Genomic DNA, 56,898 nt, shown 5'->3' on the forward strand with positions numbered 1-56,898 from the left:
CCGGTGGCGGAGCCCGTGCCCGCGGCGGCGTCGGAGGTGGCGTCCGAGGAGCGGCACCTGACCGCGGTGCCTTCGGAGGACGTGCGGCCCGCGGGCACGCTGCGCACCTCGCTGACGCCCGACGAGGAGGCCTTGGACCTGCTGGAGGTCGCGGGTGCGCCGCTGCTGAAGCGGCTGGCCCCGGTCGCGGCGGCGCTGGCCGGGCTGCTGCTGCTCGGCTGGCTGATTCGACGGCTTATACGCTGATTTTCCAGCAAAAACACCCCCAAGTACGGACACACCCCCCTGAACTGGGGGAATGCCCTACGCATGCCGGACTGCACCGTTGTCGTGATCACCTACAACGACGCGGCCCGTCTGCCGAGGGCCGTGCGCTCCGTGCTCGACCAGACGCTGCACGGCCTGGAAGTCGTCATCGTCGACGACGCGAGCACCGACGGGACCGACCAGGTGGCCGCCGAGCTGGTCAGGGACGACCCCCGCGTGCGCTACCTGCGCAGGCAGTCCAACAGCGGCGGCTGCGGTGCGCCGAGGAACGACGGGCTCGACACGGTGTCCTCGCCGTACGTGATGTTCCTCGACAGCGACGACGAGCTGCCCAGGCACACCTGCAAGAGCCTGGTCGCCGAGATCGAGCGGACCGGCGCGGAGTTCGTCTCAGGCCAGATCTCCCGCCTGTACGAGTGGAGCGGGCGGCAGAACCACTACTACCCGTCGCTGTTCGCCCGGCGGCGGGTGGTGGGCGGCATCAGGGAGGAGCCCGACCTGTTCCTCGACTCCTTCAGCACCAACAAGCTCTACGACACGCGCTTCCTGCGTGACAGGGCGCTGCGCTTCCCCGAGGACATCCACTACGAGGACCACGTCTTCGCCAGCGAGCTGTACGCCGTCTCGCACCGGTTCGCGGTCGTGCCGTGGGGCGTCTACCTCTGGCACCGGGCGCGCGGCTCGACGTCCATCTCGCTCAGCATCGGCGAGATGAGGAACGTCCGGCACCGGGTGGAGGCGGCCAGGAGGAGCGACGCCCTGCTGCGCGCGCACGGCGCGGCCGACCTGGTGCCCGCGCGCCAGTACCGCTTCCTCCAGCAGGACCTGCGGGTCTACCTCAACCCGCTGCCCTCCCGCGACCGGGAGTGGACACGGGAGTTCGCCGCGACGGTCAGGCCGTACCTGGAGCGGACGGCGTCGGAGGTGTTCGCGCGGGTCGAGCCGATGATCCGGGTCTGCTGCCGGCTCATCCTGGACGACCGGATCGACGACCTGCGGGTGGCCGCCACCTCGCTGACGGAGCCGTACGCCCCGCCGCGCGCCGCCGTCCAGCGTGACGGGCGGACGTACTGGGGCACCACGGTCACCTCCGGCACGGACATCACCAGGCTGCGGATGGCCGAGCTGCCCTACACCGCGACCCGCCTGCGGCACGAGGTGACGCGGATCGCCTCCGACGGCAGGCAGGTCAGGATGACCGTGCGCACCTACGACCCGTTCGGGGCGCTGCCCATCGACTGGACCGCCTTCCTGCAGCACGGCGACGAGCGCGTCCCGATCAGGCCGGAGGCGTCGGGCGACGGCGGGTACGTCAGCGAGATCACCTTCACGCCGACGGCCCCGGGGGACCCCTGCATCGGCTTCACCAGGGCGTCCGACGGGCACACCACCACCGACCGGCTGCTGGTGGACCCGAACCTGCTCCCGATCGAGTTGCCGGGCGTCATGGTGAAGGCCGAGGGCAAGGCGGCGTTCCTGCGGGTGCGGGCGCGCCTGTGCCGGCGGTCGATCCTGCGCGCGGTCAGGCGCAGGCTGCTGCGGAGGTTCAGCACTCCGGCGATGAAGCTGCGCTGCTACAAGGCGCTCATCAGGGTGCTGCCCCCGCGCCGCGACCTGGCCCTGTTCGAGGCGGACGTCGGCAAGGGCTACACCGGCAGTCCGCGGGCCATCTACGAGGAGATGCGGCGGCGCGGCCTGCCCGTCGAGGTGGTGTGGTCGGTGGCGCGCGGCCGCAGGAACTTCCCCGCCGACGCCCGCCTGGTTCGCAGGGGCTCCTGGCGTTACGTCTGGACGATGGCCCGCGCGGGCATCTGGGTCGACAGCCACGGCTTCCCGCTCGACTACCCGAAGCCGCCCGGCACCCGCTACCTGCAGACCTGGCACGGGCAGGGCATCAAGTCCGTCGGCTTCGACGCGCCCGACCTGCGCGCCGACTTCGACAGGCCGCGCGAGCAGTGGCGCGCGGCGGTGGCCCGCTGGGACGCGCTGGTCGCGCCGAGCGAGGAGTTCACCCGCGTCTTCCTGCCGTCGAACGGCTACACGGGCCGGATCTTCCGCTACGGCACGCCGCGCTGCGACGTCCTGGTGCGGGGGCTGGTGCACGGGCTGGATGTGGGAAGCGTGCTGGAACGGCTGGAGATCCCGCCGGGGCGGAAGATCCTGCTCTACGCGCCCACCTACCGGGACCGGGCCAAGAGCAGCGGCCAGTCGGTGCGGGTGGACCTGGAGCTGATGGCCGAGGAACTGGCCGGCGAGTGGGTGCTGGTCCTGCGCACGCACCCGGTGGAGCGGTTCACGATCCCCCAGCACCTGCGGCACTTCGTCAGGCCCGCCGCCACCTACCCCGAGATCAACGAGCTCATGCTGGCCTCCGACGCGCTGCTCACCGACTACTCGTCCGTGATGTGCGACTACGCGCTGACCGGCAAGCCGATGCTGTTCTACGTGGACGACTGGGAGGAGTACCGCCTGGCCGAGCGCGGCGTCTACCACGACCTGCCGTCGATCGCCCCCGGCCCCTGCCTGACCACCACCTGGGAGCTGATCGACACCCTGCGCCTGCTGCCCGCCGTGCACGCGTCCTACGCCCGCCGGTACGCCGCCTTCCGCGAGATGTGGTGCGCGGACGAGCACGGCGACGCGGCGGCCCGCGTCGTGGACGAGTTCTTCGCGGAGAGCGCTCGGTGAGCGTGCTGTTCGCCTGCATGGACGCCGACACCCTCGGGGGCGTCCAGCAGGTGACACACACCCTGGCGCAGGGCCTGGCCGGGCGCGGGCACGAGGTCCACGTGGTCGGGCTGCACCGGGCCGCCGCGCCGTTCCGCTACGTCGAGGCCCCCCGCTACCTGCACCACGTGATCAGCCGCGACCCGGTGGGACCGCAGGGACGGCTGGCCCGCTGGCGCGCCGACCGCCGCCTGGCCGCGCTGCTCGCGTCGCTCCCGCCGGGTTACGCCGTCCTCACCTCGCCGGGTGTGGTGGCCAGGGTCGCCGGGCTGCTGCCCGGCGCGCTGCTGCGGATCGGCCAGTACCACGGCTCGTTCGAGCACGCCCGCGGCTCCTGGCACCTCGCCTCCATCGCCCGGCACTACCCCGGCCTCGACCAGGCCGTCTTCCTCAGCGACGACGACGCGTGGCGCTTCTCCGAGCACGCGCTGCTGCCCAACGCCTGGACGATGCCGAACCCGCTGTCGGGCTGGCCCGGCCAGGTGTCGCCGCTCACGGCGCCGCGCGTCCTCGGCGTGGGACGGCTGGAGGGGGTCAAGCGGTTCGACCGGCTGATCAGCGCCTTCGCCAGGGCCGCCCCGCCCGAGCCCTGGGAGCTGCACCTGATCGGTGACGGCGCGGAGCTGGAGCGGCTGCGAGCGCACGCCGCCCGCGAAGGCGTCGCCGGCCGGGTCGCCTTCAGAGGCCGGCTGCCCGCCGCCGAGCTGCCCGCCGCCTACCTGGACGCCTCGATCGTGGGGCTGACCAGCGAGCACGAAGGGCTGCCCGTCGTGCTGCTCGAAGCGGCCGCCCACGGCGTGCCGGCGGTGGCGTTCGACGTGTCGGGCGGGGTCCGCTCGGCGGCTCCGGTGCTCGTCCCGCCCGGGGACGTGGACGCGTTCGGCCGGGCACTGGCCCGGCTCATCGCCTCCCCGCGGGAGCGGCGGCGCCTGGGCGGCGCCGCTCGGGCCCGGGCCGAGGGCTTCCGCCTCGACCACGTCCTGGACCGCTGGGAACTGCTCTTCGCCCACCTGGCGCGTTAGCGTTCCGCGGTCAACGGCCGTCCAGCAGCGGCTGCCGGGGGTCCCAGGTTGTGCCGTCCCGTTCGTCGCGGCGTTTGCGGGCGATCGCCGACAGCGCTTCCAGCACCACGCGGTTCGCCAGGGCGGCGGTGATGTCCGAGTGGTCGTACGGCGGGCTGACCTCGACCACGTCCACGCCCACCACCGGCAGCTCCAGGCAGATCCGGCGGACGGCGTCGAGCAGCTGGCGGGCCGTCAGCCCGCCCGGCTCGGGCGTGCCTGTGCCGGGGGCGTGGCCGGGGTCGCAGACGTCGATGTCGACCGAGAGGAACACGCCGTCGCAGTCGTCGGTGGCGATGGTGAACGCTTCGGTCAGGCATTCGGTCAGGCCGCGCTCGACGATCTCGGTCATCTCGTAGGAGCGCATGCGCTGCTCGGCCATCCACTTCAGGACGTCCGGCCCTGGCCAGTAGCCACGCAGGCCGACCTGCAGGAATCTGTCACCGCGCAGCGCGCCGGACTCGATCAACCGGCGCATCGGCTGCCCGTGACCCCACAGCGAGCCGAACTCGATGTCGCCGGTGTCCGCGTGCGCGTCGAAGTGGATCATCGAGATCCGGCCGTGGCCGAGGACGCTCGCCACGCCGGAGGCGTCCGCGAAGGTGATCGCGTGGTCACCGCCGAGGATCACCGGGATCGCCCCGGCTTCGACCACCTTGGCGACCTCGGCCCGGAGGCTGGCGAGGGACTTCACCACGTCCCCGGAGAACATCTCGACGTCGCCGGCGTCGTACACCTTGAGGTCCTTCAGGCCGTCGGTGCGCAGCGCCAGGCTGGGTCTCGAACCGTCGTGCCCCAGGTAGTCCGTCGATCGGATGGCCTGCGGCCCGAACCGGGTTCCCGGCCGGTGCGAGGTGCCGCCGTCGAACGGGGCACCGACGATCACGATGTCGGCGTCCGCATAGGACGCGGGGTCGGTCAGATCGCAGCTGGGGACACCGAGGAAGGTGAAGTCCGGACCGTACTGTGCTCCGTAACGCGCCATTTGCACAGCTTAGCCGTCCTGCGCTTGATTAACCGGACCGCAGTCCGATGGCTTCGACATGCCAAACAATCGGACCGCAGTCCAGTTAAGAGCCAGGAGATGGCCCTTCGGGTTCGGTGCCGAACCACACCCGAAGGCCCTCACCCCGTACGTCTAGGCGCGGCCGGCCAGCTCCGGCGACTCGACGCGCTGCTGCGGGATGCCCGCCAGCGCCCGCTGCTCCGAGGTGAGCAGCGCGGCCACCGGCCCCGGCTCGCGCAGCCGGTTGAGCCTGTCGCGCATGTTCTTGCGCTTGCGGCTGGCACGCCGCTTCTGCATCGTCCGCTGCAGCTTCGCCATGTGCACCTTGGACGGCGCCGGAGCACCGCTGAGCTCGTAGCCGTTGGCCCGCAGGCGCTCGCCGAGCGCGGCCTCGCAGACCGAGATCTCCCAGCTCTCCAGCCGGTTGGCCCAGCTGCCCACCCTCGCGCGGGTGACGTCGCCGTGGGTGTTGCTGTGCCAGACCTTGTGCAGCGGGACGGCGTCGCTGGCGGCCTCGCGCGGGGAGACCATCGCCGGGTCGAAGTCCTCCTCCAGGAAGTGGCAGAGCTTCTTCAGCTCGGTCTCCGGGTCGTCGGTGAGCTCCTCGTAGCGCAGCTCGTAGTAGGTGTCCTCGGGCAGCGTCCGCCTGAGCTTGTTGCCCGCGTCGATGGCCTCGGCCCAGGTGGAGATCGCGTGGTAGGAGTTCAGCGTGTACCACGGCATCTCCTTCAGCGAGGAGACGCAGTCACGGCCGTCCCTGATCAGGTGCACGAACTGGGCGTCGGGGAAGAGCCTGAGCAGCATGTCGACCTGCTTGACGTAGCTGGGCCGCTTGTCACCCCAGCGAGCCTTGCCGAAGCGGTCGGCGTACATGCGGAACGCGGTGCCGATGACCGAGCCCAGCGAGCCGGGGCCGTCCACGACCTGCTCGATGTAGTCGCTCGCCTCGATCTTGAGCTCGCGGAACTTGGTGGTGCGGTCGCCCGAGATCCATTCCGCCAGCGTCCGGCGGCGCTCGGGATCGCGCAGGTCCCCGTACTCGCGGCGGCCGTAGTAGACGGGCACCAGGAAGCGCGTCTCAGGCGTCACCGCCAGGCGCGGGTGCGAGTGGAGCATGAGCTGGAGCATCGTGGTGCCGGAGCGCGGACAGCCGACGACGAACACTGGCCTGTCGGACATTTTCTAACCCCCGAAAACTTAGACGAGAACGTGCTCTCGGCTCTCTTGGGAGGAGGGCACGCCGTGCTTGCGCGTGAAGACCCACAAGCGGTGAACCAGGACGATCTCGTTGACGAGAAGCAGGACGCTGGCGACCGCCGAGACCGGGATCAGCGCCGCGACGCCGACGAGGGGCGCGATCACGAAGACCGCCGCATGGAACTCGATCCCGCTGATCACGTGGGAGCGGACCCGGTGACGGGCCATGAGCCGGTTGAGCCGCCTGAAGAAGCTGCGCGGCTTGGGCGCCGCCGGGACCGTGCGCTCGGCCACCGGAGGTGGCACCGCGTCGAGTCCCGTCCCGATCCGGGCTTCGAGCTGCGCCTCCCTGATCACTTCGCGGACCCGCTTCATCTGCGGCGCGTTGACGTACCTGAACAGGTCGAGCACGGCCACCGCCGCGCCCAGCAGGATGTACGCCAGGTCGCCCGTGATCGCGAACTGCCCATAGGCCAGGCCCGCGGCGCAGCACACCACCCTGACCCTGTCGCCCACGTAGTCGAGCCAGAGACCGAAGGGAGTCCCCGTGCCCTTGAGTCTGGCGATCTTGCCGTCCACGCAGTCGATCATGAAGCTCAGATAGAACATCGCCGCGCCGGCCGGCAGCCTGTTCATGGCGAAGCAGACGGCCGACACCATGCCGAGGACCAGCGAGAACACCGTCAACGCGTTGGGTGTGATCCGGGTCCGGTTGGCCACCAGCAGAGCGGCCCTACAGGCGACCGGATCCACGAAGTACACGGTCCACCAGGAGTCTCTCCGCTTGCGTGTCGCGTAGACGTCCTGAAGCGAATAGGTCCTCATGGATCCCAGCATGGCCACGCCCCGCCGTTGGCCGGTTACTCTCTGGAACTATTGGGGCATGTCCATGCCGCTTCTTGACCATCCCGGAACCGACAGCCGCCAGGTGCGCGAGCCCTCGCCGTCCGTGAAGACGTTCTTGATCACCAGGCCCTTGGTCTCGGCGCGGACGTTCAGCCGCCAGTTCGGCCCGCCGCCCTTCAGCCGCCGCGGATCGACTGCGGCGACCACGCCGTAGCGGCCGGCACGCCGCACCTCCAGCGGCACCTTGCGGCGGCCGTCGCTCAGCCACAGGTGCACCGAGTCCGGCCTGCGGGTGACCCGGTGCAGGGCCACCTCGGCGCGGATCCGGAACTCGCTGCCCGTCCACGTGCACTCCTCGACCTTGGCCAGCAGCTTGAGCTCGGCGCTGGCGTCATAGACCGAGTCGGGGATGCGCAGCCGCCTCCTGCTGCGGAAGTAGGGGTAGTCGCCGTACCAGTTGACGGTCCGCAGGCCGCGCGGAACGATCTTGGTGCCGTTGACCGACTCGCGCCTGAACCTGCGCACGCGGCGCAACTGCGGGACCATGCCGCGTTCGAGCAGGTGCAGTTCCAGCCTGCGCAGCGACGACACCGAGGCGAGCACGGCGGGGCTGAGCATCTCCAGCAACTCCCGCCCGAGCTCGACCAGCGATCTGGTCTCCTTCGCCGCCTCAATCGCCTGGAAGAGGAAGACGATGTCCTTCTCCAGGATCAGCCCGTCGAAGGTCTCGATGAGGTCCGGCGCCTGTTCGCTCAGGAAGTCCCTGACGGCGCGGATGGCCGCCAGTCGCTCCCGCAGGTTGTCCAGCTCGGCCCGGTGCTGGGTGATCGAGGTCGCGCCCTCGTCGTCGTCGCGCCTGCGCCAGTGGTAGACCACGTCGGCGAGGACGTCCACGCTGTCCGCCAGGACGTGCGCCCGCATGGCGACCGGGACGTCCTCGTAGATCCCCGAGGGGAACGCCAGCCCGTGCCGGTGCCAGAAGTCCATCCGGTAGACCTTGTTCCAGACCGTGCGGTCCCTGGTCAGCGACGGCTTACGCAGGATGTGAGTGCCTGGACGGGTCCGCCTGAACGGCTTCTCGTGCAGCGAGGACTCTTCCAGCTCGCCGTCCCTGATACGCCGGACGCCACCGCACGCGAGGTCGGAGCCGGTCTGCTCCAGCGAGCCCACCAGCAGCTCGTAGGCCTCGGACGGCACCACGTCGTCGGCGTCGGCGAAGGCCAGGTAGACGCCCTTGGCGAGGCGCAGCCCCGCGTTGCGGGCGGGCCCTGGCCCCTGGTTGGGCTGGCAGATCAGGGTGAAGCGGGAGTCGAGGGCGGCGAAGCTCTCCGCCAGCTCCCTGCTCCCGTCGGTCGACCCGTCGTCGACCATGATCACCTCGAGGTCCTCCAGCGTCTGCGTGGCCAGCGACTTCAGGCACTCGGTGATGTACGGCTCCACGTTGTAGATCGGCACAACGACGCTGAGCATAGGCACCATGCCGAGACGCTCCTTGGATGCGGGGATGTGTTGAGGGCAGGATGCCCTGGTCACGGGCCCCGAGCAGCGGTCCTGATGAGCTCTTTACCGCCCCCACGATCCGCTACGGTCTGTAGCAGACCGAGCACGGAAGGTAGGAGAGCGGTGCTGAGAGACGCAGAAGAACGCGATCTGGCCACCATGCGGCGCTGGCGCAACCATCCGCAGGTGCGGGCGGCCAGCCTCACCACCCACGAGATCGGCGAGTCCGAGCACGAGCGCTGGTGGGCGGCCATGTGCGACGACCCCACCACGCGCGTTCTGGTCTACCACCACGACGACACCGCCGCGGGCGTGGTGACCTTCTTCGGGCTCGACTCAGGCTCCGGCTACTGGGGCTTCTACCTGGACATCGACGGGCTGTCGGAGAAGCTGCTGGCGGCCTGGTTCGGGCTGGAGCGGGAGGCCATCGGCCACGCGTTCGGCCCGCTGGGCCTGACCACACTGCGCGGCGAGGTGCTCGCCGACAACGAGGCGGTCATGAGGCTGCACCACAGGTTCGGGTTCGTCGAGGTCGGACGCCGCCGGCAGGCGGTCGAGGGCGTCCGTCGCGAGGTCGTCACGATCCAGCTCACCAGGAAGGACCAGGCATGATCTCCATCGCAGGACGGCCGGTAGGCCCCGGCTCGCCGCCGTTCGTCGTCGCCGAGATGTCGGGCAACCATGGCGGCAGTCTCGACAGGGCGCTGGCCATCGTCGACGCGGTGGCCGACAGCGGCGCGCACGCGCTGAAGCTGCAGACCTACCGCGCCGACACGATCACCATCGACGCCGACGGGCCCGCCTTCCGCATCGGAGAGCAGCACGAGCTGTGGGGCGGCGAGAACCTCTACCGGCTCTACGAGCGCGCGCACACGCCGTGGGAGTGGCACGAGCCGATCTTCGCCAGGGCGCGCACGCGCGGGCTCGCCCCGTTCTCCTCACCGTTCGACCCGACGGCGATCGAGCTGCTGGAGAAGCTGGACACACCCGCCTACAAGATCGCGTCCTCGGAGATCGTCGATCTGCCGCTGATCAGGCTCGCCGCCGCCACCCGCAAGCCGCTGATCATCTCCACCGGGATGGCGTCGATCGCCGAGATCCACGCCGCCGTCGAGACCGCCCGCGACGCCGGCTGCGCGCAGCTCGCGGTGTTGTCGTGCACGGCCTCCTACCCGGCCTCTCCCGCCGAGAGCAACCTGCGCTCGCTGCCCCTGCTGGCCGGGCTCACCGGCGCGGCGGTCGGCGTCTCCGACCACACGCCGGGGCTCGGAGCCGCGCTGGCGGCCGTGGCGCTCGGCGCCTGCCTGATCGAGAAGCACGTCACGCTGTCGAGGGCCGACGGCGGCGTCGACGCGGCGTTCTCGCTGGAGCCCGACGAGCTGGCCACGCTCGTCGTGGAGAGCGGGCGGGCCTGGCAGTCGCTGGGCAGCCCGGCGATCGGGCCGCGCGCCTCCGAGAAGGAGGGGCTGCGCTTCCGCCGCTCGCTGTACGTGGTGCGGGACGTCCGCGCCGGCGAGCCGGTGACGGCCGAGAACGTGCGCTCCATCCGGCCCGCCGGTGGGCTGCCGCCTGCCGCCGTCGCGCAGGTGATGGGCCGCCGCTTCACCCGGGACGCCTCTCTCGGCACCCCGCTGACCTGGGACCTCATCTGATGGCGGCCGCGGCCACCCGCGTGCGAGCAGGGCGTCGGCGGCCGGTGCGGTCAGCTGAGCGCGAGCATGGCGTCGGCGACGCGTTCGCGGCCTCGGCCGTCGACGAGGCCGCCGGCGCGCCTGCCGTACCGCTCGCGCAGGCCGGGGTCGGCGAGCAGGCGGGCGAGCACCGCCACCGCCGCCCCGTCGGCCGCGCGGCCCAGGCCGGCGGCGATACCGCCGCGCACCAGCTCCTGGTAGCCGATGAGCTGGTTGTCGGCGACCCAGCTCAGCGCGGTCGGCACACCGAGGTAGAGCAGCTCCCAGATGGCCGAGCCCGCGGCCGTGACCACCAGGTCGGCCTCGGCCATCAGCTCCGGCAGGCGGTCGGTGGGCGGGATGACCGTGAAGGGACCGTCGACGGCGAACGACGCCGGGCTGACCACGGTGGCCTGGAACGGCAGGCCCGTCGCCCGCAACGCCTCCGACCAGGCGGGGGCGACGCCGGCGCTGTCGGTGCCGCCGAAGAAGCAGAGCACGCGCGGCACGGCCCTGCCGGCCCTGACCGACCGGCGGCGCTCGCGGACGCTGTCGCGCAGCAGCACGTAGCGGGCCCCCGCCAGCCGCCGCGCCGACCGGGGAAAGGGACGCCGCTCCGCGCCCAGGTTCTGGTCGAGGTAGAGATCGGCCTCCTGCCCGAGCGGGTCGCCGTCGATGATCGCCAGGACGGCCGCGCCGGTCTCCATGACCGCCGCCCCCGTGCCCGGTGACAGCTCGTACGAGTCGAGCACGACCGCGTCCAGGCGGAGCTCGCCGACCAGCCAGGCCAGCCCCTCGGGCGACCCCGGCGCGGGCACCAGCGGCAGCCCCCGAGCGAGCAGTTGGGTGCGCGCCCACGCCGACCCGGCCACGTCGCCGAGGAAGAGCACCTCGACGCCGCGCCCGAGCAGCTCCTCGGCCAGCGCGACACACCGGATGAGATGCCCGACGCCGCTCTTGACGCCCGCGTCGCACCGGATGCCCACCCGGCGGACCGCTCCCCCGCTGTCGCGCCCCGCGCGGGACCCGCCCCCGCCGACCACGCGGGCCAGGCCGCCGGAGGGGCGTTCACCGCTGGGGCCGGTCACGCTTCCTGCAGCGCTTTCTGCTCGACGTGCGCGTTCAGCCCGCGAATCTCCGGCCTGGCCCGCAGCCACTCCACCAGGGTGCGCGCGGGGACGCAGCGGTCGCCGAGGCCCGCGACGACGCTGGAGACGAGCCGCCAGTCGTCCTCGGTGTCGAGCGTGACCCGCAGGTCGGCCGCCGCGGGAGCATAGGCGAGGCCGAGCAGCCGCGACTCCCCCGGATGCGAGTAGACGTAGGAGGTCACGTGGGTGCGGTGGTAGGCGGTGGCCTCGCGGTCGGCCCTCCGCAGGGCCGGCAGGCCGACGATCTCGACGTCGAGGCCGCGCGGCAGCGTGCGCGCCAGGCCGGTGCTCAGGTAGTCGAGGCCGGGCACCGCCCGGTAGACCAGCGCGGCTTCGCGGATCACTGCCGGGTCGAGGAGCGGGCAGTCGGCGGTGAACCGCATCACCGCGTCGCCGGAATGCCCGCCGAGCGCCTGCATGAAGCGGGTGAGCACGTCGTCGACGGGGCCGCGGTGGCAGGGCGTCTCCAGCTTGCGGCACTCGGCCGCGACGGCGTCGTCGGCGGCCAGCGTGGTGGTCGCCACCACCAGGTCGTCGACCGCGCCCGCCTGGCGCACGGCCCGCACCACCCAGGCCAGCACGGAACGGCCCCCGAGCTGGCGCAGGACCTTGCCAGGCAGGCGTGTGGACCCCATGCGCGCCTGAATAATTCCGACAATACGCACCGAAGCCCCATTCTCCCCTGTGACCGTACGTGACCGAGCGGTCGCGCTATGCTACCGCCCTGCTTGGACAACCACAGCGCGATTGCGGGGGGCCGCGTGAGCATTCTCAGTGGATCGTCAATCCTGATCACCGGAGGCACAGGGTCGTTCGGCAAGGCGTTCATCCGCCACGCGCTCGCCTCGCTCGGCGTCCGCAGACTCGTCGTCTTCTCCCGAGACGAGCTGAAACAGTACGAGGCCCGCCAGCTCTTCGGCGCCGACGAGCGGCTGCGCTGGTTCATCGGCGACGTCCGCGACCGCGACCGGCTGGCCCGCGCCATGCACGGCATCGAGTACGTCGTCCACGCCGCGGCGCTCAAGCAGGTCGACACGGCCGAGTACAACCCCTTCGAGTACGTCCGCACCAACGTGGGCGGGTCGCAGAACGTGGTGGAGGCCGCCATCGACTGCGGGGTCCGCAAGGTCGTGGCGCTGTCCACCGACAAGGCGTCCAGCCCCGTCAACCTGTACGGCGCCACCAAGCTGGTCGCCGACAAGCTGTTCGTCTCGGCCAACCACTACGCCGCCGGCCACGAGACCCGCTTCGCCGTGGTGCGCTACGGCAACGTGGTCGGCAGCCGGGGCTCGGTGGTGCCCCTCTTCCTGCGGCTCGCCGAGGAGGGCGGCAGCGTGCCGATCACCGACAAGCGGATGACCCGCTTCTGGATCACGCTCGACCAGGCCGTCAAGTTCGTCGTCGACTCCTTCGACCTGATGCAGGGCGGCGAGCTGTACGTGCCGCGCATTCCCAGCATGCGCATCACCGACCTGGCCGAGGCCCTCGCGCCGCACAGCCCCATCTACGAGATCGGCATCAGGCCCGGCGAGAAGCTGCACGAGGAGATGATCGGCCCCGACGACGGCCGCCGCGCGCTGCGCCTGCACGACCGCTACGTGGTCACGCCGACGATCGCCACCTGGGGCTACGTGCCGCCACAGGGTGGCGAGCTGCTGCCCGACGGCTTCGCCTACCGCTCCGACACCAACGACCGCTGGCTGTCGGTCGACGACCTGCGCGGGATGGTGACGGCCTGATGCTCCCCTACGGGCGGCAGTCGATCAGCGAGGCCGACATCGAGGCGGTGGCCGAGGTGCTGCGCGGCGACTGGCTGACCACCGGGCCCGCGGTCGAGGCGTTCGAGGCCGAGCTGTCACGCTGGTGCGGCGGCGTGCCCTGCGTGGCGGTCACCTCCGGCACCGCCGCGCTGCACGTCGCGTACGTGGCCGCCGAGGTCGGGCCCGGCGACGAGGTGGTCACCACGCCGCTGACCTTCGTGGCCACCGCCGCCACCGCCGCGCTGCGCGGCGCCCGGGTGCTGTTCGCCGACGTACAGCCCGACACCGGCAACATCGACCCCAAGGCGGTCGAGTCGCTGGTCACCGGCCGCACCAGGGCGGTCACCGCGGTCGACTACGCGGGCCACCCCGCCGACTACGACGAGCTGCGCGCGATCACCGACCGGGCGGGTGCGCTGCTGATCGCCGACGCGGCCCACGCCATCGGCTCGGCCTACCGCAACCGGCCGGTCGGGCTGCTGGCCGACCTCACCACGTTCTCGTTCTTCCCGACGAAGACCGTCACCACCGCCGAGGGCGGCGCGGTCGCCGCCGCCGACCCGGCCCGGTTCGCGCGGGCGGCCCGCTTCCGCAACCACGGCCTGGTCAGAGACCCGGCCGAGCAGCGCGACCCCGGGCACGGCGGCTGGCACCAGGAGGTGCACGAGTTCGGGCTGAACTACCGGCTCCCCGACGTGCTGTGCGCGCTCGGCGTCAGCCAGCTCCGCCGCCTCGGCCGGTTCCGCGCCAGGAGGGCCGAGCTGGTGGCCAGGTACAACACCCTGCTGGCCGGCGTTCCCGGCCTCACGCTGCCCACGCGGCGCCCGTACACCGAGCCGAGCTGGCACCTGTATCCGGTCAGGGTCCGCGACGGACGCAGGCGCGAGGTCTACGACCGGATGCGGGCGGCGGGCATCGGGGTACAGGTCAACTACCTCCCGGCCTACTGGCATCCGGTCTTTCAGGATCTCGGGTACCGCCGCGGGCTCTGCCCAGAGGCCGAGGCGTACTACGCCGAGCAGCTGTCGCTGCCGCTCTTCCCCGACCTCACCGACGACCAGCAGCACGACGTCGTGGAGCGGCTGACCACGATTCTGCGATAGCCGGCCACTCCACCAGCATGAGGCAGCCGTCGGCGGCCCTGTCGACGAGGAAACGCCGCTCTCCGACGGTCGCCTCCGGCCGCGCCTCGCCGCGCACGACCGGCCTGAGCGGCCTGCCCTGGTCGATGAGGACGGCCCAGCAGGATTCCCGGCCGACGGCCTGCTCGACGTCGTCGAGCGGGATGCCGGCGTGGAAGTCGCGCCCGGTGAGCGTCACCGGGAAGTACATCTCCTCGCCGTCGCTGCCGCGTACCAGTCTGACCGTCGGCTCGCCGTCGCCCAGGTCGCGTAGCCGTCCGGAGAAGCGCAGCTCGCCGCCCTCGACGCGGCACTCGTCGAGCACCGCGTCGGAGCGGCGCAGGCGCAGCCCCCACCGCCCCTTGTCGCTGCGCACCGGCAGCAGCCACACGCCCTCGTGGCGTTCCGGCGCGGGCGCGACCGGCCCCTGCCAGCGCGGCCCGCCCACCCGGGCGTCCAGGTCCAGCCGGGGGGCGCGCAACCGGACGCGCAGATCCCACAGGCGCTGGCGGGAGAGCTGGGCGGACGTCAGCACGGCGGGGTCGAAGGTGAAGGAGAAGGCGAAACCGTGCTCGGGTGTCGGGGGGCCGTCATCACGCGGGGCACTGTCCCAGGTGGGCTCCGCGTCCTGCGACGACAGCGCGATGGCCCGCCCGGTGCCGTGCTCCTGCAGCCGGACGTCGATGCGGGCCCTGCCCAGCTCCGTCGCGTCGAAGGAGCCCAGCGCCACCCGCCCGGCGCCGGTGAGGAGGCCGTCGCGCCAGCTGAGCCCGGTCAGCCGGGGCTCCAGCTCCAGCTCCTCCGACACCTCCGACAGGCGTCGCGGAATCGCGGGATGCACGCCGTGCCAGCGCCTGCGCAGCAGGCCGGCGCGGCTGACGCGCGGCCGCAGGCGGCCGTCGCGCTGCTCCGCGAAGACCTCCGCCAGCTCGGCCAGGCGGCGCTCGCGCAGCAGGTGCATCTGCACGCGCTGCGCGAACGGGATGCTCAGCCAGTCGGCCTGGGAGACGCCGTCGAGGAAGCGGACGGCGAGGTCCACCAGGCCGGGGTCGGCCTCGGGGCCCATGCCGGCCAGCGCCTCGGCCGCGACGGTCATGTCGATGTCGAGCGTGTCGCGGTCGAAGTGCGGCTTGAGGCTCGGCGCCCAGGCGTCGAGCAGATGGGCCGTCTCCATCACCGACAGCAGGCGGTCGCGCAGGTTGTCGGGCTCCAGGCAGCGCTGGGTGATCGAGGCGCCCTCCTCGTCGCGCTGCCGCCAGTGGTAGACGATCTGTTTCAGCACGTCCACCGACTGGGCGCCGACGTGTGCGGCCATGGCGACCGGCTGGTCCTCGTACATGCGCTCGGGGAAGCTCAGCCCGAGCCGGTCCCAGAACGCGCGCCGGTAGACCTTGTTCCACAGCATCCGGTCGCGGATCAGCAGCGTGTGGCGGGTGATGTGGGTGCGCCGCGCCGGCTCGGCGAACGCCCGCTTGTGCGCCCAGGACGGGACGAGCTGGTTCTGGCTCAGCCGCATGACGTTGCCGCAGGCCAGGTCGGACCCCGTCGACTCGAGCGAGGACACCAGCCGCTGGAACGCGCCGGGCGGCACCCTGTCGTCGCCGTCGACGAAGGCCAGGTAGCGGCCGCTCGCGTGCCGCACCCCGACGTTGCGGGCCCGGCCCACCCCCTGGTTGGGCTGCCGGACCAGGCGCACCGGCCCGCCCAGCCTGGCCTCCACCACGGCCGGGCTGCCGTCGGTGCTGCCGTCGTCGACGCAGATCACCTCCAGGTCGCGGAGGGTCTGCGCGGCCAGCGAGTCCAGGCAGGGGCCGATGTACTTCTCGACGTTGTAGAACGGGACGATCACCGAAAGGATCGGCACGTCAACTCCTCTTCGTCAGCCGGACAGGCGCCGCAGGACCTTGCGCGCGACCGCCCGTGGGCGGGCCAGGCGGCGGGTGAGCCGGCGGGAGAGCTGGGAGCCGAGCGTTCTGCGGTAGGCGGTGGCCCGCTGCCGGGCCCGCTTCAGCTTCGCCCTGGCCTTCGTCAGCTCCCGCTCGCGGTAGGTCAGCCTGGTCTCCAGGCGGGCGACCCTGGCCAGGGCGGCGGTGAGCTGGTCGGCCAGGCGCTCGCGGGCGCCGATCAGGTCGCGGTACGTGGGCGCGGCCTGCCCCAGCTCGGCCGGACGGCCCAGCTCGGCGTCGAGCTTCCGCCCCCGGTCGAGGTCGGCCTGGTCGCAGGGCCGGCCCGCCATGTCGCAGAGCGTCAGTGCGAGCCGGACGGGGTCCTGCGGCCACGGCCACGGGTGGTGGTGCCCGGCGGCCAGCAGGCGGACCGCGAAGCGCCAGGCGATCCGGGAGAACACGGCCCGCTCGGACGGGATCTCGGCCGGCGCGGGCCCGGGGGTGACGGCCTCGAAGCGCTCGCCGTCCCAGACCAGGCTGTCGGCGGCGGCGGTGACGTCGCCGCCCGCCTCGACCCACGCGGCCACCCCGGCGAGCAGCTCGCGGACGGCCCGGACGTCCTCGCGGACGCACGCCTCGACCAGCACCTCCTCGACCAGCCTGCCCGCCGGGACCGGCTGGGCCGCGCCGTCGGGCAGCCGCCGCGTGACCCACTCCTCGCCCGCACGGGCGATCTCCCGGACCACCGTGCCGTCCTCGACCAGCCCCAGCGGCAGCCTCTGCCCGTCGCCGGCTCCGCGCGCCCCGTCGGCGGGTGGCCTGGACGCCACCGTCAGCCAGAGCGGGGCCAGGTCCTCGCCGAGGCCGTGACTGAACGCCAGCCGTGTCAGATGCAGCGGGTCGGCCACCAGGACCTGGTCGCCGCCGCACCCGCTCAGCGGGACCATGAGCGCCTCCGGCAGGTCGAGCGCCTCCCGCGCGAGCAGCGCACGGGGTGCCTCGTGCCCCGGGTAGGCCGAGTAGCGCCACTCCACGGCCAGCCCCGCCGACTCCAGCTCGCCACCGAGGGCTCCGACCCCGTTGGGGTAGGTCGGGTCGAAACCGTGCGGCGCCCACTGCGCGTCGGAGCCCTCCCGGTCTCCAGGACGCGCCTCGACGAATCGGTCGACCCCCAGGTCGTTGCGGACGGCGAGGACCAGCCGCCCGCCGGGCGCCACGGCCCCCGCCAGCACGGCCAGCGCCCCCCGCCAGGACGGCGCGGGCGCCTCCGCGGAGTGTGTCCGCTGGAGGCCGTCGAGCGCCAGGACCAGGTCGTACGCCGCACCGGCGGTGAAGGCCGCCAGGTCGCCGCAGTACACCTCCAGCCGGGGAAGCCGCTCGGCCAGCGCGCACGCGTCGGGGTAGGAGCGCAGCAGCGTGGCGACGGTGGCGGCGTGGGCGGCCACCTCGTCCACCAGGGCCGGGGGGTGCGGCCCGGCGAGCAGCACCCTGCCTCCCGCCGGGAGCAGCCGTCTGACCAGCTCCAACGCCGCGTCCCCCCAGTCGGTCGCGCAGGACGCGTCGGACCACAGCAGCATCTCGCCGCCGATCAACCGGACGTTCTCGGGCGCCTCGCTCATGCGACGCCCACCCGCTTCCAGCCGAACATGCGCACTAGCTCCTCAGGTGTCGCCTGATAGTCGAATCCCAGCTCGCGCCGCGCGACCTCGGCCGCCTGGGCGCGGTCAACCTCCACGCCGTGCAGCTCGGGCCAGAGCCGCATCCGCCGCGCGGTGCCGCCGTACTCGGGCCGCTCGTCCTCGTACTGCATCGGATCGCCGTAGACGGCGATGTCGCAGCCCACGGACGCGCCGTAGAACAGCGCGCTGCCAAGCCGGTTGGACGCCACCCTCCGGTGCCGCCGCAGCTCGGTGAGCTGGCCGCGGAGGAAGTCGCGGCCGTTGCCGTCCCAGCGCGAGCCGCGCTCGCCGTGACAGATGACGCGGAAACCCGCCGACCGGTAAGCCCGTCTTATGGCGGGATTCGCGAATTCCAGCCAATAAAGACATACCGTCACCGGCCCCTGCTCCACTTCCCGGATTTCGGCCGCCAGCTTGGCGTGGTCGCCGTGGACCGAGGACTTTTCCCAGCCGTGGAACGGATACCAGATCGTACCCCGCCTTTCCGCCTCCGGAATCCGGCCGAGACCCGGCTCCTGGTGAAGGAGGTATATCCAGGGCGCGCCGATGAGATAGTGCCCTCTTCGCCCCATCGACCACCCTCGGCGTCGTAGCACGTCAGACCAGATGAAACGGGGATATCCAGGGCTGCACCAGTGGTCGTTCGGGGGAAATCCATGCAAATAGTTCCAGCCGTGCTGCAGAAAGCCCTGAATTCGCTTGGGGGTGTCGTCCGGAAGTCCGCAGTATCCACTGAGTATGCGGGAGTGCCCGTACCAGTGATTGGATTCGTCCATCATTCCCCCTGTAGCTGTCACCGCATGCGACATTCCCAGCCCCACACCGCCGCCACCGGTCTTTATACGGTTCCATTACCTCTGACAGAGGTTGGTTTCAGGCGATCGCCCGGAGTCGCTACACTACGTCGCGACCAGAAGACAGAGAGTGAGGGAACATGAGCCACCTCGACCGGCTTCGGGCCGTCTTCCGCACCTCGCTGAACCTGCCGTCCGAGAGCGACGTCGACGGGCTGGAGTACCGCGCGATCCCGCAGTGGGACTCACTCGCGCACATGGCGCTGGTCGCGGCGATGGAGGACGAGTTCGCCATCATGATCGACACCGACGAGATGATCGACATGAGCTCGTTCGCCAAGGCCGCCGAACTCCTGGAGAAGCACGGTGCCGGCACCGCCAGCTGACATCCGGGTCGCGCTGGTCACCGGCTCGACGCGGGGCATCGGCCGGGCCGTCGCCGAACGGCTGGCCGCGACCGGCTACCACGTCGTCGTCCACGGGCGCGACGAGGAGCGCGCGGCCAGGGCGGCGGCCGAGGTGCAGACGGCGACCGGGGGCCGCACCGGAGCCGTCCACGGCGACGTAGCCGACCCCGCCGCCGTGTCGGCCATGATGCGCGAGATCCACCGGCGTCACGGGCGGCTCGACGCCCTGGTGGTGAACGCCGGCGTGCACGCCGCGGGCCTGCTCGGGCTCGTGCGCGGCGACACCGTCCACGAGCTCTTCCAGGTCAACGCGCTCGGCGCCGTCCACACCCTGCAGACGGGGGTCAAGCTGCTGCGCAGGGGGGTCGCGCCCGCCGTCGTGCTGCTCTCCTCGATCATGGGTGTCCGGGGCGGGCCCGGGCAGGCCGTCTACTCCGCCACGAAGGCCGCCGTCCTGGGCCTCGCCCTGGCGTCCGCCAAGGAACTGGGGCCCGCGGGCATCAGGGTGAACGTGGTGGCTCCCGGCTTCGTCCAGACCGACATGCTGGGCACCCTCGACACCGAGGGGCGCGCGTCCAGGATCGCCGCGACCCCGCTGGGCCGCCTCGGCACCCCCGCCGACGTGGCCGCCCCCGTCGCCTTCCTCCTGTCACCCGACGCCGCCTTCATCACCGGTCAGGTCCTCGGCGTCGACGGCGGCCTCGTCCTATGACCCGTCCCGACCTCCCCACCACGAGCGAAGGAGGTACCAGCCGCGTGCGGCCCACCTCTTCCCCCGGCGCGAACCGCCCCCTACCGCCTCTCAACCCCTTCTCCGAGGGCTTCCCGCACCCGGAAGCGCGGCTGGTCGTCGCCGGAGAGTCAGGCGGGCTGTCCGGCGACGAGCTGGCCCGCCGGATCGAGGTGGCGGCGCTGGAGATGGCGAAGCTGCCCCCTGGGCCGGTGTTCTGCGGGATGCGCAGCAACCTGGCGTCCGTCCTGCGCTATCTCGCCGCCTGGCACGGCCGGCGGCCCGTCGCGTTGCTCGATCCCGAGCTGTCCGCCGGAGCGCTGACCGATCTGGTCAGCCGGTTCAGGCCCGTCGCGCTGTTCGGCTTCGACCAGGCCGCCGACGGGCCACCGCCCCGGTGCGACAGCGGCGACCCGCACCCCGATCTGGCGGTGTTGCTCGCCACCTCCGGCTCCACCGGCAACCCCAAGCTGGTGCGGCTGGCCCGGCAGGCCGTCGTCGCCAACGCCACGTCGATCGCCGCCGCTCTCGCCATCGGCCCCCACGACGTCGCCCCCACCAGCCTGCCGCTCTACTACAGCTACGGCCTTTCGGTCCTCAACAGCCACCTCGCCGCGGGCGCGACGGTGGTGCTGACCGAGGCCGGGCTGCTCGAACGTCCCTTCTGGCACCAGCTCGACCAGCACGGCTGCACGTCGCTGGCGGGCGTGCCGTACCAGTACGAGATGCTGCGCAGGCTGCGCTTCGACCCGCGCGAGCACGCCTCCCTCACCACCCTGACCCAGGCGGGCGGGCGGCTGCGTCCCGAGGTGGCCGCCGAGTTCTCGCTCATGGCCGAACGGTTCTACCTCATGTACGGCCAGACCGAGGCGACGGCCCGCATCACGGTCCTCCCGCCCGAACGGCTGCCGGAAAGGCCCCACTCGGTCGGCCTGCCCATCCCCGGCGGGCGGCTCGCCATCGACGACGGCGAGGTCGTCTACCACGGCCCCAACGTGATGATGGGCTACGCGGAGACCGCCGCCGACCTGGCCAGGGGCGATGACCTGGGCGGCGTCCTGCGTACCGGCGACCTCGGCGTCCTCGACGGCGACGGCTTTCTGTACCTGACCGGCAGGGTGCGGCGCATCGCCAAGGTCTTCGGCGTCCGCGTCAACCTCGACGACGTCGAACGCCTGCTCCGCGGCTGCGGCCCGGTGGCGGCGACCAGCGGCGACGACCGGGTCACGATCTGGGCCGAGAGCCTCGACGCGGAGTCCCGCACGAGCCTCGCCCGCCGGCTGGGCGCGGAGCTCCGGCTCCACTGGAGCGGCTTCGACGTGCGCGCCATCGACGAACTCCCCCTGCTGGCCACCGGCAAGATCGACTACCGCGCTCTGGAGGCGCTGACGTGACCGACCCGCCCGTGAGCGTTTTCACGTTGGGCCAGGCCGCGAGGGAGGCGGCGCTGCTGCCCGTGCTGGTGGAGCTCACCGAGCACCACCGGGCCGCCTGCCCGCCGTACCGGCGGATTCTCGACGCGATCGGGGCGACCGGGCGCTATCGGTGGGTGGCCGAGCTGCCGTGGCTGCCGGTGCGGATGTTCAAGACGCACGAGCTGCGCAGCGTTCCCGAGGAGCAGGTGTTCCGGGTGCTGACGTCCAGCGGCACCACCGGGCAGCGTCCCAGCCGGATCCACCTCGACCGGGCGGCGGCCGCCGCGCAGCCGCGCATGCTCGCCGCGACGCTCAGAGCGGTGCTGGGCGAGCGGCGGCTGCCCATGCTGATCGTCGACGGCCGCTCGGTGCTGCGCGACCCGACGCTGAGCGCCCGGGGGGCCGGCGTGCTCGGGATGATGAACTTCGGCAGAGACCACACCTTCGCCCTGGACGAGCACGGGCGACTCGACGCGGAGGCGGCCAGGGGGTTCCTGGCGCGGCACGGGCGCGAGCCGTACCTGATCTTCGGGTTCACCTTCATGATCTGGACGTACCTGCGCCGGCTCGGGCTGGACCTGTCCCAGGGGGTGCTGATCCACTCGGGCGGCTGGAAGAAGCTGGCCGAGCAGGCGGTCGGCAACGCCGAGTTCCGCGGACAGCTGGCCCAGGAGTGCGGGCTGAGCCGGGTGCACGACTTCTACGGGATGGTCGAGCAGATCGGCACGATCTTTCTGGAGGGTCCCGACGGGGGCGGGCTGTACTGCCCCGACTTCGCCGACGTGGTGATCCGCGACCCGGAGACGTGGCAGGAGGCGCCGGTCGGCGTGCCGGGGGTGATCGAGGTGGTGAGCACGCTGCCCACGTCGTACCCGGGGCACGTGCTGCTGACGGAGGACCTCGGCGTGGTACACGGCGTCGACGACGGCTGCTGGCCGGGCAAGCGCTTCTCGGTGCTCGGCCGCCTGCCCAGAGCGGAGGCCCGAGGCTGCAGCGACACGTCCAAAGAAGCCGCCGCGCTCGGCCCCCACGGCGGGCCGCGTGCGAAGGCCGATGGTGGCAGGAGGCGGCGGTGAGCGGCGGTGCGTCCCGCGGAGGGAGTGAGGCGGTCGTGGAGGTGCGGTGGCCCGCCGCCGGCGCGGTCTGCGTGGATGCGGTGCTTCGCCAGGTCTCCTCCCAGAACCTGGCCGTCGGCGATGAGCGCGTGCGGGGCTTTCTCGTCGCGTTCGGGCGGCGGTTGTTGAAGGAGCGGCGGCACCCCGAGCTGGGGCCGCTCGGGTTCTTCCTGAGGCCGAGCGAGCTGGCCCGGGTGCTCGACGGGCTGCGCGGCGAGCATCTGCGGGTGCCGCGGGGGCTGGTGTTCCACGTCCCGCCGGCGAACGTCGACACCGTGTTCGTCTACTCGTGGGCGCTGTCCGCGCTGATGGGGAACCGGAACGTGGTGCGGCTGTCACCGCGGGCGGGGGCGGTCGCCGAGGCGGTGCTCGGCACGCTCCAGGACGCGCTCGCCGACGCCGACCCGGTCGTCGCCGGCACGCAGCGGATCGTCTCCTACGACCGGTCCGACCGCGTCACCGCCGCGCTGTCGTCGGCGTGCGATCTGCGGGTCATCTGGGGTGGCGACCGGGCGGTCACCGAGATCCGGCGGCATCCGCTCGCTCCGCACGCACGCGACCTCACCTTTCCCGATCGTTCCTCGTTCGCGGTCGTGCGGGCGCCGGCCTGGCTGGCCGCGCCGGTGGCCGCCCGGGTGGAGGCGGCCGACGGGTTCGCCAACGACGCGTACTGGTTCGACCAGGCGGCCTGCTCGTCGCCGCGCACCGTGTACTGGGTCGGATCGACCGACGACTGCGCGGCGGCGCGCGCCGACTTCACCGCCTGCCTGGCGGAGTCGGTGGCCCGGCGCGGCTGGGCGGTGGACGCGGCGATGGCGGTCGAGAAGCGTGTGGCCACGTACGGGCTGGCCGCCGACGGGGTGGCGCGCGGCATCGGGTTCCACGGCAACGCCCTGGCCAGCGTCGAACTGACGACGCCCGAGACGGCCCCCAGACGGTGGCTCGGCGCCGGGACGTTCGCCCACACGCGGCTCGACGCGCTGGGCGACCTGGTCTCGCTGGTGGAACGGCGGGATCAGACGATGACCCACTTCGGGTTCGAGCGGGCCGAGCTGGAGGGGTTGGCGCGGGCGCTGGGCGGGCGGGGGATCGATCGCATGGTCCCGTTCGGGGCCGCCCTCAGCTTCCACCGCGTGTGGGACGGCGAGGACCTGCCTGCCGAGTTCACCCGCCTGGTGACCGTGTCCAGCTGATCACCGCCCACGAACCACGCCACAGAACCGGCGGCGCGATCGCCGAGCAGATCGAATCTGGGGGACACGTGACCATCACACTGCCCGCGGCGGTGCGGACGGCTGGGCGATCGGGGTGGAGGCCGAGCCCGGGGTGGGTGCCGGCCGCGCTGGTGGCCGTGGCAGCGGTTGCCGTTCTGTACGGGTTCGGCGTTTCGCCCGGCGAGCTGGCGGCTTTCGGCGGATACATCGGGATCGGGGTCCTGCTGCCGGGCACGCTGCTGTGGCGGGCGCTGAGCAGGGGAGGCGGGTCGCTCCCCGCGGACCTTGCGGCCGGGCTGGCCCTGGGGTACGCGGTCGAGGTGCTGGTGTACATCCCGGCCCGGGCTGCCGGCATGCCGCTGCTGGTGCTCGCCTGGCCCGCCGCCACCATCACCGCGTTCCTGGCCGTTCCCCGGCTGCGCGCCCACTGGCGAGGTGGGGACGTGCGGATGTCGGAGGGCGGGGGCGCTCCGGGGGCCGCGGGTCGGGGTGGGCGGGTGCCGGGGTGGTGGGCGTGGGGGATGTCGGCGGTCGTCGGATATCTGGTGGCGTGGAGTGCGCTGGTCTTCTACCGCGTCCACGGGCTGACCTGGCCGGGGAACGCGGCGCCCTACGTGGACATGCCCTACCATCTCGCGCTGCTCGGCGAGGTCAAGCACCACGTCCCGCCCACGCTTCCGGTGGTGTTGGGCGAGCGGCTGGCCTACCACTGGTTCGTGTACGCCGAGATGTCCGCGACGAGCTGGGTCACCGGGATCGAGCCGCAGACCCTGCTCTACCGGCTGTCGGCGCTGCCGATGCTGGTGGCGACGGCCGTACTGGTGTCGGTGATCGCGGTGCGGCTGACCGGCCGCTGGTGGACGGGGCTGGCGGCGATCGGCTTCACCTGCTTCGTGAGCTCCCCCGAGCTGCATCAGGGGGGCGTGGAGCTGTTCACGGCCAGGTCGCTGTTCACCGCCTGGCTGAGTCCGACCCAGAACTTCGGCACGCTGCTGTTCGCCCTGGTGGCCCTGCTACTCCTCGGCTCTCTCAGACAGGACGGCAAGAGGCAGTGGGCGGCGTTGTCGATCCTGCTGCTGGCGCTGACGGGGGCGAAGGCGACGTTCCTCCCCCTCCTTCTCGGCGGGCTGGCGCTCGTGCTGGCCGTCCGCTGGCTGGTCGACAGACGCCTGCACCGCCCGACGGTGACCGCTGCGGCGATCACGGGGGCGTGCCTGCTGATCGCGCAGTTCGTCGTCTTCGGGCGTGACGCGCAGGGGATGACGATCGCCCCCCTCGACACCATGCGCCGGATGTGGCGGGCGGCGGCGGACCTCTCAGAGCCGGAGATGGCCGCGGCTCCGCTGCGGACGGTCCTCGGGATGACGGCCATCTACCTGTTCTGCCTGGCCTGCGTGTGGGCCGGGCTGTCGGGGCTGGTCATCCGGCGAGCCGGGGCGGTCGGCCCGGGAGTGCCGCAGGCTGAGAGCCGGTGGGCGGTCGTGGCGGATCCGGCTGTGTCGCTGCTGGTCGGCATCGGAGCGGCGGGGATCGGTGCGTGGCTGCTGCTCGGCCATCCGGCGATCGGGCAGCTCTACTTCCTGGAGGGGGCCCGGCCCTACCTGTCGATCGCGGCCGTGGCCGGTGCGTCGGCCATGGTCGCCGCGCGCCGGGACTCGTGGCCGCTCGCGGTCTGCGCCCTGGTCGCGGGGGCCGGGCTGGCCTTCGCCGCCAAGGCGTTCGGGCCGGACATCCCGGTGCGTCACCACCGCTTCCCGAACGTCGCCGAGCCGTACCTGGTGCTGATCCTCGTCGCGGCCGTCGTGTGGCTGCTGCTCGCCCTGTGGCGCAGGCCGGTGGGCCTGGTGCTGCTCGCGCTGGTGACGGGCTACCTGGTGCCGTCGACGGCGGCCAAGGTGGCCAGTCCTTTCGCCCCTCCTGGAGTGTTCGACGTGACGGTCCCCGCCGGGGCCGTCGAGGCGGGCAGGTGGCTGCGCGACCACTCCGCCCCCGACGACGTGGTGGCCACCAACGGGCACTGCCGTCCGCTGCTCAAGAAGCACTGCGACAGCCGTCACTTCTGGGTGTCGGGGTACAGCGAGCGTCGCGTACTGGTCGAGGGCTGGGCGTACGCGGCGAGCACGCTGTCGAGAGCTCACCAGGCGACGATGACGTACGTCGCCATCCCGTTCGCCGATCCCGCCCGGCTGGCGGCGAACGACGCGGTGTTCCGGGAGCCGTCCGCCGAGAACGTCAAGGAACTCATCAGCAAATACCGCGTTAAATGGCTTTTGGTGGACAATTCCGTGAATCCGGCGGCTCCGACGCTTGGGCAGTTCGCGAAACTGCGTTTCCACAGCGGCGTCTGCTCGGTCTACGAGCTCACCTGACGGTAAAACTCTCCCCTCCTCTGAGAATGTTGCGATGAAACCGCGAGCGTCGGCGCGACGGCACCAGCAACATTTCTGGAGCACGACGGCCACAAGGGATCAGGGGACCGTATGGACACGACTGCCGCCATGGAGCATCGCCCCGGCACCGTCGTCCTCGACGGCCCGGTCAGGCTCGCGTCCGTCGACATCGTCATCCCGGTGCTCGACGAGGAACGTGCGCTGCCGGGCTGCGTCAGGACACTCAGCGCCTTTCTGGGGGGCTCGTTCCCGCTGCCGTGGCGTATCACGATCGTCGACAACGGCAGCACCGACGACACCTGGCCGACCGCCCTGCGTCTGGCGAGCGAGTTCGACCAGGTGTACGCCCGCAAGATCGACGTCAGGGGGCGGGGCGCGGCGCTGAAGGCGGCCTGGCGCGACAGCCCGGCCGACATCGTCGCCTACATGGACGTGGACCTTTCCACCGGGCTCGGCGCGCTGTTCCCGCTGGTCGCCTCGCTGGCCAGCGACCACTCCGAGGTCGCCATCGGCACCCGGCTCGCGCACAGCGCCCGCACCCGGCGCTCGCTGAAGCGCGAGGTGGTCTCACGCGGCTACAACGCCCTGCTCCGCTACGGTTTCGGCGTCAGGTTCAGCGACGCCCAGTGCGGCTTCAAGGCGGCCAGGGCGGACGTGATCAGGCCGCTGCTGGAACACGTCGAGGACGACAGCTGGTTCTTCGACACCGAGCTGCTCCTGCTCGCCGAGCACAACGGCCTGCGGGTGCATGAGGTGCCGGTCGACTGGATCGAGGACCTGGACTCCCGCGTCCGCGTGGTCAGGACGGCGGTCGACGACCTGAAGGGCCTCGCCAGGGTCGCCTGGTCGATGTCCACCGGCCGGGCGAGGGTGGGCGTGCCGAGGCGGGCCGAGCCGACGCCCACGCATCCGAACGCGGTGGTCGCCAGGCCGAGGGCCGTCACCCTGGCTAAATTCACATCTTTCTCGATAATTGGCGCATTTTCCGGATTTATCTATGCGCTGCTCTACCTCCCGCTCCGCGAACACTGGGCGCCCGCGCTCGCCAATCTCGGCGCCCTCGTCCTCACCGCGATCGCCAACACCGAGGCGAACCGCCGCTGGACATTCAACCGCCTCGGCGGCCCCCACACGGCCATGCGCCTGAAGGCCGCGCTGCTCTTCCTGGCCAACTACGCCGTCACCACGACGGCCGTGCTCGGCCTGCAGGCGGCCGCCCCGGGGATCAACCGCCTGCTCGAAGTGACCGCCGTCGTGGCGACGTACTGCGGGCTCACCCTGCTCCGCTTCGTCGCGCTGGACCGCTGGGTCTTCGCCCGCTCACGGAGATGACCATCATGGAAGCTACAGAGATCCGCCGCCTCGTCGCCCTCGAGGACACCCACTGGTGGTACCGGGAGCGCCGGGCGATCCTCCGCCGGGAGTTGCGGGGGCTGCGTCCCGGACGAGCCCTGGACATCGGCGCGGCGGGCGGCGGCAACACCCGCGTCCTGGTCGAGGACGGCTGGGACGCCACCGCGACCGACTTCTCCGAGGTCGCGGTGCAGGTGGCCAGGGAGCGCGGGCTCAAGTGCCTCCTGGCCGACGCCCGCGACCTGCCGGTGGCCCCGGGCAGCTTCGACCTCGTCACCGCCTTCGACGTCCTGGAGCACATCGACGAGGACTACCTGGTCACCGAGCAGATCGCCAAGGCCCTGCGGCCGGGCGGACGCACGCTGATCGCGGTGCCGTGCGACATGGCGCTCTGGTCGGCCCACGACGAGGCGGTCGGGCACGTGCGGCGCTACTGCCGCGAGTCGCTGACGGCCGTGGTCGAGAAGGGCGGCCTGCAGGTCGAGCGGCTGTGGAGCTGGAACGTGCTGCTGCGCCCGCTGGTGGCCAGGCACCGCCGGCGCTCCACCGGGAGCGACCTCGCCGAGACTCCCGCCCTGGTCAACACGGCACTCTCGGCGGTCGTCATGCTCGAAAGACACCTGCCGGTCACGTCGCTCAAGGGCGTGACGCTGTTCCTGCGCGCCCGCAAGCCGAGCTAGGAGACTCACGTGACGCTCACTTTCGACCACGAGGTGTTCGACCGGCGCCTGCTGCTCCAGGACGCCTGGCGGCTCTACGCGGACGCGCCGCGGGCGCTCCGGCTCAAGCAGCGGCTGCGCGTGCTGGTCTGCCCGTTCGAGGAGACCATCGGGTTCGTCCCGCCGGGCTCGACCGTGCTCGACATCGGCTGTGGCTCGGGGCTCTCACTCGGACTCATGGCGGCCCGCGGCCGCCGCATCGAGGGGCACGGGTTCGACCCGTGCCCGGTCGCGATCGGGCTGGCGCGGGAGATGGCGGCGCGGCTCGGCGACACCGGCTCGACGCTGCGCTTCGAGCACCGCGACGCGCGCCTGCCGTGGCCCGACCGCTCCTACGACGTGGTCCACATGCAGGACGTCATCCACCATGTGCCCGTCTCCTGGCAGCGCGAGGTGTTCGACAAGGCGTGCGCGTCGGTGCGTCCGGGCGGCTTGTTCATCTACAAGGACATGAGCGCCCGCCCGAGGTGGCGCAACGCCGCCTGCCGCGTCCACGACCTGATCATCGCCCGCGAGTGGATCCACCCCGTGCCGGTCGCGACGGTCGAGCGGTGGGCGGCCGAGAACTCGCTCACATTGGAACTGTCCAAAACCGCGCACCGCGTGGTCTACGGCAATGACCTGCGGGTCTTCAGGAAACGCATCTGACGGGCTGCTCGCGCGTGGCAATTTGCCCTTAAAGTGGCGGCTGTGGTGATTCACAGCTTATTGGCGGCGGCGCTGACGATGACGTCGCTTCCGGCCGCGGACGTCCGGGCGAAGGCCGACTGCGCCAAGGTGAAGTGCCTGGCACTCACCTTCGACGACGGGCCGAGCGACCACACCGCGACCCTGCTGAAGGTGTTGCGGAAGGAGCAGGCCAAGGCCACCTTCTTCCTGGTGGGCAAGCAGGTGGAGCGGCGCCCGGCGGTCGCGAGGAGCGAGGCCGCGCAGGGCCATGCGATCGGCAACCACACCTACTCGCACCCGTCGCTGCCGTCCAAGCTGGACGACGACGTCATCGACGAGATCAAGAGCACCCAGGCGCTCATCCAGCAGGCCACCGGGCGGCGGCCGAAGATGTTCCGGCCTCCGTACGGGCACACCGACGAGCGTGTGCTGGGGCTGGCGGGGCAGCAGGACCTGGCGCAGGTGCTGTGGTCGGGCACCACGCTCGACTGGAAGCTGCGCGACGTCAAGCAGATCAAGGCGGCGGTGCTCAGGCTGGCCAAGCGCGACGGCGTGATCCTCATGCACGACACGGTCCCGCAGACGGTCCAGGCGATGCCGGAGATCATCAAAGAGCTGAAGAAACAGGGCTACCGCCTCGTCACGGTCCCGGCGCTGCTACGCGGTAAGGCTCTGACAGCCGGAGTTACCTATCCGTAAAGTGCGGTAGCTTGCCCATGTTGGAGGCAGGCAGGGGCTTTCGGCATGTTTGGGGATTGGAGCCATGCAGACAGAGTCCGCGAAGCCTGCGATCTGGGGCCCGCTCGCCACGTTCACGGCCATCCAGACCGTGCTCGTGTGCTGGTGGGCGGCCCTGTACCCGGGGCTCTTCAGCCGCGACTCCGTCCTGTACCTGAGCCACACCATGGTCGGGCCGTGGGTGAGCGACCACTCGGTGCTCTACGACGCGCTGCTCTGGCTCAGCTTCAGGGTCGACGGTGACATCGGCTGGGTCACGTTCTTCCAGACCACCGCCATGGCGGCGGCGATCACGTACCTGGCGCAGTCGCTCAAGAAGGTCGGCGCGCCACGCAGGACCACGACGGCCGTGGCCCTCCTGCTCCCCTTTCTGCCGACCGCGGGGGCGTTCTCCGTCACGCTCTGGAAGGACGTCCCGTTCACGATCTGCGCGATCGCGATCGCCGGGGTGTGCGCCCGGATCGCGGGCGACCGCACGGTCACCGGCCGCAGACTGGCCGCCCTCGGAACGCTGATGACCCTGCTCGGCCTGTTCAGGGCGAACGGGTTCCTCGTCGTGGGGATCGCCGTCGTCGTGCTGCTCGTGGCCGTCAACGCCGCCCGGATCCGGCTGGCGCTGGTCGGGACGGCCGCGGCCGCCATCCCGCTCCTGCTCACCAACCTGGTGTTCCCGCAGTTCGGCATCCTGGCGCCGTCGAAGACGTACGTCTACCACACGGCCTTCGGCGACATCGCCGTCGCCTACCGCGACCATCCCGAGCTGTTCAGCGAGCAGGACAAGACGCTCATGGCGTCCGTCGCGCCGCTGACCAGGTGGACCGAGGGCGGCGTGTGCACCACGATCAACCCGCTGATCTGGCGGCGCGACTTCAGCTGGCCGCAGGCCGACGCGCACGCCGGCCAGCTGCTCGACCTGTGGAAGCGGCTGCTCGTGGAGCAGCCGCGGCTGGTGATCGACGCGCGCCTGTGCAGGGGCGCGATCGCATGGAAGCTGTTCGCGGACGACTCCACGCCCGCGGGGATGACCTACCACTTCTCCCGCAGGCCCAACGCCGACACCTACGTCGGGCCCACCAAGGTCCCCGACTTCCAGGGGCGGTGGGTGTACTCGCTGCGGCCGCTGTCGCAGGAGCTGTACCGGTACGCCGACCCGTGGCTGACCGCGACCATGGCGCCGAATCTCGACTGGCTGCTGTGGCGCGGGGCGCTCTGGTCGTATCTGTCGTACCTGACGGTCGCGCTGGCCGCCTGGACGCTGCGCAACCGGTACGTGGTCGGGGTGGCGGCGGTGGTCGTGGGGCAGCAGCTCGCGATCCTGGCCAACATCTCGGCGCAGGACTTCCGCTACATGGCCTCGCCGATCTTCGTCGGCATCGTCCTGCTGCCGCTGCTCGTCGCGAGCCTCATCCGGCTGCCGAGACGGGTGGGCGACATCGTGCTCGCATCGCGGAAGACGGCGGCCTAGACGGCGACGGCCTGGCGGGCGTCGTAGCGCTCGCGTGCCGCCCTGGCGACGCTCGCGCTGTGCCTGCGCGAGCAGTCGGCCAGGGTCACCAGCTACCTGCGGGTCACTCCCACTCGATGGTGCCGGGCGGCTTGCTGGTCACGTCCAGCACCACGCGGTTGACGTCGCGGACCTCGTTCGTGATGCGGGTGGAGATGCGCGACAGCACGTCGTACGGCACCCGCGCCCAGTCGGCCGTCATCGCGTCTTCGGAGGTCACCGGACGCAGCACCACCGGGTGGCCGTAGGTGCGGCCGTCGCCCTGGACGCCGACGGAGCGCACGTCGGCGAGCAGCACCACCGGGCACTGCCAGATCTCCCTGTCGAGACCGGCGCGCGACAGCTCTTCGCGGGCGATCGCGTCGGCCTCGCGCAGCAGGTCGAGCCGGTCGCGGGTGACCTCGCCGACGATGCGGATGCCGAGGCCGGGGCCGGGGAACGGCTGACGCCAGACCATGGCGGACGGCAGGCCGAGCTCCTCGCCCGCGCGCCGCACCTCGTCCTTGAACAGCGTGCGCAGCGGCTCGACCAGGGTGAACTGGAGGTCTTCCGGCAGACCGCCGACGTTGTGGTGCGACTTGATGTTGGCGGTGCCGGTGCCGCCGCCCGACTCGACCACGTCGGGGTAGAGGGTGCCCTGGACGAGGAACTCGACGGGCCCGTCGGCCAGGATGGCGCGCTGTTCGTCCTCGAAGACGCGGATGAACTCGCGACCGATGATCTTGCGCTTCTCCTCCGGGTCGCTGACGCCTTCGAGCGCCTTCAGGAAGCGGTCGGCGGCGTCGACCACCCGGAGCTTGACGCCCGTGGCGGCGACGAAGTCGCGCTCGACCTGCTCGGCCTCGCCCTTGCGCAGCAGCCCGTGGTCGACGAAGACGCACGTCAGCCGCTCACCGATGGCACGCTGGACGAGCGCGGCGGCCACCGCGGAGTCGACGCCGCCCGACAGCGCGCAGATGGCCCGGCCGTCGCCGACCTGCCGCCGCACCGCCTCCACGGACTCTTCGACGATGTTGAGCATGGTCCAGGTGGGGCGGCAGCCCGCGGCGTCGAGGAAGTGCTTGAGCACCTGCTGGCCGTGCTCGGAGTGCAGCACCTCGGGGTGGAACTGCACGCCGTACAGGCCGCGGGCGGGGTGCTCGAAGGCGGCCACCGGGGTCTCGCGGGTGGAGGCGGTGACGGCGAACCCCTCGGGGGCGGCGGCGACGCTGTCGCCGTGCGACATCCACACCTTCTGGGTGGCGGGCAGCCCGGCGAAGATCACGCCCTCGCTGAGCACGTCGAGCTGGGTGCCGCCGTACTCGGCGACGCCCGTGCGGGCGACCTCGCCGCCCAGCGCCCTGGCCATGGCCTGGAAGCCGTAGCAGATGCCGAACGTGGGCACGCCGGTCTCGAACAGGCCGTCAGGGACGGCCGGCGCGCCCTCGGCGTAGACCGAGGAGGGGCCGCCGGACAGGATGATCGCCTTCGGCTTCTTGGCCAGCATCTCCTCGACCGGCATCGTCGAGGGGACGATCTCGGAGAAGACATGGCATTCGCGGACGCGCCTGGCGATCAGCTGTGCGTACTGCGCGCCGAAGTCGACGACGAGCACTGTGTCGAATTCAGACACCGAGAGAACCCCCCAAAGGCGAATGCGGTGTTCTCAGTGTATCGGCCGTGACAATTCCACCTGGCCCTGCACCGTAGATCAGCCGTGGCCGGGCACTCCCCCCGCCAGCAGGGTCTCGAGCTGGGCCCGCAGCCGCCCGACCGGCAGGCCAAGCGCTCGCTTCGACGCTACAGGATGCGGCCGATCAGTCCCAGAGGCGGCGAGCCGAGATCGAACAGCGCCTTGTGGAAGCGCTGGAGGGTGAAACCGCCGCCCCACTCCTTGCGGGCCTGCTCGCGCAGGTCGAGGATGAGCAGCTTGCCCCAGGTGTAGCGGCCGTAGGTCGGGTCGAACGAGGCCCGCCTGGCCTCCGACAGCGCGGCCGGGCCGGCCAGGTGCGTGTCGGACTCGAACCGCCTGGCCCCCTCCTCCACCGTCAACTGCCCGGTGTGGACGCCGATCGCGCAGGCCAGCCGGGTGACGCGGATCAGCGCCTCCACCCACACGCCGATCTCGAAGCGCGGATCCTGCGCCTCGAAGCCCTCCTCGACGCAGAGCTCCTCGGCGTAGTGCGCCCAGCCCTCGATGAACGCCAGCGACTGCAGCAGCCGCCGGACGTCCGAACCGGCGCGGCGCAGGGCACGGGCGTGCGAGAAGTGCCCCGGCGCGACCTCGTGCACGTTGATCGCGGGCAGCGTGGTGTCGCTGAAGACCTCCAGCCACTCCTCGACGTCCTGCGCGGGCCAGGACGGGTCGGGCGGCGTGATGTGGTACCAGGACGGGCCCTCGGGCTCGCCGGGCGAGTTCCACGCCATCATCGCCATCGCCCAGCGGCGCGACTCCGGCGCGAGGCCGACCAGGCACTCGCCGTCGTGGTAGGGGACGAGGTCCTTCTCCCGGGTGAAGGCGATGGCCTTCTCGGTGCCGATCCTGGCCGCCTCGATCACGCCGTCGGCGTCGGGGTGCTGCTTGACCAACTCGCGCACCACATCGAGCGGCGGCCGGCCGGCCTGGCCGAGCTTGGCGCAGCTCTCGGCGAGCAGCGCCATGAGCCTGTCGCGCTCGGCGTCGGCCCGCTCCGCCAGCCTGCCGAGGTCCACCGGCAGGCCCTCCGCCGTGCCCATCAGCCGGGCCAGCGCCTCGCCGCCCAGCGCGGCGTCGGGGTCGCCCTCGACGGCGGCGCGCTCGACGTGCGCGAGCAGCCGGGCGTGCGCCTCCAGCGCGGCCTCGTCGGTGACGCCCGCCGCCAGCCCCTTGACCGCTCCCGCCAGCGACTTCGCGACGGGGGCGGTGACCTGGTCGAGCGAGGCGATCGACTGCTCGACGGCGTCCGGCCAGAGCGCGAGGTGCGCGGCCTTGGCGGCGGCGCGCTCCTCCTCCGGGGCGTAGTCGCGGTCGTAGCAGGCCAGGTCGAGGTTGGACAGGTGGATCAGCGGGTTCTTCCTGTGCAGTTCCAGCTCGCCGAGCTGGGTGCGCAGCGCCTCCTCGAACACCCGCAGGTGCTCGGCGTCGTGGGCGTCCCGCGGCACGTCGCCCTCGCCGAGGCGGGCCAGCCCGGCCCGGACGCCCTCGGGCGACAGGTCCTGGATCTTGCCGTCGTATTCGTGCCTGCCGCCCGTCTCCCGGACGTCGGCCACGATCAGGTCGGTGATGGCACGCAACCTGGCGTCGAGTTCCGTCATGCCTGCGACGCTAGCGCAGCTGTCTGATCTTGAGGACCCCCTGGCCGGAGGGAGGCGATCTCGTCCAGCAGGGCTTCCAGGGTGGCGTCGTCCGTCGCCGGGGCCATGACCGTGACGCGCAGGTGGCGGACGCCGTTGAGCTCCGTGGAGGTCAGGTAGAAGGAGCCGTTCCGCATCAGGCGTTCGCGCAGCTCCGCCTGGTCTCCTTGGCCGAACCTGAAGCAGACGATGTTGCTCTCCGGCTCGTACGGCAGCTCGAAGCCGGGACGGCGGCGGGCGAGCTCCCAGAAGCGGTGGGCCGTGGCGTACTGGCGGGCGACGTACTCGCCCAGGCCCTCCTCCCCGCGCCAGGCGAGGTTGAGGAAGATCTTGAGGCCCAGCGCCGCCTTGGTGCACTCCACCGTGCGGCGGATGAGGTCGAAGCCCTGGTCGCCGTAGAAGAGGTAGCTGGCCTCCTGCTTGAAGGCGGCGTCGAGGTCCTGTTCCCTGCGGACGAGGACGGCAGCGGCCAGCCCGGACGTCCTGAGCATCTTGTGCGCGTCCCAGATGACGGAGTCGGCCAGTTCCACGCCGTCGAGCCGGTGCCGGTGCCGGTCCGTCAGGAGGGCGGAGGCGCCGTGGGCGCCGTCCACGTGGAACCAGACGCCGCGCTCGCGGCACCACTCCCCGATGGGACGCAGGTCGTCGTACAGCCCGGTGCCCGTGGCGCAGGCCGACGCCACCAGCGCCATCACCCTTTTCCCGGAAATTTCGGGTAGGCGGGTGATGTCAATGCGGCCCAGCTCGTCCGTTTCGAGCGGGACGATGGCGCGCTGCCCGAGACCCAGGATCGAGGCCGCCCGCGCGATCGAGTAGTGAGCCGAGGGCGGGGCGAGGATCACCAGGTCACCGGGGACTCCGCGCTCCCAGGCGTCCGGCACCGCGCGGGCGCGGGCCGCCAGCAGCGCCGTCAGGTTCGCCAACGAGCCGCCGTGCGTGAGGACGCCGCCACCGGCCGGGAAGCCGACCTTCTCCAGCATCCACCTGAGGACCTCGAACTCGACCGTGGCCGACGCCGCGCCCATCTCGTAGATGGCCATGGGGTTGTTGGTGGCGCCGTGCACGAAGTCCGCCAGGGCGGCGGGGAAGTCCGGCGAGGCCGTCTGGTGCGCGAGGAAGCCGGGGTGATGAAGGCGGGTGCCTTCGGCGAGGAACGTCCTGAGGAAGGCTCGGTAGGTCTCGGGGGTGAGGCCGCCCTTGGCGATCAGGTCGGCGAGGCCGAGGCGGTCGGCCAGCTCTCCGGGCGGCTGCCGTCGCAGCACGGGGGCGCGGCCGTGCTGGCTCTCGTCCACGTAGGCGGCCAGTTCCTCGACGGTGATCGCGGCCGCGTCGGTGAACTCATCAACGTTCCACATAGCCCGAAATATTGGTTAATTCTGCGGTGTGGGGCTAGGGTCGCCGAACGGGAGGGCGATAATGGCGAGCAACGCCGAACTGGATTCGATTGACCTGGCGATCCTGGCCGAGTTGCAGAAGGATGCGCGGCTGCCCAACAAGGACCTCGCCGAACGGCTGGGCGTGGCCCCCTCCACGGCGCTCGAACGGGTGCGGTCACTGCGGCGCCGAGGCGTGATCACCGGGTTCCGCGCCACGGTCGACACCGCCCGGCTCGGACGCCCTCTCCAGGCGCTGTTCGCCCTGCGGGTCAAACCGCACACCAGCCAGATCGTGGACCCGTTGCGGGCCCTCGTGCTCGGCCTGCCCGAGACGATCACCCTGTTCCACGTCGCGGGCACCGAGGACTTCCTCGTCCACGTGGCCGTGGCGGACGCCGACCACCTGCACCGGCTCGCGCTGGAGAAGTTCCTGATCAGGCGGGAGATCGTGCACCTGCAGACCACGTTGATCTTCAGAACGGAGCATCAGCCCATCCAGCGGCCCGCCGAGATGTGACAATGCTCCGCATGTCTCTGCGGATCACCACACTGGCCGAACGCCCCGAGTTCGCCGCCGACTTATGGGAGATGGAGCACACGTGGGGGGCGTTCATGTTGAACGACCCGATCGCCGACCTCTTCTACCCGATCGCCGACACCGTCTACGCCGAGTACGTCCTGGTGGCCGACGACGACACCGAACCAGGCAGGCTGGCGGCGAGGGGCTGCATGATCCCCTACACGTCCGAAGACGACGAGCTGCCCGACGACGGCTGGGACGGCGTGATCCGCCGCGGCTGGCTGGCCAGGGAGCGCGGCGAGAAGCCCGACAGGATCTCCGCGCTGGAGATCACCGTCAGGCAGGACCTCCTCGGCACCGGCGTCTCACCGCACATGGTGGCCGCCATGCGCGACACCGCGACCCGGCTGGGCTTCGCCGAGCTGGTGGCCCCGGTCCGGCCCAACCAGAAACACCTCGAACCACACACCCCGATGGACGCGTACGCGTCCAGGACCCGCGCGGACGGGCTGCCGTCGGACGCCTGGCTGCGCGTGCACGTCCGGGCGGGCGGGCGGATCGTCAAGGTGGCGCCGCGCTCGATGGTGGTGGCGGGCACGCTCGCCGAGTGGCGCGAGTGGACCGAGCTGCCGTTCGACCGCTCGGGCATGGTGGAGGTGCCGAAAGCGCTCAACCCGGTGCACTGCAGCGTCGAGCACGACTACGCCGTCTACGTCGAGCCCAACGTCTGGGTCAGCCACCGGCTCCGCTGACCGCCGCAAGCCGCTAGCCGACGCGGTGACGCAGCTCCTCGGTGGGCGGCCCGAGGTCGAGGCCCTTGGCGGCGGCCCAGGCGTCGTCGTGGCAGGTGGCCAGGTGCCGGTCGGCGGCGTCGCCGAGGACGGTGACCACCGTGCCGGTCGTCCCCTTGGCACGCATGCGCTCGACCAGCTCCAGGGCCGCCCAGAGCGCGGTGCCCGACGAGGCGCCCACGGCCAGCCCGGTGAGGCTCCTGAGATGCCTCGCGGCCGCGACGCTCGCCGCGTCGGGCACCGGGATCACCAGGTCGACGAGGTCCGGACGGAAGCCCGGCTCGATGCGCGGCCGCCCGATGCCCTCGATCCTCGACGGCATGCCGGTCGCGTAGTCGGGCGCGTCGAGGGTCCAGCCGGGGAAGTACGCCGAGTTCTCCGGATCCGCCACGGCCACCCGGCACTCCAACGGGGCGGCGCCGCCCAGGCCCGGTTCCAGGGAGCCGCCGTCGCGGCGGTCGTGGACCCAGCGGCCCAGCGTGGCCGAGGTCGCGCCGGTGCTCGCACCCACCACCACCCAGTCGGGACGTACCTGGGCGAACAGCTCGGCGGCCAGGTCATGCTCGGCCGCCCGCCCGAACTGGTCGAGGAAGTGCCCCTCGACCTTCCTGGCGGCGTCGTAGATCGCCAGCGGCGGGGTCACGAACCGGCACTCGCCGCCCAGTTCCTCCACCGGCCGCGCCCGCTCCTCGGCGTACGCACCCGGCATGATCACCACGTACGGCAGGCCGAGCCGCCTGGCGAACCACGCCTGGGCGACCGCGGCGTTGCCGCCCGTGGCCTCGACCACAGTGGTGCCCTCGGTGACGAGCCCGTCGAGCACCGCCTGCCTGAACAGCGCCCTGGCGTGCCGGTGCCGCATGCTTCCCGTCGGGTGTACGGACTCGTCCTTCGCCAGCAGCCGCACACCGGGCGCCTGGACGGGGACCTCGATCAGCGGTGTCGGCGGCCCTGCCTGCAGCAGGTCCAGTGCTCGCACATCCCAGCTCACCTCACCACTGTCCCACAGCCTCTCTCGGTCAGCTCAGGGACAGCCGCTGGCCGGGGTCCGGCACGTGCGCCCGCTCGCCCAGCGCGGCGAGCGCCTTGGGGAGGGTGTCCCTGCCGTGGGTGAAGTGGGCCCAGTGCTCGAAGTGCAGCGGGACGACGTGCCGGGCGCCGAGGATGTCCGCCGCCGTGGCGACGTCCTCGCTGGGCAGGGTGAGGTACGCGTCGCCGGCCAGCGGCGTCTTTGCGCCTCCGGCGAACAGGATCGCCACGTCGGCCCCGCCGGTCCGCTCGGCGACGGCCCTGACCACGTCCAGGGAGGCGTTGTCGCCGCTGACGTACACGGTCGGCAGGCCCTCGCCGCTGAGCACGAACCCGGTCACCTCGCCCACCAGGTGCTCCGACCCGTCGGGGCCGTGCTGGGCAGGGACGCCGGTGATCCGCAGCGTGCCGCCGTCGGGGCGGGGCAGGTCGACGTGCGTCCAGTTCGGCAGGGCCTGGACCGGGTCGCCGAGCCGCTCGGCCGCCGAGCCCGTGGACAGCACCACCGGCGCCGACGCCAGGAAGGCGCGCCCGGCCCTGTCGAGGTTGTCGGGGTGCTGGTCATGCGAGAGCAGGACGGCGTCCACGGCTCCGACCTCTTCCGGCCCCCCGGTCTTGCTGAGGGCCCGGTCGCCGATCGGGTAGTCGCCCGGCGGGTCGAACGTCGGGTCCGTCAGCAGGCGCAGCCCACCCAGGTCGAGCACGGCGGTCGGCCCGCCCACGTAGCGAATCTCCATGCTCTGCTACGACATTCCTGAAATAGGGGCTATTCCCCCTGCCAGGCCGTCGACGATCCTCCGCACCGTGCGGTGGCAGAGCTCGCGGAAGTCCGACTCCTTCATCGCGACCCGGCCGCCCAGATAGTACAGGACCAGCCCCTGGGCGGCCGAGGTGACCGTGAGCGTGACCTCCAGCGGGTCGTCCTCCCGCAGCAGGCCCACCTGCATGCCCTCCTCGACCAGCTTCACCAGGGCGCCGAATGGCCCCTCGTCGGCGTGGAAGTCGTCAGGGAAGCGCTTCGCCCGTGCCCACGGGTCCATCATCAGGAAGGTGTAGAGGTGCGGGCTGCCGAGCGCGAAGTCGAGGAAGTCGTCCAGCATCGCGTCGATCCGCTCTATCAGCCCGCCGGTCACCGGCCGCTGCTGCCATCTGCCGGCCAGTTCGCGGGCGCAGGTGTCGGCGACGGCCCGGAGCAGCGCCTCGCGGTTCGGGTAGTGCCGGTAGATGGCCATCGCGGTGATGCCGACGGCCTCGCCGACCCGCCGCATGCTCACGGCGTCGGCGCCCTCCTCGACCACGATCCGCTGTGCCACGGCCGCGATGCGCGCGGCCGTTCCCTGATCGCTCATCGTTTACAGTGTATACGTCGCGATCACTTCAGGCGCAGCCTCCGCATCGTCTTGAGCGTGGTCGTCAGCACGTCCGCCCAGGTCTCGGCCGACAGGTCGAACGGCGGCTCGAAGCCCAGCCAGGACGCCTGCGAGGCCACGGTCTGCGCCTCGGTGTAGCGCAGCAGGCCCTCCGCGCCGTGTCTGCGGCCGAGCCCCGACGCCTTCATCCCGCCCATCGGCGCGTCGTAGGACGCGTACGCGGAGGCGTACCCCTCGTTGACGTTGACGGTCCCGGCCCTGAGCCTGGCGGCGAGCGCGCGACCGCGGGCCGGATCGGACGTCCAGATGGACGCGTTCAGCCCGTAGGCGGTGTCGTTGGCCAGCTCGACCGCCTCGTCGTCGGATGAGAACGCCGACACGGCGACCACCGGGCCGAAGGTCTCCTCGCGGCACAGCCGCATGTCCTCGGTGACCCCGGTGAGGACGGTCGGCTCGTAGAAGTACGGGCCGAGGTCCGGCCTGGGCTCGCCGCCGGTCAGCAGCTTCGCCCCGTTGGCCACCGCGTCCTCGACGTGCGCGGTGACCGCGTCGAGCTGGCGCTGGGAGGTGAGCGAGCCCATCTGCACCGACCAGTCGCGGCCCGCGCCGAGTTTGAGGTTGCCGGCCTGCCTGGCGAACCGCTCGGCGAACACCTCGAACACGGACTCGTGCGCGTACAGCCGCTCGACCGACAGGCAGAGCTGCCCCGCGTTGGTGAAGCAGGCCCGGACGGCGCCCTGCACGGCCCGGTCGACGTCGGCGTCGTCGAGGACCAGCATCGGGTTCTTGCCGCCGAGCTCCAGCGAGCAGCCGATGAGTCGCTTGGCCGCCTCCTCGGCGATCTTCCTGCCGCCGCGGGTGGAGCCGGTGAAGGCGACGTAGTCGGCGCCGTCGAGCAGCGCGTCGCCGATCTCGGCGGGCTCGCCCAGCACGACCTGCCAGATCTCGCGCGGCATGCCGAGCTCGGCCAGCAGGTCGATGGTCCACAACGTGGACTGGGCGGTCTGCGTGTCGGGCTTGTGGACGAGCGCGTTGCCCGCCAGCAGCGCGGGCACGGCGTCGGTGACGCCGAGCGACAGCGGGTAGTTCCACGGGGAGATCAGCGCGACCACGCCCTTGGGCTGGCGCAGCTCGCGCACCTGGGTGGCGAGGGGGAAGATGGCGCCGCGCCTGCGCGGGGCGAGCAGGCCGGGGGCGCGGCGCGCGTAGTAGAGGGCGCAGCCCGCGACGTCCAGCACCTCCTCGAAGGCGTGCTTGCGGGCCTTGCCCGTCTCGTCCTGGACGATGTCGAGGATCTCGTCGCGGCGGTCGAGGATCGCGTCGTGCAGCAGCAGGAACGGGCGTGCCCGCTCGGCGGCCGGCAGCGCGGCCCAGCCGAGCCCGGCCGCCCTGGCCTTGTCGTAGGCGGTGCGTACGTCGTCGGGGCTGGATACGGGCAGCTCGGTGAGGGGTTCGCCGGTGAAGGGGGCGATGATCTCGCGGGTACCGCCGCTGGACGTCACGTGCATTACAGAAGGATATTCCGTGAACCTACCGGCGGGTAGTTTTTGCGGATCCCTTGCCTGGGGCCAGAATCCCTTTCATGCCATCCATCGCGTCGCTCAGACCCGGAGACCCCGAGAGGCTGGGGGGTCTGGAGCTCCTAGGCCGGCTCGGCGAGGGTGGTCAGGGCGTCGTCTACCTGGCCAGAGACCCGTCGGGCACGCGCGTGGCCGTCAAGTGGCTGCGCCCCGACCAGGCGGGCGACGAGGTGAGCGTCGGGCGGTTCCTGCGCGAGGTGCAGGTCGCCCAGCAGGTGGCCCCGTTCTGCACCGCCGCCGTCCTCGGCACCGGGGTCGAGCACGACCGGCCGTACATCGTCAGCGAGTTCATCGAGGGGCCGTCGCTCCAGCGGGTGGTGCAGGAGGAGGGGCCGCGCACGGGGTCCGCGCTGCACCGGCTGGCCATCGGCACGGCCACCGCGCTGGCGGCGATCCACCAGGCCGGGATCGTGCACCGCGACTTCAAGCCCGCCAACGTGATCGTGGGCGCCGACGGCCCGCGCGTGATCGACTTCGGCATCGCCCGCGCGCTCAACGCCACCTCGACGATCAGCAACATGCCGGTCGGCACGCCGTCGTACATGCCGCCCGAGCAGATCATGGGGCACACCGTCGGGCCCGCGGCCGACCTGTTCTCGTGGGGCAGCACGATGGTGTTCGCCGCGTCGGGGCGGGCGCCGTTCGGCAGCGACACGATGCCCGCGGTGATCAACCGGGTGCTGAGCCAGCAGCCCGACCTGGGCGTGCTCGACGGGCCGCTGCGTGACGTGGTGGCCGCGTGCCTGGCCAAGGACCCCGCGCAGCGGCCGACGGCCGAGCAGGTGATGATGCGGCTGCTCCAGCATCCGGTGCCGAACTCCGGCATGCTCGCCCAGGGCGCCGCCGCGGCGGCCCCCGCCTGGCAGTCCCACCCCCAGGCGCCGCCGCCCGGCCACCAGGCCCCGCCCGCGTCCGGCGGCCACCAGGGCCCGCCCTCCTATCCGGCGCCGGTCGCGCACCAGGCGCCGCCCGGCTACGCGGGGCCGCCGTCGCATCCGGCCATGCCCGCGCAGGCGGGGCCGCCGTCCCACCCGGCGATGCCCGCCCAGGCGGGCCCGCCCCCGCATCTGGCACCGACGACGCACCCCAGCGTCTACCAGACGGGCTATCCGCAGGCTCCGGGACGGCGGAGCAAGGCGCTGGTCCTCATCGGCAGCGCCATCGGGGTGGCCCTGCTGCTGCTCGCCGGGCTGGTCGTGGTCATCAACACGAACAAGGAGACGGCCGCCGCGCCGTCCACCGCCACCCCCACGACCGGCAAGACCAGGAAGCCGGTCACGCCGAGGCCCACGGGCGTGCCGCAGGCGGGCAAGCCCGTGAAGCTGACCGGCGGTTCGATCATGCTGTACGAGAGCCCGGCCGACCCCATCACGCTGACCTCGTACGAGATCTTCAACAAGAAGGCCGACGACTGGGTCGACTACGCCAGGGGCTCGCTGCGCGGCACGTTCGCCAAGTACGCCGGCAACTGGGAGTCCATGGTCTCGTCCGACGGCCACTACCTCGCGGGCCGGGGCAAGAACTACACCTCCGACGACTACGACTCGGTGATCATCACCGACCGGAGGACGGGCACCAGGTCCACGATCAAGACCGTGAAGAAGCCGCTGATCAGCAGCATCCGTTCCTGGTCGCGTGACAACTCGAAGATCCTGCTCAACATCGAGCAGGAGAACCGCGGCAAGTGGACCTACCTCGGCTTCGTGATCGTGGACGTCGCCGCGGAGACGGCCAGAGTCGTCAGGGTGGCCGACACCTCCATCCGCAAGACCGCCTTCGGCTGGGACGGCGACGAGAAGGGCGTCGTCAACATGTCGGGCAAGAGCACGCTGCGCTTCTTCGACGCCTCCGGCAAGGCCACCCACGACGCCCCGGACATCGGCGAGCCGGCGTCCGGCACCCGCGACCTCTTCTCCCCCTCGGGCAAGCTGTTCGTGACGAACTGCCCGAGCGGCGGCGACGGCGACCACTGCGTCTGGAACTCCGAGACGGGCAAGCGGGTGCGCAAGTTCGCCTCCGACTGCGACAAGGTCCTCGGCTGGTACGACGAGACCCACCTGTTCTGCTGGGAGCAGGACAACGAGGACCGAGACCAGGTCCAGGTGGTGTCCTTCGACGGCCAACTGGTGCGCAAGCTGCTGGAGATCCCCGACGCGGTCGACTTCAGCCCCGTCTTCACCGTCAACCAGGCCCCGCGTTCCTGAACCTCCGCGTCCTGGCATCCGTCAAGGAGGTCATGAAGACGCTGATCCGTACGGCCCTGACCGCCGCGGGCCTCGCGACGGCCATCGCCGCCTGCACCTCGTCGACGGGAGGCCCGGGGAGCGGCACGCCCGTGCGGCTGGACGCGGTGCGCCTGGTCTCCTACAGCAGCTGCGACGACATGCTCGGCGGGCTGCGCGAGCACGCGGCGGCCAACGTCGGCCCGTGGGGCTTCGGCGGCCCCCCGATCTACATGATGCGCGACAACGCGATGGCCACCCCCGAGGCCAAGGCCGACGCGGCGCCCGAGCACTCCACGACCAACGTGCACGAGGCCGGCGTGGACGAGCCGGACGTGGTCAAGACCGACGGCAACCGGGTCATCACGGTCAGCAGCGGCACGTTGCGGATCATCGACACGGCCACCAGGAAGGTCACCGCGTCACTCGACCTCACGAAGCAGGGCGAGCCCGACTACACCCCGGCCGACCTGCTGGTCTCGGGCGACCGGGCGCTGGTGCTGTTCCAGGGCGGCAACGCGATGTACAAGACGTTCGCGCCGCAAGGCGAGACCAGGTACGTGCTGGTGGACCTGGCGGGCGAGCCGAAGGTGATCGGCACGGTCAAGCCGCAGGGCAGCTACGTCGACGCCCGGATGGTCGGCTCGACGGTCAGGATCGTCACCCGGAGCCAGCCCGACATCGAATTCCCCCCGGCCAAGGAGAACGCGGCCGACCCTGAGCGGGTGAAGTTCAACCAGGACGTGGTGCGGCGGGCGCCGATCGACGCCTGGCTGCCCAAGGTCGAGATCACCGACGCGTCCGGCAAGGTCAGCAAGACGTCGGTGCCGTGCGAGCGGATCAGCCACCCGGCCGACTACACCGGCACCTCGCTGATGACCGTCCACACGATCGACCTGGCGCAGGGGGTCACGGAGGCGGGCACCGACCCGATCGCCCTGGCCGCCGACGGCGACACCGTCTACGGCACCGGCCAGAGCCTCTATGTGACGAGCAACCCGCGCTGGTGGTCCCGAGGAGTGCCGGTGGGGGCGCTGGAGGACGTCGCCCCCGCCACCGAACCGGCCTCCACCAAGCCGCCGGTCAAGGAGCCCCCGGAGGAGACCGAGGTCCACCGCTTCGACATCGGCAAGGCGGGGCCGCCCTCGTACGTCGCCTCGGGCAAGGTTCCCGGGCGGCTGCTGAACCAGTACTCGCTGTCGGAGTACGAGGGGAACCTGCGGGTGGCGACCACGCTCACCACCGAGAAGTCCAGCACGAGCAGCGTGTCCGTACTCAGGGCCGACACGCTGGCGAAGGTCGGCTCGGTCGGCGGGCTGGGCGAGGGCGAGCGGATCTACTCGGTCCGGTTCATCGGCCCGGTCGGCTACTGCGTCACGTTCAAGCAGGTCGATCCGCTCTACACGCTCGACCTGCGGGACCCGTCCGCGCCGAAGGTGACCGGCGAACTGAAGATCACCGGCTACTCCGCCTACCTGCACCCCGGCAACGAGGGGCGGCTGATCGGCATCGGCCAGGAGGCCAGCGAGAAGGGCAGGACCCTCGGCACGCAGATCTCGCTGTTCGACGTCAGCGACCCGGCGAACCCGAAGCGGCTGTCGCAGCTGTTCCAGAAGGACTCGGGCTCGGAGGCCGAGTGGGACCCGCACGCGTTCCTGTACTGGCCGAAGACCGGGCTGTCGGTGATCCCGATGAACACCTACAGCGCGAACCGGGAGGAGGTCGGCGCGGTCGTGCTGAAGATCGACGACTCCGCGGTGACCAAGGTCGGCCTGATCCAGCACCCGGTGCAGAAGCAGCAGGGCCAGACCTACCAGCCGGGCATCCAGCGCTCGATGGTGATCGGCGACGCGATCTGGACCGTCTCCTACGACGGTGTCCAGGTCAACGACGCCACCACGCTGGCGAAGCAGGCGTGGATTCCGCTGCACTGAACCCGTCGCCGGCCCCCTGAGCCACCCGTGACCAGCGGCCCGCGCCTCCCAGTGGCGCGGGCCGCCGTCACGAGCGCTCGGGCGCGACCACCGGCTCGATCTCGGGGGCGCCCAGCCTGATGGCGTCCGCCTCCTGGTCGGTGTCCTGCTCCTGGGAGAGGCGCTCGGCCTCGACCCGCTTGGAGTAGTACTCGACCTCGCGTTTGACCTGCTCGCCGTCCCAGTCGAGGGGCACGGCCAGCAGCTCGGCCGCCTCCTGGGCGACGGCCACGCCCCGGTGGAAGGTCTCGATCGAGATGTGCGTGCGGCGGGTCAGCACGTCGTTCAGGTGCCGGGCGCCCTCGTGCGTGGCGGCGTAGACGATCTCCGCGCGCAGGTAGTCGTCGGCGCCGTTCAGCGGCCTGGCCAGGGAGCTGTCGCTCTCGATGAGCTCCAGCACCTCGTCGATGAGCGAGCCGTACCGCTGAAGCAGGTGCTCGATGCGGGCCACGTGCAGCCCGGACTTCTGCGCGAGCCGGTGCCTGGAGTTCCACAGCGCCTGGTAGCCCTCGGCCCCCACCAGCGGGATCCTGTCGGTGCAGGACGGCGGCACCCGCTGGTCCAGCCCGTGCGCGACGGCGTCGACCGCGTCCTTGGCCATCACCCGGTACGTCGTGTACTTGCCTCCGGCGATCATCACCAGGCCCGGGACGGGATGGGCCACCACGTGCTCGCGCGACAGCTTGGACGTCTCCTCCGACTCTCCCGACAGCAGCGGCCGCAGCCCCGCGTAGACGCCCTCCACGTCGTCGCGGGTCAGCGGCACCGACAGCACCGCGTTCACGTGGTCGAGCAGGTAGTCGATGTCCGTGCTCGAGGCGGCCGGGTGCGCCTTGTCCAGCGTCCACTCGGTGTCGGTGGTGCCGATGATCCAGTGCCGCCCCCACGGAATCACGAAAAGTACCGATTTTTCGGTGCGAAGGATGACTCCGGCCAGCGAGTGGATCCGGTCCTTGGGCACCACCAGGTGGATCCCCTTGGACGCCCGGACGTGGATCTGGCCGCGCCCTCCCACCAGTTCCTGGATGTCGTCGGTCCACACGCCGGTCGCGTTGACCACCTGACGCGCCCGGACCTCCACCTCGTTGCCGCTCTCCAGGTCGCGCACCCGCACGCCGGTGACGCGCTCCCCCTCCCGCAGGAACCCCACGACCTGGGCACGCGGTGCGACCTGCGCACCGTAGGTGGCCGCCGTGCGCAGCACCGTCATCACGTACCGCGCGTCGTCCACCTGCGCGTCCCAGTACTGGACGGCCCCCGTGAAGGCGGCCTTCCGCAACGCGGGCGCCAGCCGCAGCGCCCGGCTCCTGGACAGGTGCCGGTGCCCCGGCACGCCACGGGCGAGGCCGGTGGCGAAGCCGAGCGTGTCGTACAGCGCCACCCCCGCCCCCACATACGGCCGTTCCCACCCGAAGTGCGTCATCGGGAACAGGAACGGCACCGGGCGCACCAGGTGCGGCGCGATCCGCTGCAGCAGCAGCGCGCGCTCCTGCAGCGCCTCCCTGACGAGCTCGAAGTTGAGCTGCTCCAGGTAGCGCAGCCCGCCGTGGATCAGTTTGGACGAGCGCGACGACGTCCCCGAGGCGAAGTCACGCGCCTCGAGCAGGCCGACGTCCAGGCCCCGGGTGGCGGCGTCGAGCGCGACACCCGCGCCGACCACACCGCCGCCGACCACGACCACGTCCAGCTCCTGCGCGGCCATCCGGGCCAGTGCCGCCGTGCGCCCGACGGGCCCGAGCCGAGCCACACCCCTTCCGGCCGTCATGTTTCATCCCCCTGGGTCCGTCTCGCCCGGGATACGTACCCGGGTGGGTGTCTCCCTATTGCGCGATCGCCGACTAGGCACGGACGACCTTCACTCCGGCGTCGGTGAGCTGGGTCGTCAGGGCGTCGGAGAGGCGGGCGTCCGTCACCAGGGCGTCGATCCGGGTGATGGGGCAGATGCGGGAGAAGGCCCGCTTGCCCACCTTCGAGGAGTCGGCGACCACCACCACCTGGGCCGCGCGGCTGATGAGCAGGTTGTTGACGCTGGCCTCGCCCTCGTGGTGCGCCGAGGCTCCCAGGTCCACGTCGAGGGCGTCGACGCCCAGGAACGCGATGTCCAGGGTCACCTGCTCCAGCACCCCGCTGGCCAGGGGGCCGATGAGCTCGTACGACTGCTGCCTGGCCACGCCGCCCGTGACCACGATCTTGACGTGCTGACGGACCGTCAGCTCCGAGGCGATGTTCAGCGCGTTGGTGACGATCGTGAAGCCCGACTCCAGGGTGGCCTGCGTCGCCAGGGTGCGGGCCAGCTCCGAGGTGGTGGTGCCGCCGTTCATGCCGACCACCGCTCCCGGCATGACCAGTTCGGCCGCCGCCGCGGCGATGCGCTGCTTCTCATCGGCGTGCCTGGCCGTCTTGTACCGCAGCGGCAGGTCGTAGCTGACGCTCTGGGCGACCGCGCCGCCCCTGGTGCGCATGAGCATCTGCTGCTGGGCGAGCTGGTCGAAGTCGCGGCGGATCGTCGCGGTCGAGACGTCGAGCGACTGGGCCGCCTCCTCGACGGAGAGCCTGCCTTCCTGGGCGAGCAGCTCGAGAATCGCGTTCCATCGATCGTAACGGGACACGAACGTCTTCCCCCTTTGAGACCGGTCAGCAGCAAGCGTGGCATACCCAGCCAGACACAGCCAGCGGTGCACAATTCTGCTCTAATCTGATATAAAAAGCGCAGAAACAATCACATCACGGGAGGTAACCGGTGACGACCCACACCGAAGCCGAGATCGCCTCGCAGCCCGAATGCTGGCGTCGCGCGGTCGAGAACGTTCCGGCCGACGCGCTGCCGAGCCCGGGCGAGCGAGTCGCCGTCATCGGCTGCGGGACGTCATGGTTCATCGCGATGGCCTACGCCGCGCTGCGCGAGCGGGCCGGGCTCGGCGAGACCGACGCGTTCGCCGCCTCCGAGGCGCCCGTCGGCCGCCCGTACGACCGCGTGCTCGCGCTGACCCGCTCCGGCACCACCACCGAGGTCCTCGAACTCCTCGGCAGGACGCAGACCAGGTCCACCGCCATCACCGCCGACCCGAACACCCCGATCATGACGGCGGCAGACCAGACCATCGTGCTCGACTACGCCGACGAGCGGTCCGTCGTCCAGACCCGCTTCGCCACCACCCAGCTCGCCCTGCTCCGCGCCAGCCTCGGCGAGGACCTGACCCAGGCGATCGCCGACGCAGAGCAGGCGGTGTCGGCCCCGCTCCCCGACGAGCTGACCGCCGCCGAGCAGTACAGCTTCCTCGGCACCGGCTGGTCGGTGGGCCTGGCCCAGGAGGCGGCGCTGAAGATGCGCGAGGCGTCCAGGTCCTGGACGGAGGCGTACCCGGCGATGGAGTACCGCCACGGCCCGATCAGCATCGCCGGCCCCTCCCGCGTCACCTGGATGCTCGGCGCCGCCCCCGAGGGCCTGCGCGAGCAGGTCGAGGCCACGGGCGGCACGTTCATGGAGTCCGGGCTCGACCCGATGGCCGAGCTGATCAGGGCCCAGCGCGTCGCAGTGGCCAGGGCGTTCGCCAAGGGCCTCAACCCCGATGAGCCTCTGCACCTCACGCGATCTGTGATCCTTTCTTCATGAGCCTTACACTCGCCGACGCCCGCATCGTGACCTCCGAGGGAGTGCACGACGGGTGGCTGACCATCGAAGACGGCCGCATCACGCACATCGGCCGCGGATCGGCCCCCCGCGACGGCCACAGCCTGGGCGGGCGGCACGTCGTACCCGGCTTCGTCGACATCCACAACCACGGCGGGGCCGGCGGCTCCTTCCCGACCGGCGAGCAGGACCGAGCCAGGGAGGCCGTGGCGCTGCACGAGCGCCACGGCACCACCACGATGATCGCGAGCCTGGTCACCGGCACGACCGACGAACTGGCCGCCGCCGCGTCCTCGCTGGCCGAGCTCTGCGACGAGGGCCTGCTGGCCGGAGTCCACTTCGAGGGCCCGTACATCTCCAAGGCGCGCTGCGGCGCGCACAACCCGGCGCTGCTGCGCGAACCGACGCCGCAGGAGTTCGCGACCCTGGTCGAGGCCGGGCGCGGGCACGTCCGCATGCTCACGATCGCCCCTGAGCTGCCCGGCGCGCTCGACACGATCAGGGCGGCCGTGGCCCAGGGCGTCATCGCCGCGCTCGGCCACAGCGACGCCACCTTCGAGCAGACCCTGGAGGGCGTCGAAGCGGGCGCGAGCGTCGCCACCCACCTGTACAACGCGATGCCGGCGCTCGGCCACCGCGCCCCCGGCCCCGTCGCGGCGCTGCTGGAGGACGAGCGCGTCACCGTCGAGCTGATCAACGACGGCGTGCACGTCCACCCGGCGATGCTGCGCCTGGCCTTCGACGTGGCAGGGCCGCGCCGGACCGCGCTGATCACCGACGCGATGGCCGCCACCGGCATGGGCGACGGCACCTACGTGCTCGGCTCCATGGAGGTGACCGTCACCGACGGCGTGGCCAGGCTGGTCGAGGGCGGCTCGATCGCGGGCAGCACCCTCACCATGGACGTCGCCTTCCGCCGCGCGGTCCGGGAGGTCGGCCTGTCGCTGCCGGAGGCCGTCCAGGTGGCCTCGCTGACACCCGCCCGCGTGCTCGGCCTCGACGGCGAGGTCGGCTCGATCGCCGTGGGCAGGTTCGCCGACCTCGTGGTGCTCGACAACTCGCTGGAAGTGGCGGGCGTGATGAAGCGCGGCTCCTGGATCACGGAGCCCTGATGATCCTGACCGTGACGCTCAACGCCGCCCTCGACGTCACCTACCAGGTGCCCGGCGTCGACTGGAACGGCGTCAACCGGGTCTCCACCGTCCACAGGCGGGCGGGCGGCAAGGGGGTCAACGTCGCCCGCGTGCTCGCCGCGCTCGGCCAGGAGGTGCTGGTCACGGGCCTGGCGGGCGGGCCGACCGGCGAGGCCGTCGAGGCCGACCTGCGGGCGGCCGGGCTGCCGAGCGCGCTCGTCGGCGTCGCCGGCGACTCCCGGACCACGCTGGTGGTCTCCGAGACCGGCGCCGGCCGCACGGCCCTGTTCAACGAGCCCGGCCCCGAGGTCACGGCCGACGAGCTCGGAAACTTCCTGAACACCTACACGTCCCTGCTGGCGACCGCCAGGGCGGTCGTCATCTCGGGCAGCCTTCCGCGAGGCGTCCCCGCCGACACCTACGCCACGCTGGCCGCGATCGCCGCCGAGCAGGGGGTCCCCGCCATCGTCGACGCCGACGGCGAGCCGCTCAGGCACGCGCCGAGCGGGCGTCCCTCGATCGTCAAGCCCAACGCCGAGGAACTGGCCAGGGCCGTCCCCGGAGGCGGCCCCGAGGAGGGCGCGCAGGCGCTGCGGGGCCGGGGAGCGCGGTCCGTGGTCGTGTCCATGGGGTCCGACGGGCTGCTCGCCGTCACCCCCGAAGGGACGTTCCGGGCGCGCATGCCGTACAAGGTGGAGGGCAACCCGACCGGAGCGGGCGACTCGCTGGTGGCGGGCCTGGCGCTGGGGCTGGTGGAACGGGCCGGGTGGCCCGAGACCCTCAGCAGGGCCGCCGCCCTGGGAGCCGCCGCCGTCGCGGCGCCGGTGGCCGGAGACTTCGACCGCGACGTCTACGCCGACATGCATCCGCAGATCGTCATCACGTAAGGAGCCCGTCATGCCGCTCGCCGGAATCGGCGACATCGTCCGTGAGTCCCCCGCAGGGGTGGGCGCGTTCAACGTGATCCAGCTCGAACACGCCACGGCCATCGTGGCGGGCGCGGAGGCCGTCGGGCTGCCCGTCGTCCTGCAGATCAGCGAGAACTGCGTCCGCTACCACGGCGCGCTGGAGCCGGTCGCGCTCGCCTCGCTGGCGGTCGCCAGGCAGGCGAAGGTGCCCGTCGCGGTCCACCTCGACCACGCCACCGACCGGGCGCTGGTCGAGGAGGCCGTCGAGCTGGGGCTCGGGTCGGTGATGTTCGACGCGTCCGCGCTGCCCGACGAGGAGAACGTGGCGACCACGGCCGACGTCGCCGCCTGGTGCCACGCGCGCGGCGTGTGGGTGGAGGCCGAACTCGGCGAGGTCGGCGGCAAGGATGGCGTGCACGCACCGGGCGCCCGCACCAAGCCGCACGAGGCGGTCGAGTACGTGTCGAGAACCGGCGTGGACGCCCTCGCGGTCGCCGTGGGCAGCTCGCACGCGATGACCACCAAGGACGCCGTGCTCGACCTCGCGCTCATCGCCGAGCTACGCGCGGCCGTGCCGGTGCCGCTGGTGCTGCACGGCTCGTCCGGCGTCGCCGACGACACGCTGCGCGAGGCCGTCCGGCACGGCATGAAGAAGATCAACATCGCGACGCACCTGAACAAGGCGTTCACCGGCGCGGTCCGCGACTACCTGGCCCACGACGAGAAGGTCGTCGACTCGCGCAAGTACCTCAGAGCGGGCCGCGACGCCGTGGCCCGCGAGGTGACCCACCTGCTGGGCGTGCTCAGCGGCTGAGCTCCTTGCGCATCGACACCGCCTGGCGGCCCTGCAGAGGCCGGCTGGCCATCTTCACGTTCGTTCGCCTCCAGCACAGCTTGAAGACGGCCTGCACCAGCTGCTCGACGGCCGCCCTGTCGGCGGTCTGCGCGGGTCTCATGCGTCCAATGCTCTCAGGACGCGTTCGACCTGCCTTGCGAAGGTTCCGGGCGGATTGCGCGGGCCCTCGCCCGACAGCAGGAACAGCCAGGTGAGCGCCTGAAGCCTGCGGCACCCGCGCATCCGCCGCGCCTGCGCGGGGGTCAGCTCGACGTGGCGGGCGACCTCCACTCCCACATCTAGTGGACCCTCCACCCACATCGAGACGTGCTCGCAGAGTTCGGCCAGCTCGAACGCCCGGTCGCTGCGGCCGGAGTCCTCGAAGTCCACGACGCGGACCCGTGAGCCGTCCCACAGGAAGTTCGCCAGGTTGCCGTCGCCCGCGCCGAAGACCGGCGTCGCCCCTGCCTCGCCGGGCCGCCAACCCTCCAGCCACCTCGCCCCCTCCCGCACGGCCCGATCGGCCAGCGGGTCCCTCGGCTGCCAGCGGGCGCACCACCCGCTGACCACGGCGGCGAGCCCCTCCACCTGCCAGGGCCGCACCGGGACGGTGTCGAGCACCGCGCGCGGCACCGCCTCGTGCAGCTCGGTGACGGCCTCGACGAGGGCGCGGGCGTGCGCTCCTGGATCGGGCAGGCCACGCAGCGGCACCCCGTCAATCCGGGACATGACCACCGCCCCCTCCACCGCCTCCTTGGCCGCGTGGTGGAAGGCGATCGGCGTGGGCGCCAGGCCAGGGGCGTGCTCGGCCAGCAGTGTCAGCGCCCGCCACTCCCGCTCGGCCACCCCTTCATGCCCGTCCACCAGCTGTTTGGTCACGTATCGCTTGGTGACGACGTCGCCCTGGATGTCGATCTCGTGCGTCCACTGCATGATCGGCATGCTAGGGGAGTATCCGCGCGCGCCGGCCGCGAGAACGGCGGCCAGGTGTCGTAGTGGATGGCCGCGTTGTTGACCAGCACGTCAGCCGCCCGTAGGAGTCACCGAGCCGGCGGGCGAGCCGGTCGACGGACCCCTGGTCCACCACGTCGAGCTGACGCGCCACTCGCGTCCACGAAGCGCCCATTGCCCGCAGACGGAGAAGACCCGCGCCGGAGACGGCGACGGGTCTGATCCTGGGTTCGAACGCTACCTCTGGACGGGAGCGACCACGACCTCGACCCGCTGGAACTCCTTGATGTCGGAGTACCCGGTGGAGGCCATGGTGCGCTTCAGCGCGCCCATCAGGTTCATCGAGCCGTCGGCGACGCTGGAAGGGCCGTGGAAGATCTGCTCCAGCGTGCCGACCGTGCCGAACTCGACCCGCCGGCCGCGCGGCAGGTCGGGGTGGTGCGCCTCGGAGCCCCAGTGGAAGCCGTGGCCGGGCGCCTCGGACGCGCGGGCCAGCGGCGAGCCGACCATCACCGCGTCGGCGCCGCACGCGATGGCCTTGGCGATGTCGCCGGACGTCCCCATGCCGCCGTCGGCGATCACGTGCACGTACCGGCCGCCCGACTCGTCGAGGTAGTCGCGGCGAGCCGCCGCCACGTCCGAGATCGCGGTCGCCATCGGGACGGCCACGCCCAGCACGTTGCGCGTGGTGTGGGACGCGCCACCGCCGAACCCGACCAGGACGCCCGCCGCGCCCGTCCGCATGAGGTGGAGGGCGGCCGTGTAGGTGGCGCAGCCACCGACGATCACCGGGACGTCCAGCTCGTAGATGAACTGCTTGAGGTTCAGCGGCTCGGCCCGCCCGGAAACGTGCTCGGCGGACACCGTGGTGCCGCGGATGATGAAGATGTCGACGCCCGCGTCGATGACGGCCTTGTGGTACTGGACCGTGCGCTGCGGCGACAGGCGGACCGCGGTCGTGACGCCGGACGCGCGGATCTCCTCGATCCGGCGGCCGATCAGCTCCTCCTTGATCGGCGCCGCGTAGATCTCCTGCAGCCGCTTGGTCGCGGCCTCGGTGTCGAGCGAGGCGCACTCCTCCAGCAGCGGCGACGGGTCCTCGTAGCGGGTCCACAGCCCTTCGAGGTCGAGCGGGGCCAGGCCGCCCAGCCGCCCGATCTCGATCGCGGTGGCCGGTGACACGACGCTGTCCATGGGGGCGACCACGACGGGCAGTTCGAACCGGTAGGCGTCGATCTGCCAGGCGATCGAGACCTCCTCGGGGTCACGCGTGCGCCGCGAGGGCACGAGCCCGATCTCGTCGAGCGCGTAAGCTCGGCGGCCCGTCTTGCCTCGGCCGATCTCCACCTGCTGAGTCATGCGGTTTACCTTCTGTGATAGTTCGGGGCTTCCACGGTCATCTGGATGTCGTGGGGATGGCTCTCCTTGAGACCCGCGGCCGTGATCGGCATGAGCTCGCAGTCGGTGTGCATCTGCGCGATCGTGCGGCACCCGGCGTACCACATGCCCTGGCGCAGCCCGCCGATCAGCTGGTGGGCGACCGCCTCGACCGGCCCGCGGTAGGGGACCTGGCCCTCGATGCCCTCGGGGATGTACTTGTCGTCGCCGCCGACCTCGGCCTGCGCGTAACGGTCCTTGCTGAAGGAGGTGCCGCCGCGCTCGCGGTTGCGTACCGCGCCGAGCGAGCCCATGCCACGGTACGACTTGAACTGCTTGCCGTTGATGAAGATCAGCTCGCCGGGCGACTCTTCGCAGCCCGCCAGCAGCGAGCCCAGCATGACCGTGTCGGCGCCCGCGGCGATGGCCTTGACGATGTCGCCGGAGTACTGCAGGCCGCCGTCGCCGATGACCGGGACGCCCGCCGGGGCACAGGCCAGCGACGCCTGATGGATGGCGGTGACCTGCGGTGCGCCCACGCCGGCCACGACGCGGGTGGTGCAGATGGAGCCGGGGCCCACGCCCACCTTGACCGCGTCGACGCCCGCGTCGACGAGCATCTGGGCGCCCGCCCTGGTGGCGATGTTGCCGCCGATGACGTCGACCTTGCTGTTGGCCTTGAGCTTGGCGATCATCTCGGCGAGGCCCTTGGAGTGGCCGTGGGCGACGTCCACCACGAGCACGTCGACGCCGGCCTCGATCAGCGCCTTGGCGCGCAGCTCCGCGTCGCCGCCGACGCCCACGGCGGCGCCCACCACGAGGCGGCCGTCGGAGTCTTTGGTGGCCAGGGGGTACTGCTCGCTCTTGGTGAAGTCCTTGACCGTGATCAGGCCGCGCAGCCTGCCGTCGGGGTCGACCAGGGGCAGTTTCTCGATCTTGTTCTGCCGGAGCAGCCTGAAGGCCTCGTCACGCGAGACGCCGACGGGGGCGGTGACGAGCGGCATCTTGGTCATGACCTCGCCCACCAGGCGAGAGTGGTCGGTCTCGAAGCGCATGTCGCGGTTCGTCACGATGCCGACGAGGATGCCGGAGACGTCCGTGACGGGCACGCCGGAGATCCGGTACGTGGCGCAGAGCTGCTCGACCTCCGCCAGCGTCGCGTCGGGCGTACACGTCACCGGGTTGGTGACCATGCCGGCCTCGGACCGCTTCACCAGATCGACCTGCTGTGCCTGCTCCTCGACCGACAGGTTGCGGTGGAGGATGCCGATGCCGCCCTGCCTGGCCATGGCGACCGCCATGCGCGCCTCGGTCACGGTGTCCATGGCCGCGGAGACCAGCGGGATCGACAGCGTGATGCCCCGCGACAGGCGGGACCAGGTGTCGGCCTCGCCCGGTTGGAGATCTGAATATGCCGGCACCAGCAGCACGTCGTCGAAGGTGAAACCCACTTCGGTGAACTTGGACATGCTGCGGCCCCCTCCTGCCGTCTGCGCTGAATAAGGCAAGTCTAGGGCCTGGTGCCAAACGACAGGGAAGCCGGGAGGACGATGACCCCCACGCCACCGCCGTACTCCCGGCAGCCAGAGAGCCGGGGGGCGGGGCGGTCGATGACCCGTCTCACCCCCCGGCCATCGGCACCCGGCCGGGGCGCGCGTCGCGCCACCGAACCCCCCTCCGCGTCCTGATGGCCAGCGATGCCCCGCCGGTGCGTGCCGACTGTGGGTTAAGCCTGCGTTACTCAAGGACACATCGCAAGGTGAAAACGTGCAATTGCACGAAGTTGCACGCGAGGGCGGAGGAGTCCGCGTAACCAGCGGACACGGGCCTAATGCCGAGCTATCCTCGCGACACGCCCGCGTCCCCCCGACGGAGCACCCCACATGCGCGACGAGTCCCGCACCCTGTCTGATCGGCCTAAGACGTCCGACCCGCTCGAGACGTTGGGCCTCGATCCGGCCCAGAGCGCCCTCTACACAGCGGTGCTGCGCCTGCACAAGGCGACCCGCACCGAGCTGGCCGAGGCCACGGACGGCCCGGTGGAGAAGGTGAGCAGCCAGCTCGACGACCTCGTCAGATTAGGCGTGGTGGACGAGCATTCGGGTGAGTACCTGGCCAGGCATCCCGCCGCCGCGCTCGGCCGCCTGCTCGCCGAGCGCCTGGACCGGCTGGCGGAGGAGAGCCGCAGGATCGACAGCGCCCTCGGCTCGATCCGCCACCTGATCCGCGACTACGACGCCGGACGCGACTACCAGAGCGGCCCCTTCCCGGTCGAGCTGGTCAGCGGGGCCGACGTGCTGTACGAGTCGGTGGTCGGAATGGCGGTGCAGTCGCCGCCGCTGGAGCTGCTGACCGTCATCCCGGACGAGCGCACCATGACCGACTTTGTTCGGAAATTTGCTGATCCTTGGATCGATGCACAGCGCCGCAGGCTGCTCACACTGCGCGCGCTGATCCCGGTCGCCACGCTCACCGCGCCCGGCGTCCGCGAACAGGTCTCCCGGCTGGTCGAGACGGGCGGCCGGGTCCGCACGCTGGACCGGCTGCCGAGCTGGTTCATGACCGCGGGCCCCGACGCCGCCGGGCTGCCGGCGCTCTGGGGCGGCAACCTGCCCGACCACGCGTACAACTTCTACCTGGTGCGCACGCCGATCGTGGTCGGCGTGCTCCGCTCGCTCTTCCAGGAGCTGTGGGGACGCGCCGTACCGCTCCCCTGGGGCCGCCGCCGGAGCGACGGCATGGTCCAGGTGCTCAGGCTGGCGGCCCAGGGCGTGTGCGACGACTCCATCGCCCGCCAGCTCGGCGTGTCGGTGCGCACGGTGCGCGCCAGGTTCGCCGACGCGATGACCGAGCTGGGCGCCCAGTCACGCTTCCACGCGGGCGTGGAAGCCGCCCGGCGTGGCTGGCTGGGCTAACACCCACCGCTGGACCCCCATGGGTCATATGGTGGGAAGGTGCTGGAAGACGTCCCCCG

49 protein-coding genes and 1 pseudogene (1 of these 50 only partly in view) are annotated in these 56,898 nt (G+C 71.6%); 28 read left to right on the forward strand and 22 right to left on the reverse strand.

Annotated elements, in window-relative coordinates:
• The 3 genes and pseudogenes from ABZ297_RS20410 to ABZ297_RS20420 all read left to right on the forward strand — a co-directional run.
• Window positions 1-246: pseudogene (locus ABZ297_RS20410) on the forward strand (carbon monoxide dehydrogenase); the annotation flags it as partial.
• A 63-nt stretch (window positions 247-309) separates the two neighbouring features.
• Window positions 310-2,955 (forward strand): CDP-glycerol glycerophosphotransferase family protein, encoded by a 2,646-nt coding sequence (locus tag ABZ297_RS20415; RefSeq protein ID WP_355348152.1) that lies wholly within the window; start codon window positions 310-312, stop codon window positions 2,953-2,955.
• Entirely contained in the window at window positions 2,952-4,016 is a 1,065-nt protein-coding gene (locus ABZ297_RS20420; protein WP_355348155.1) for a glycosyltransferase, read from the forward strand. Before ABZ297_RS20415 ends, ABZ297_RS20420 begins: the two co-directional genes overlap by 4 nt.
• Before the next feature lie 10 nt (window positions 4,017-4,026).
• Here ABZ297_RS20420 and speB read toward each other — a convergent pair whose 3' ends face one another.
• The 4 genes from speB to ABZ297_RS20440 all read right to left on the reverse strand — a co-directional run bounded on the left by speB (window position 4,027) and on the right by ABZ297_RS20440 (window position 8,583).
• Window positions 4,027-5,040 (reverse strand): agmatinase, encoded by a 1,014-nt coding sequence (gene speB / locus ABZ297_RS20425; protein WP_355348158.1) that lies wholly within the window; start codon window positions 5,038-5,040, stop codon window positions 4,027-4,029.
• A gap of 153 nt (window positions 5,041-5,193) precedes the next feature.
• Entirely contained in the window at window positions 5,194-6,240 is a 1,047-nt protein-coding gene (locus ABZ297_RS20430) for a sulfotransferase (RefSeq protein WP_355348161.1), read from the reverse strand.
• An 18-nt stretch (window positions 6,241-6,258) separates the two neighbouring features.
• A complete protein-coding gene (locus tag ABZ297_RS20435) occupies window positions 6,259-7,083 on the reverse strand; it encodes a CDP-alcohol phosphatidyltransferase family protein (protein ID WP_355348164.1) in 825 nt (274 codons plus the stop codon).
• A 48-nt stretch (window positions 7,084-7,131) separates the two neighbouring features.
• Window positions 7,132-8,583, reverse strand: coding sequence for a glycosyltransferase (locus tag ABZ297_RS20440; protein WP_355348167.1), 1,452 nt, complete (start codon window positions 8,581-8,583; stop codon window positions 7,132-7,134).
• A 144-nt stretch (window positions 8,584-8,727) separates the two neighbouring features.
• On the opposite strand from ABZ297_RS20440, the gene ABZ297_RS20445 reads away from it, so the two are divergent.
• A complete protein-coding gene (locus ABZ297_RS20445; protein WP_355348170.1) occupies window positions 8,728-9,216 on the forward strand; it encodes a GNAT family N-acetyltransferase in 489 nt (162 codons plus the stop codon).
• Window positions 9,213-10,256 (forward strand): pseudaminic acid synthase, encoded by a 1,044-nt coding sequence (pseI, locus tag ABZ297_RS20450; RefSeq protein WP_355348173.1) that lies wholly within the window; start codon window positions 9,213-9,215, stop codon window positions 10,254-10,256. Before ABZ297_RS20445 ends, pseI begins: the two co-directional genes overlap by 4 nt.
• A gap of 50 nt (window positions 10,257-10,306) precedes the next feature.
• Here the strand turns inward: pseI and ABZ297_RS20455 are convergent, their stop codons facing one another.
• A complete protein-coding gene (locus ABZ297_RS20455; protein WP_355348175.1) occupies window positions 10,307-11,362 on the reverse strand; it encodes a hypothetical protein in 1,056 nt (351 codons plus the stop codon).
• Window positions 11,359-12,087, reverse strand: coding sequence for a glycosyltransferase family protein (locus tag ABZ297_RS20460; protein WP_355348178.1), 729 nt, complete (start codon window positions 12,085-12,087; stop codon window positions 11,359-11,361). Before ABZ297_RS20460 ends, ABZ297_RS20455 begins: the two co-directional genes overlap by 4 nt.
• 96 nt (window positions 12,088-12,183) lie before the next feature.
• Between ABZ297_RS20460 and pseB the strand changes: the two genes are divergently transcribed.
• Both pseB and ABZ297_RS20470 read left to right on the forward strand, forming a co-directional pair.
• Window positions 12,184-13,161 carry a UDP-N-acetylglucosamine 4,6-dehydratase (inverting) gene (pseB, locus tag ABZ297_RS20465; RefSeq protein ID WP_355348181.1) on the forward strand — a complete coding sequence of 326 codons (978 nt, stop codon included), beginning with the start codon at window positions 12,184-12,186 and terminating at the stop codon, window positions 13,159-13,161.
• Window positions 13,161-14,285, forward strand: coding sequence for an aminotransferase class V-fold PLP-dependent enzyme (locus tag ABZ297_RS20470; RefSeq protein WP_355348184.1), 1,125 nt, complete (start codon window positions 13,161-13,163; stop codon window positions 14,283-14,285). Before pseB ends, ABZ297_RS20470 begins: the two co-directional genes overlap by 1 nt.
• Here ABZ297_RS20470 and ABZ297_RS20475 read toward each other — a convergent pair.
• The 3 genes from ABZ297_RS20475 to ABZ297_RS20485 are packed head-to-tail and all read right to left on the reverse strand — an operon-like array spanning window position 14,230 to window position 18,647.
• Complete coding sequence (locus ABZ297_RS20475) at window positions 14,230-16,167, reverse strand: glycosyltransferase family 2 protein (RefSeq protein ID WP_355348186.1); 1,938 nt, start codon at window positions 16,165-16,167, stop codon at window positions 14,230-14,232. The two genes, ABZ297_RS20470 and ABZ297_RS20475, sit on opposite strands and share 56 nt — an antisense overlap.
• 15 nt (window positions 16,168-16,182) lie before the next feature.
• Window positions 16,183-17,808: a hypothetical protein gene (locus ABZ297_RS20480; RefSeq protein ID WP_355348189.1), complete on the reverse strand. Its 1,626-nt coding sequence runs from the start codon at window positions 17,806-17,808 to the stop codon at window positions 16,183-16,185.
• Entirely contained in the window at window positions 17,805-18,647 is an 843-nt protein-coding gene (locus ABZ297_RS20485; protein ID WP_355348192.1) for a hypothetical protein, read from the reverse strand. The genes ABZ297_RS20480 and ABZ297_RS20485 overlap by 4 nt, the downstream gene beginning before the upstream one ends.
• A 155-nt stretch (window positions 18,648-18,802) precedes the next feature.
• Here ABZ297_RS20485 and ABZ297_RS20490 point away from each other — a divergent pair, with 155 nt between their 5' ends.
• The 11 genes from ABZ297_RS20490 to ABZ297_RS20540 all read left to right on the forward strand — a co-directional run bounded on the left by ABZ297_RS20490 (window position 18,803) and on the right by ABZ297_RS20540 (window position 30,877).
• A complete protein-coding gene (locus tag ABZ297_RS20490) occupies window positions 18,803-19,048 on the forward strand; it encodes an acyl carrier protein (protein WP_350803825.1) in 246 nt (81 codons plus the stop codon).
• Window positions 19,029-19,781: an SDR family oxidoreductase gene (locus ABZ297_RS20495; RefSeq protein WP_355348195.1), complete on the forward strand. Its 753-nt coding sequence runs from the start codon at window positions 19,029-19,031 to the stop codon at window positions 19,779-19,781. Before ABZ297_RS20490 ends, ABZ297_RS20495 begins: the two co-directional genes overlap by 20 nt.
• 44 nt (window positions 19,782-19,825) lie before the next feature.
• A complete protein-coding gene (locus ABZ297_RS20500; protein ID WP_355348198.1) occupies window positions 19,826-21,193 on the forward strand; it encodes an AMP-binding protein in 1,368 nt (455 codons plus the stop codon).
• Window positions 21,190-22,290, forward strand: coding sequence for an acyl-protein synthetase (locus ABZ297_RS20505; protein ID WP_355348201.1), 1,101 nt, complete (start codon window positions 21,190-21,192; stop codon window positions 22,288-22,290). The genes ABZ297_RS20500 and ABZ297_RS20505 overlap by 4 nt, the downstream gene beginning before the upstream one ends.
• The gene (locus ABZ297_RS20510) at window positions 22,287-23,522 is read left to right on the forward strand and encodes an acyl-CoA reductase (protein WP_355348204.1); all 1,236 of its coding nucleotides are present in this window, start codon (window positions 22,287-22,289) and stop codon (window positions 23,520-23,522) included. The genes ABZ297_RS20505 and ABZ297_RS20510 overlap by 4 nt, the downstream gene beginning before the upstream one ends.
• Before the next feature lie 158 nt (window positions 23,523-23,680).
• The gene (locus ABZ297_RS20515) at window positions 23,681-25,912 is read left to right on the forward strand and encodes a hypothetical protein (protein ID WP_355348207.1); all 2,232 of its coding nucleotides are present in this window, start codon (window positions 23,681-23,683) and stop codon (window positions 25,910-25,912) included.
• 111 nt (window positions 25,913-26,023) lie between these two features.
• A complete protein-coding gene (locus tag ABZ297_RS20520) occupies window positions 26,024-27,265 on the forward strand; it encodes a glycosyltransferase (RefSeq protein WP_355348210.1) in 1,242 nt (413 codons plus the stop codon).
• A 5-nt stretch (window positions 27,266-27,270) separates the two neighbouring features.
• A complete protein-coding gene (locus ABZ297_RS20525) occupies window positions 27,271-27,966 on the forward strand; it encodes a class I SAM-dependent methyltransferase (RefSeq protein WP_355348213.1) in 696 nt (231 codons plus the stop codon).
• A gap of 9 nt (window positions 27,967-27,975) precedes the next feature.
• Window positions 27,976-28,653 carry a class I SAM-dependent methyltransferase gene (locus tag ABZ297_RS20530; protein WP_355348215.1) on the forward strand — a complete coding sequence of 226 codons (678 nt, stop codon included), beginning with the start codon at window positions 27,976-27,978 and terminating at the stop codon, window positions 28,651-28,653.
• A 42-nt stretch (window positions 28,654-28,695) separates the two neighbouring features.
• Window positions 28,696-29,373, forward strand: a complete 678-nt coding sequence (locus tag ABZ297_RS20535; RefSeq protein WP_355348218.1) for a polysaccharide deacetylase family protein — start codon at window positions 28,696-28,698, stop codon at window positions 29,371-29,373.
• A 64-nt stretch (window positions 29,374-29,437) separates the two neighbouring features.
• Window positions 29,438-30,877 (forward strand): hypothetical protein, encoded by a 1,440-nt coding sequence (locus tag ABZ297_RS20540; protein WP_355348221.1) that lies wholly within the window; start codon window positions 29,438-29,440, stop codon window positions 30,875-30,877.
• 103 nt (window positions 30,878-30,980) lie between these two features.
• Here ABZ297_RS20540 and guaA read toward each other — a convergent pair whose 3' ends face one another.
• From guaA to ABZ297_RS20555, 3 genes are all read right to left on the reverse strand, one after another.
• Window positions 30,981-32,528 (reverse strand): glutamine-hydrolyzing GMP synthase, encoded by a 1,548-nt coding sequence (gene guaA / locus ABZ297_RS20545; protein ID WP_355348224.1) that lies wholly within the window; start codon window positions 32,526-32,528, stop codon window positions 30,981-30,983.
• 167 nt (window positions 32,529-32,695) lie between these two features.
• On the reverse strand, window positions 32,696-34,189 hold the full coding sequence (locus tag ABZ297_RS20550) for a DUF885 family protein (protein WP_355348227.1): 1,494 nt from the start codon (window positions 34,187-34,189) through the stop codon (window positions 32,696-32,698).
• Window positions 34,186-35,583 carry an aminotransferase class V-fold PLP-dependent enzyme gene (locus ABZ297_RS20555; protein WP_355348230.1) on the reverse strand — a complete coding sequence of 466 codons (1,398 nt, stop codon included), beginning with the start codon at window positions 35,581-35,583 and terminating at the stop codon, window positions 34,186-34,188. The genes ABZ297_RS20550 and ABZ297_RS20555 overlap by 4 nt, the downstream gene beginning before the upstream one ends.
• 61 nt (window positions 35,584-35,644) lie before the next feature.
• On the opposite strand from ABZ297_RS20555, the gene ABZ297_RS20560 reads away from it, so the two are divergent.
• Together ABZ297_RS20560 and ABZ297_RS20565 are read left to right on the forward strand one after the other, a co-directional pair.
• A complete protein-coding gene (locus tag ABZ297_RS20560) occupies window positions 35,645-36,121 on the forward strand; it encodes an Lrp/AsnC family transcriptional regulator (protein ID WP_355348233.1) in 477 nt (158 codons plus the stop codon).
• An 11-nt stretch (window positions 36,122-36,132) separates the two neighbouring features.
• Complete coding sequence (locus tag ABZ297_RS20565; RefSeq protein WP_355348236.1) at window positions 36,133-36,876, forward strand: N-acetyltransferase; 744 nt, start codon at window positions 36,133-36,135, stop codon at window positions 36,874-36,876.
• Window positions 36,877-36,889: 13 nt separating this feature from the next.
• Here ABZ297_RS20565 and ABZ297_RS20570 read toward each other — a convergent pair whose 3' ends face one another.
• From ABZ297_RS20570 to ABZ297_RS20585, 4 genes are read right to left on the reverse strand one after another with little or no spacing between them, the layout of a single operon-like run.
• Complete coding sequence (locus ABZ297_RS20570; protein ID WP_355348238.1) at window positions 36,890-37,906, reverse strand: pyridoxal-phosphate dependent enzyme; 1,017 nt, start codon at window positions 37,904-37,906, stop codon at window positions 36,890-36,892.
• 28 nt (window positions 37,907-37,934) lie between these two features.
• A complete protein-coding gene (locus ABZ297_RS20575) occupies window positions 37,935-38,681 on the reverse strand; it encodes an MBL fold metallo-hydrolase (protein WP_355348241.1) in 747 nt (248 codons plus the stop codon).
• 6 nt (window positions 38,682-38,687) lie between these two features.
• A complete protein-coding gene (locus ABZ297_RS20580) occupies window positions 38,688-39,293 on the reverse strand; it encodes a TetR/AcrR family transcriptional regulator (RefSeq protein WP_355348244.1) in 606 nt (201 codons plus the stop codon).
• A gap of 23 nt (window positions 39,294-39,316) precedes the next feature.
• Entirely contained in the window at window positions 39,317-40,822 is a 1,506-nt protein-coding gene (locus ABZ297_RS20585) for a succinic semialdehyde dehydrogenase (protein ID WP_355348247.1), read from the reverse strand.
• A 74-nt stretch (window positions 40,823-40,896) separates the two neighbouring features.
• Here ABZ297_RS20585 and ABZ297_RS20590 point away from each other — a divergent pair, with 74 nt between their 5' ends.
• On the forward strand, window positions 40,897-43,098 hold the full coding sequence (locus ABZ297_RS20590) for a protein kinase (RefSeq protein WP_355348250.1): 2,202 nt from the start codon (window positions 40,897-40,899) through the stop codon (window positions 43,096-43,098).
• 32 nt (window positions 43,099-43,130) lie between these two features.
• Window positions 43,131-45,050, forward strand: a complete 1,920-nt coding sequence (locus ABZ297_RS20595; RefSeq protein ID WP_355348253.1) for a beta-propeller domain-containing protein — start codon at window positions 43,131-43,133, stop codon at window positions 45,048-45,050.
• A gap of 67 nt (window positions 45,051-45,117) precedes the next feature.
• On the opposite strand, the gene ABZ297_RS20600 is transcribed toward ABZ297_RS20595, so the two are convergent.
• Both ABZ297_RS20600 and ABZ297_RS20605 read right to left on the reverse strand, forming a co-directional pair.
• Window positions 45,118-46,854, reverse strand: a complete 1,737-nt coding sequence (locus ABZ297_RS20600; RefSeq protein WP_355348262.1) for a glycerol-3-phosphate dehydrogenase/oxidase — start codon at window positions 46,852-46,854, stop codon at window positions 45,118-45,120.
• 73 nt (window positions 46,855-46,927) lie between these two features.
• Window positions 46,928-47,698 carry a DeoR/GlpR family DNA-binding transcription regulator gene (locus tag ABZ297_RS20605; protein ID WP_355348265.1) on the reverse strand — a complete coding sequence of 257 codons (771 nt, stop codon included), beginning with the start codon at window positions 47,696-47,698 and terminating at the stop codon, window positions 46,928-46,930.
• 131 nt (window positions 47,699-47,829) lie between these two features.
• Between ABZ297_RS20605 and ABZ297_RS20610 the strand changes: the two genes are divergently transcribed.
• From ABZ297_RS20610 to ABZ297_RS20625, 4 genes are read left to right on the forward strand one after another with little or no spacing between them, the layout of a single operon-like run.
• Entirely contained in the window at window positions 47,830-48,702 is an 873-nt protein-coding gene (locus ABZ297_RS20610; RefSeq protein ID WP_355348268.1) for a sugar isomerase, read from the forward strand.
• The gene (gene nagA / locus ABZ297_RS20615; RefSeq protein ID WP_355348271.1) at window positions 48,699-49,832 is read left to right on the forward strand and encodes an N-acetylglucosamine-6-phosphate deacetylase; all 1,134 of its coding nucleotides are present in this window, start codon (window positions 48,699-48,701) and stop codon (window positions 49,830-49,832) included. The genes ABZ297_RS20610 and nagA overlap by 4 nt, the downstream gene beginning before the upstream one ends.
• The gene (locus tag ABZ297_RS20620; RefSeq protein ID WP_355348274.1) at window positions 49,832-50,740 is read left to right on the forward strand and encodes a 1-phosphofructokinase family hexose kinase; all 909 of its coding nucleotides are present in this window, start codon (window positions 49,832-49,834) and stop codon (window positions 50,738-50,740) included. Before nagA ends, ABZ297_RS20620 begins: the two co-directional genes overlap by 1 nt.
• Before the next feature lie 10 nt (window positions 50,741-50,750).
• Window positions 50,751-51,575: a class II fructose-bisphosphate aldolase gene (locus tag ABZ297_RS20625; RefSeq protein WP_355348277.1), complete on the forward strand. Its 825-nt coding sequence runs from the start codon at window positions 50,751-50,753 to the stop codon at window positions 51,573-51,575.
• Here ABZ297_RS20625 and ABZ297_RS20630 read toward each other — a convergent pair.
• From ABZ297_RS20630 to guaB, 4 genes are all read right to left on the reverse strand, one after another.
• Complete coding sequence (locus ABZ297_RS20630) at window positions 51,565-51,717, reverse strand: hypothetical protein (RefSeq protein ID WP_355348280.1); 153 nt, start codon at window positions 51,715-51,717, stop codon at window positions 51,565-51,567. The two genes, ABZ297_RS20625 and ABZ297_RS20630, sit on opposite strands and share 11 nt — an antisense overlap.
• Window positions 51,714-52,529: an aminoglycoside phosphotransferase family protein gene (locus ABZ297_RS20635; protein ID WP_355348283.1), complete on the reverse strand. Its 816-nt coding sequence runs from the start codon at window positions 52,527-52,529 to the stop codon at window positions 51,714-51,716. The genes ABZ297_RS20630 and ABZ297_RS20635 overlap by 4 nt, the downstream gene beginning before the upstream one ends.
• Window positions 52,530-52,784: 255 nt before the next feature.
• Entirely contained in the window at window positions 52,785-53,906 is a 1,122-nt protein-coding gene (locus ABZ297_RS20640) for a GuaB3 family IMP dehydrogenase-related protein (RefSeq protein ID WP_355348286.1), read from the reverse strand.
• A 5-nt stretch (window positions 53,907-53,911) separates the two neighbouring features.
• Window positions 53,912-55,393, reverse strand: a complete 1,482-nt coding sequence (guaB, locus tag ABZ297_RS20645) for an IMP dehydrogenase (RefSeq protein WP_355348290.1) — start codon at window positions 55,391-55,393, stop codon at window positions 53,912-53,914.
• A gap of 414 nt (window positions 55,394-55,807) precedes the next feature.
• Here guaB and ABZ297_RS20650 point away from each other — a divergent pair, with 414 nt between their 5' ends.
• Window positions 55,808-56,839 (forward strand): LuxR C-terminal-related transcriptional regulator, encoded by a 1,032-nt coding sequence (locus ABZ297_RS20650; RefSeq protein WP_355348293.1) that lies wholly within the window; start codon window positions 55,808-55,810, stop codon window positions 56,837-56,839.
• 39 nt (window positions 56,840-56,878) lie between these two features.
• A protein-coding gene (locus tag ABZ297_RS20655; protein WP_350803876.1) for a DUF5319 domain-containing protein crosses the window boundary here: on the forward strand, window positions 56,879-56,898 show its start. 358 nt of this gene lie beyond the right edge of the window; only the first 20 of its 378 coding nucleotides appear in the window; its start codon is at window positions 56,879-56,881; the stop codon falls past the right edge of the window.

This window comes from Nonomuraea sp. NPDC005983, from assembly GCF_040614375.1.
In the GTDB taxonomy this organism is placed as follows: domain Bacteria; phylum Actinomycetota; class Actinomycetes; order Streptosporangiales; family Streptosporangiaceae; genus Nonomuraea.

Bases quoted from the DNA above. Each gene is read 5' to 3' on its own strand.
- ABZ297_RS20640 (WP_355348286.1), bottom strand. From the start codon at position 53,906: ATGACTCAGCAGGTGGAGATCGGCCGAGGCAAGACGGGCCGCCGAGCT.
- ABZ297_RS20525 (WP_355348213.1), top strand. From the start codon at position 27,271: ATGGAAGCTACAGAGATCCGCCGCCTCGTCGCCCTCGAGGACACCCAC.
- ABZ297_RS20470 (WP_355348184.1), top strand. From the start codon at position 13,161: ATGCTCCCCTACGGGCGGCAGTCGATCAGCGAGGCCGACATCGAGGCG.
- ABZ297_RS20585 (WP_355348247.1), bottom strand. From the start codon at position 40,822: ATGCACGTGACGTCCAGCGGCGGTACCCGCGAGATCATCGCCCCCTTC.
- ABZ297_RS20620 (WP_355348274.1), top strand. From the start codon at position 49,832: ATGATCCTGACCGTGACGCTCAACGCCGCCCTCGACGTCACCTACCAG.
- ABZ297_RS20540 (WP_355348221.1), top strand. From the start codon at position 29,438: ATGCAGACAGAGTCCGCGAAGCCTGCGATCTGGGGCCCGCTCGCCACG.
- guaB (WP_355348290.1), bottom strand. From the start codon at position 55,393: ATGTCCAAGTTCACCGAAGTGGGTTTCACCTTCGACGACGTGCTGCTG.
- ABZ297_RS20650 (WP_355348293.1), top strand. From the start codon at position 55,808: ATGCGCGACGAGTCCCGCACCCTGTCTGATCGGCCTAAGACGTCCGAC.
- ABZ297_RS20600 (WP_355348262.1), bottom strand. From the start codon at position 46,854: ATGACGGCCGGAAGGGGTGTGGCTCGGCTCGGGCCCGTCGGGCGCACG.
- ABZ297_RS20490 (WP_350803825.1), top strand. From the start codon at position 18,803: ATGAGCCACCTCGACCGGCTTCGGGCCGTCTTCCGCACCTCGCTGAAC.
- ABZ297_RS20630 (WP_355348280.1), bottom strand. From the start codon at position 51,717: ATGAGACCCGCGCAGACCGCCGACAGGGCGGCCGTCGAGCAGCTGGTG.
- ABZ297_RS20590 (WP_355348250.1), top strand. From the start codon at position 40,897: ATGCCATCCATCGCGTCGCTCAGACCCGGAGACCCCGAGAGGCTGGGG.
- ABZ297_RS20555 (WP_355348230.1), bottom strand. From the start codon at position 35,583: ATGTGGAACGTTGATGAGTTCACCGACGCGGCCGCGATCACCGTCGAG.
- ABZ297_RS20625 (WP_355348277.1), top strand. From the start codon at position 50,751: ATGCCGCTCGCCGGAATCGGCGACATCGTCCGTGAGTCCCCCGCAGGG.
- ABZ297_RS20580 (WP_355348244.1), bottom strand. From the start codon at position 39,293: ATGAGCGATCAGGGAACGGCCGCGCGCATCGCGGCCGTGGCACAGCGG.
- ABZ297_RS20480 (WP_355348189.1), bottom strand. From the start codon at position 17,808: ATGAGCGAGGCGCCCGAGAACGTCCGGTTGATCGGCGGCGAGATGCTG.
- ABZ297_RS20485 (WP_355348192.1), bottom strand. From the start codon at position 18,647: ATGATGGACGAATCCAATCACTGGTACGGGCACTCCCGCATACTCAGT.
- ABZ297_RS20565 (WP_355348236.1), top strand. From the start codon at position 36,133: ATGTCTCTGCGGATCACCACACTGGCCGAACGCCCCGAGTTCGCCGCC.
- ABZ297_RS20435 (WP_355348164.1), bottom strand. From the start codon at position 7,083: ATGAGGACCTATTCGCTTCAGGACGTCTACGCGACACGCAAGCGGAGA.
- pseI (WP_355348173.1), top strand. From the start codon at position 9,213: ATGATCTCCATCGCAGGACGGCCGGTAGGCCCCGGCTCGCCGCCGTTC.
- ABZ297_RS20575 (WP_355348241.1), bottom strand. From the start codon at position 38,681: ATGGAGATTCGCTACGTGGGCGGGCCGACCGCCGTGCTCGACCTGGGT.
- speB (WP_355348158.1), bottom strand. From the start codon at position 5,040: ATGGCGCGTTACGGAGCACAGTACGGTCCGGACTTCACCTTCCTCGGT.
- nagA (WP_355348271.1), top strand. From the start codon at position 48,699: ATGAGCCTTACACTCGCCGACGCCCGCATCGTGACCTCCGAGGGAGTG.
- ABZ297_RS20560 (WP_355348233.1), top strand. From the start codon at position 35,645: ATGGCGAGCAACGCCGAACTGGATTCGATTGACCTGGCGATCCTGGCC.
- ABZ297_RS20635 (WP_355348283.1), bottom strand. From the start codon at position 52,529: ATGCAGTGGACGCACGAGATCGACATCCAGGGCGACGTCGTCACCAAG.
- ABZ297_RS20550 (WP_355348227.1), bottom strand. From the start codon at position 34,189: ATGACGGAACTCGACGCCAGGTTGCGTGCCATCACCGACCTGATCGTG.
- ABZ297_RS20430 (WP_355348161.1), bottom strand. From the start codon at position 6,240: ATGTCCGACAGGCCAGTGTTCGTCGTCGGCTGTCCGCGCTCCGGCACC.
- ABZ297_RS20520 (WP_355348210.1), top strand. From the start codon at position 26,024: ATGGACACGACTGCCGCCATGGAGCATCGCCCCGGCACCGTCGTCCTC.
- ABZ297_RS20440 (WP_355348167.1), bottom strand. From the start codon at position 8,583: ATGGTGCCTATGCTCAGCGTCGTTGTGCCGATCTACAACGTGGAGCCG.
- ABZ297_RS20415 (WP_355348152.1), top strand. From the start codon at position 310: ATGCCGGACTGCACCGTTGTCGTGATCACCTACAACGACGCGGCCCGT.
- ABZ297_RS20595 (WP_355348253.1), top strand. From the start codon at position 43,131: ATGAAGACGCTGATCCGTACGGCCCTGACCGCCGCGGGCCTCGCGACG.